Annotated in this window: 53 protein-coding genes (1 of these 53 running past the window's edge); 29 read left to right on the top strand and 24 right to left on the bottom strand. The window is 70.2% G+C overall.

The genetic code is table 11. The features are described from left to right. Nucleotides 1-143 precede the first annotated feature (143 nt). Nucleotides 144-1580: a DUF2079 domain-containing protein gene (locus IOE58_RS06415; RefSeq protein ID WP_348981895.1), complete on the bottom strand. Its 1437-nt coding sequence runs from the start codon at nucleotides 1578-1580 to the stop codon at nucleotides 144-146. 144 nt (nucleotides 1581-1724) lie between these two features. Here IOE58_RS06415 and IOE58_RS06410 point away from each other — a divergent pair, with 144 nt between their 5' ends. Further along, entirely contained in the window at nucleotides 1725-2609 is an 885-nt protein-coding gene (locus tag IOE58_RS06410; RefSeq protein ID WP_193865569.1) for a hypothetical protein, read from the top strand. 122 nt (nucleotides 2610-2731) lie between these two features. On the opposite strand, the gene msrA is transcribed toward IOE58_RS06410, so the two are convergent. Beyond that, entirely contained in the window at nucleotides 2732-3430 is a 699-nt protein-coding gene (gene msrA / locus IOE58_RS06405; RefSeq protein WP_193865568.1) for a peptide-methionine (S)-S-oxide reductase MsrA, read from the bottom strand. A gap of 90 nt (nucleotides 3431-3520) precedes the next feature. Between msrA and IOE58_RS06400 the strand changes: the two genes are divergently transcribed. Beyond that, the gene (locus IOE58_RS06400; protein WP_228019079.1) at nucleotides 3521-3769 is read left to right on the top strand and encodes a sulfatase-like hydrolase/transferase; all 249 of its coding nucleotides are present in this window, start codon (nucleotides 3521-3523) and stop codon (nucleotides 3767-3769) included. On the opposite strand, the gene IOE58_RS06395 is transcribed toward IOE58_RS06400, so the two are convergent. The 7 genes from IOE58_RS06395 to IOE58_RS06365 are packed head-to-tail and all read right to left on the bottom strand — an operon-like array spanning nucleotide 3752 to nucleotide 10397. After that, nucleotides 3752-4300 (bottom strand): hypothetical protein, encoded by a 549-nt coding sequence (locus tag IOE58_RS06395; RefSeq protein WP_193865567.1) that lies wholly within the window; start codon nucleotides 4298-4300, stop codon nucleotides 3752-3754. The genes IOE58_RS06400 and IOE58_RS06395 overlap by 18 nt on opposite strands. Continuing rightward, nucleotides 4300-5646, bottom strand: a complete 1347-nt coding sequence (locus tag IOE58_RS06390; RefSeq protein ID WP_193865566.1) for a DUF58 domain-containing protein — start codon at nucleotides 5644-5646, stop codon at nucleotides 4300-4302. The genes IOE58_RS06395 and IOE58_RS06390 overlap by 1 nt, the downstream gene beginning before the upstream one ends. Then, entirely contained in the window at nucleotides 5643-6653 is a 1011-nt protein-coding gene (locus IOE58_RS06385; protein WP_431831694.1) for an AAA family ATPase, read from the bottom strand. Before IOE58_RS06385 ends, IOE58_RS06390 begins: the two co-directional genes overlap by 4 nt. Further along, nucleotides 6650-7165 carry a hypothetical protein gene (locus IOE58_RS06380; protein ID WP_193865565.1) on the bottom strand — a complete coding sequence of 172 codons (516 nt, stop codon included), beginning with the start codon at nucleotides 7163-7165 and terminating at the stop codon, nucleotides 6650-6652. The genes IOE58_RS06385 and IOE58_RS06380 overlap by 4 nt, the downstream gene beginning before the upstream one ends. Nucleotides 7166-7221: 56 nt before the next feature. Further along, complete coding sequence (locus IOE58_RS06375) at nucleotides 7222-7929, bottom strand: DUF4129 domain-containing protein (protein ID WP_193865564.1); 708 nt, start codon at nucleotides 7927-7929, stop codon at nucleotides 7222-7224. Continuing rightward, entirely contained in the window at nucleotides 7926-9371 is a 1446-nt protein-coding gene (locus IOE58_RS06370; protein ID WP_193865563.1) for a class I SAM-dependent methyltransferase, read from the bottom strand. The genes IOE58_RS06375 and IOE58_RS06370 overlap by 4 nt, the downstream gene beginning before the upstream one ends. 39 nt (nucleotides 9372-9410) lie before the next feature. Continuing rightward, nucleotides 9411-10397 carry an NADP-dependent oxidoreductase gene (locus tag IOE58_RS06365; RefSeq protein WP_193865562.1) on the bottom strand — a complete coding sequence of 329 codons (987 nt, stop codon included), beginning with the start codon at nucleotides 10395-10397 and terminating at the stop codon, nucleotides 9411-9413. Nucleotides 10398-10439: 42 nt separating this feature from the next. Here IOE58_RS06365 and IOE58_RS14260 point away from each other — a divergent pair, with 42 nt between their 5' ends. Beyond that, nucleotides 10440-10940 (top strand): MoeA family protein, encoded by a 501-nt coding sequence (locus IOE58_RS14260; protein ID WP_228019077.1) that lies wholly within the window; start codon nucleotides 10440-10442, stop codon nucleotides 10938-10940. A 37-nt stretch (nucleotides 10941-10977) separates the two neighbouring features. Beyond that, nucleotides 10978-11715, top strand: coding sequence for a molybdopterin-binding protein (locus tag IOE58_RS14255; RefSeq protein ID WP_348981894.1), 738 nt, complete (start codon nucleotides 10978-10980; stop codon nucleotides 11713-11715). Nucleotides 11716-11718: 3 nt separating this feature from the next. Here the strand turns inward: IOE58_RS14255 and IOE58_RS06355 are convergent, their stop codons facing one another. Then, nucleotides 11719-13407 (bottom strand): ABC transporter family substrate-binding protein, encoded by a 1689-nt coding sequence (locus IOE58_RS06355; RefSeq protein ID WP_348981893.1) that lies wholly within the window; start codon nucleotides 13405-13407, stop codon nucleotides 11719-11721. Between the two features lie 23 nt (nucleotides 13408-13430). Then, entirely contained in the window at nucleotides 13431-13766 is a 336-nt protein-coding gene (locus IOE58_RS06350) for a hypothetical protein (RefSeq protein WP_193865561.1), read from the bottom strand. A 350-nt stretch (nucleotides 13767-14116) separates the two neighbouring features. Here IOE58_RS06350 and IOE58_RS06345 point away from each other — a divergent pair, with 350 nt between their 5' ends. The 5 genes from IOE58_RS06345 (at nucleotide 14117) to IOE58_RS06325 (ending at nucleotide 21429) form a co-directional block, all read left to right on the top strand. Then, the gene (locus IOE58_RS06345; RefSeq protein WP_348981892.1) at nucleotides 14117-15109 is read left to right on the top strand and encodes an ABC transporter permease; all 993 of its coding nucleotides are present in this window, start codon (nucleotides 14117-14119) and stop codon (nucleotides 15107-15109) included. Between the two features lie 4 nt (nucleotides 15110-15113). Continuing rightward, complete coding sequence (locus IOE58_RS06340; RefSeq protein ID WP_193865560.1) at nucleotides 15114-16130, top strand: ABC transporter permease; 1017 nt, start codon at nucleotides 15114-15116, stop codon at nucleotides 16128-16130. 11 nt (nucleotides 16131-16141) lie between these two features. Beyond that, complete coding sequence (locus IOE58_RS06335) at nucleotides 16142-17956, top strand: ABC transporter ATP-binding protein (protein ID WP_193865559.1); 1815 nt, start codon at nucleotides 16142-16144, stop codon at nucleotides 17954-17956. 264 nt (nucleotides 17957-18220) lie between these two features. After that, nucleotides 18221-19963: an ABC transporter family substrate-binding protein gene (locus IOE58_RS06330; protein ID WP_193865558.1), complete on the top strand. Its 1743-nt coding sequence runs from the start codon at nucleotides 18221-18223 to the stop codon at nucleotides 19961-19963. A 260-nt stretch (nucleotides 19964-20223) separates the two neighbouring features. Further along, a complete protein-coding gene (locus IOE58_RS06325) occupies nucleotides 20224-21429 on the top strand; it encodes a ThiF family adenylyltransferase (protein WP_193865557.1) in 1206 nt (401 codons plus the stop codon). A 285-nt stretch (nucleotides 21430-21714) separates the two neighbouring features. On the opposite strand, the gene IOE58_RS14775 is transcribed toward IOE58_RS06325, so the two are convergent. Together IOE58_RS14775 and moaA are read right to left on the bottom strand one after the other, a co-directional pair. Next, on the bottom strand, nucleotides 21715-22116 hold the full coding sequence (locus IOE58_RS14775) for a MoaD/ThiS family protein (protein ID WP_348981891.1): 402 nt from the start codon (nucleotides 22114-22116) through the stop codon (nucleotides 21715-21717). A gap of 27 nt (nucleotides 22117-22143) precedes the next feature. Further along, nucleotides 22144-23217: a GTP 3',8-cyclase MoaA gene (gene moaA, locus IOE58_RS06315; RefSeq protein ID WP_193865587.1), complete on the bottom strand. Its 1074-nt coding sequence runs from the start codon at nucleotides 23215-23217 to the stop codon at nucleotides 22144-22146. 214 nt (nucleotides 23218-23431) lie between these two features. Here moaA and IOE58_RS06310 point away from each other — a divergent pair, with 214 nt between their 5' ends. The 10 genes from IOE58_RS06310 (at nucleotide 23432) to IOE58_RS06265 (ending at nucleotide 32970) form a co-directional block, all read left to right on the top strand. Then, nucleotides 23432-24835 carry a molybdopterin molybdotransferase MoeA gene (locus tag IOE58_RS06310; RefSeq protein ID WP_193865556.1) on the top strand — a complete coding sequence of 468 codons (1404 nt, stop codon included), beginning with the start codon at nucleotides 23432-23434 and terminating at the stop codon, nucleotides 24833-24835. Then, nucleotides 24832-25425 carry a cyclic pyranopterin monophosphate synthase MoaC gene (gene moaC / locus IOE58_RS06305; protein ID WP_228019069.1) on the top strand — a complete coding sequence of 198 codons (594 nt, stop codon included), beginning with the start codon at nucleotides 24832-24834 and terminating at the stop codon, nucleotides 25423-25425. Before IOE58_RS06310 ends, moaC begins: the two co-directional genes overlap by 4 nt. 72 nt (nucleotides 25426-25497) lie before the next feature. Beyond that, complete coding sequence (locus tag IOE58_RS06300) at nucleotides 25498-26046, top strand: MogA/MoaB family molybdenum cofactor biosynthesis protein (RefSeq protein ID WP_193865555.1); 549 nt, start codon at nucleotides 25498-25500, stop codon at nucleotides 26044-26046. A 173-nt stretch (nucleotides 26047-26219) separates the two neighbouring features. Further along, a complete protein-coding gene (locus IOE58_RS06295; RefSeq protein WP_193865554.1) occupies nucleotides 26220-26657 on the top strand; it encodes a molybdenum cofactor biosynthesis protein MoaE in 438 nt (145 codons plus the stop codon). Between the two features lie 300 nt (nucleotides 26658-26957). Further along, a complete protein-coding gene (locus tag IOE58_RS06290; protein WP_193865553.1) occupies nucleotides 26958-27830 on the top strand; it encodes a metallophosphoesterase in 873 nt (290 codons plus the stop codon). A gap of 366 nt (nucleotides 27831-28196) precedes the next feature. Continuing rightward, entirely contained in the window at nucleotides 28197-28493 is a 297-nt protein-coding gene (gene groES, locus IOE58_RS06285) for a co-chaperone GroES (RefSeq protein WP_193865552.1), read from the top strand. Between the two features lie 22 nt (nucleotides 28494-28515). Then, a complete protein-coding gene (gene groL / locus IOE58_RS06280; RefSeq protein ID WP_193865551.1) occupies nucleotides 28516-30102 on the top strand; it encodes a chaperonin GroEL in 1587 nt (528 codons plus the stop codon). A gap of 267 nt (nucleotides 30103-30369) precedes the next feature. Beyond that, nucleotides 30370-31068 (top strand): hypothetical protein, encoded by a 699-nt coding sequence (locus IOE58_RS06275; protein WP_193865550.1) that lies wholly within the window; start codon nucleotides 30370-30372, stop codon nucleotides 31066-31068. 80 nt (nucleotides 31069-31148) lie between these two features. Next, a complete protein-coding gene (locus IOE58_RS06270; protein WP_193865549.1) occupies nucleotides 31149-32165 on the top strand; it encodes a pseudouridine synthase in 1017 nt (338 codons plus the stop codon). A 31-nt stretch (nucleotides 32166-32196) separates the two neighbouring features. After that, nucleotides 32197-32970, top strand: coding sequence for a hypothetical protein (locus tag IOE58_RS06265; RefSeq protein WP_259889356.1), 774 nt, complete (start codon nucleotides 32197-32199; stop codon nucleotides 32968-32970). 7 nt (nucleotides 32971-32977) lie between these two features. Here IOE58_RS06265 and IOE58_RS06260 read toward each other — a convergent pair whose 3' ends face one another. Together IOE58_RS06260 and IOE58_RS06255 are read right to left on the bottom strand one after the other, a co-directional pair. Beyond that, nucleotides 32978-33562, bottom strand: a complete 585-nt coding sequence (locus tag IOE58_RS06260; protein ID WP_193865547.1) for a hypothetical protein — start codon at nucleotides 33560-33562, stop codon at nucleotides 32978-32980. Further along, nucleotides 33562-34713 carry an AAA family ATPase gene (locus IOE58_RS06255; protein WP_193865546.1) on the bottom strand — a complete coding sequence of 384 codons (1152 nt, stop codon included), beginning with the start codon at nucleotides 34711-34713 and terminating at the stop codon, nucleotides 33562-33564. Before IOE58_RS06255 ends, IOE58_RS06260 begins: the two co-directional genes overlap by 1 nt. Nucleotides 34714-34856: 143 nt before the next feature. On the opposite strand from IOE58_RS06255, the gene IOE58_RS06250 reads away from it, so the two are divergent. Further along, nucleotides 34857-36134 carry a threonine/serine exporter family protein gene (locus IOE58_RS06250; protein WP_193865545.1) on the top strand — a complete coding sequence of 426 codons (1278 nt, stop codon included), beginning with the start codon at nucleotides 34857-34859 and terminating at the stop codon, nucleotides 36132-36134. 72 nt (nucleotides 36135-36206) lie between these two features. On the opposite strand, the gene IOE58_RS06245 is transcribed toward IOE58_RS06250, so the two are convergent. Both IOE58_RS06245 and IOE58_RS06240 read right to left on the bottom strand, forming a co-directional pair. Then, nucleotides 36207-37862 carry an inorganic phosphate transporter gene (locus tag IOE58_RS06245; protein ID WP_193865544.1) on the bottom strand — a complete coding sequence of 552 codons (1656 nt, stop codon included), beginning with the start codon at nucleotides 37860-37862 and terminating at the stop codon, nucleotides 36207-36209. Between the two features lie 190 nt (nucleotides 37863-38052). Continuing rightward, on the bottom strand, nucleotides 38053-38511 hold the full coding sequence (locus IOE58_RS06240) for a VOC family protein (RefSeq protein ID WP_193865543.1): 459 nt from the start codon (nucleotides 38509-38511) through the stop codon (nucleotides 38053-38055). 89 nt (nucleotides 38512-38600) lie between these two features. Here IOE58_RS06240 and guaB point away from each other — a divergent pair, with 89 nt between their 5' ends. The 3 genes from guaB to IOE58_RS06225 all read left to right on the top strand — a co-directional run bounded on the left by guaB (nucleotide 38601) and on the right by IOE58_RS06225 (nucleotide 41542). After that, complete coding sequence (gene guaB, locus IOE58_RS06235; RefSeq protein ID WP_193865542.1) at nucleotides 38601-40100, top strand: IMP dehydrogenase; 1500 nt, start codon at nucleotides 38601-38603, stop codon at nucleotides 40098-40100. Between the two features lie 85 nt (nucleotides 40101-40185). Further along, on the top strand, nucleotides 40186-40716 hold the full coding sequence (locus IOE58_RS06230) for a hypothetical protein (RefSeq protein WP_193865541.1): 531 nt from the start codon (nucleotides 40186-40188) through the stop codon (nucleotides 40714-40716). A gap of 103 nt (nucleotides 40717-40819) precedes the next feature. Further along, on the top strand, nucleotides 40820-41542 hold the full coding sequence (locus IOE58_RS06225) for an exonuclease domain-containing protein (protein WP_193865540.1): 723 nt from the start codon (nucleotides 40820-40822) through the stop codon (nucleotides 41540-41542). Nucleotides 41543-41587: 45 nt separating this feature from the next. On the opposite strand, the gene IOE58_RS06220 is transcribed toward IOE58_RS06225, so the two are convergent. Next, complete coding sequence (locus tag IOE58_RS06220; RefSeq protein ID WP_193865539.1) at nucleotides 41588-42334, bottom strand: hypothetical protein; 747 nt, start codon at nucleotides 42332-42334, stop codon at nucleotides 41588-41590. Between the two features lie 237 nt (nucleotides 42335-42571). Beyond that, complete coding sequence (locus tag IOE58_RS06215) at nucleotides 42572-43510, bottom strand: hypothetical protein (RefSeq protein ID WP_193865538.1); 939 nt, start codon at nucleotides 43508-43510, stop codon at nucleotides 42572-42574. Nucleotides 43511-43691: 181 nt separating this feature from the next. On the opposite strand from IOE58_RS06215, the gene IOE58_RS06210 reads away from it, so the two are divergent. Then, nucleotides 43692-44144 (top strand): PH domain-containing protein, encoded by a 453-nt coding sequence (locus tag IOE58_RS06210; RefSeq protein WP_193865537.1) that lies wholly within the window; start codon nucleotides 43692-43694, stop codon nucleotides 44142-44144. A gap of 29 nt (nucleotides 44145-44173) precedes the next feature. Here IOE58_RS06210 and IOE58_RS06205 read toward each other — a convergent pair whose 3' ends face one another. The 3 genes from IOE58_RS06205 to IOE58_RS06195 form a co-directional block, all read right to left on the bottom strand. Next, nucleotides 44174-44908: a hypothetical protein gene (locus IOE58_RS06205; protein ID WP_193865536.1), complete on the bottom strand. Its 735-nt coding sequence runs from the start codon at nucleotides 44906-44908 to the stop codon at nucleotides 44174-44176. Between the two features lie 329 nt (nucleotides 44909-45237). After that, entirely contained in the window at nucleotides 45238-45951 is a 714-nt protein-coding gene (locus IOE58_RS06200) for a TetR/AcrR family transcriptional regulator (RefSeq protein ID WP_193865535.1), read from the bottom strand. Continuing rightward, nucleotides 45948-46889, bottom strand: coding sequence for an alpha/beta fold hydrolase (locus IOE58_RS06195; RefSeq protein WP_348981890.1), 942 nt, complete (start codon nucleotides 46887-46889; stop codon nucleotides 45948-45950). Before IOE58_RS06195 ends, IOE58_RS06200 begins: the two co-directional genes overlap by 4 nt. A 116-nt stretch (nucleotides 46890-47005) precedes the next feature. Between IOE58_RS06195 and IOE58_RS06190 the strand changes: the two genes are divergently transcribed. The 3 genes from IOE58_RS06190 to IOE58_RS06180 are packed head-to-tail and all read left to right on the top strand — an operon-like array spanning nucleotide 47006 to nucleotide 48916. Beyond that, the gene (locus IOE58_RS06190) at nucleotides 47006-48115 is read left to right on the top strand and encodes a GuaB3 family IMP dehydrogenase-related protein (RefSeq protein WP_193865533.1); all 1110 of its coding nucleotides are present in this window, start codon (nucleotides 47006-47008) and stop codon (nucleotides 48113-48115) included. Nucleotides 48116-48135: 20 nt separating this feature from the next. Further along, entirely contained in the window at nucleotides 48136-48294 is a 159-nt protein-coding gene (locus IOE58_RS06185) for a hypothetical protein (RefSeq protein ID WP_193865532.1), read from the top strand. Nucleotides 48295-48352: 58 nt separating this feature from the next. Further along, nucleotides 48353-48916: a GNAT family N-acetyltransferase gene (locus IOE58_RS06180; protein WP_193865531.1), complete on the top strand. Its 564-nt coding sequence runs from the start codon at nucleotides 48353-48355 to the stop codon at nucleotides 48914-48916. 293 nt (nucleotides 48917-49209) lie between these two features. Here IOE58_RS06180 and IOE58_RS06175 read toward each other — a convergent pair whose 3' ends face one another. Both IOE58_RS06175 and pta read right to left on the bottom strand, forming a co-directional pair. Beyond that, nucleotides 49210-50430 (bottom strand): acetate kinase, encoded by a 1221-nt coding sequence (locus IOE58_RS06175; protein ID WP_193865530.1) that lies wholly within the window; start codon nucleotides 50428-50430, stop codon nucleotides 49210-49212. Between the two features lie 125 nt (nucleotides 50431-50555). Beyond that, on the bottom strand, nucleotides 50556-52637 hold the full coding sequence (gene pta, locus IOE58_RS06170) for a phosphate acetyltransferase (protein ID WP_193865529.1): 2082 nt from the start codon (nucleotides 52635-52637) through the stop codon (nucleotides 50556-50558). Between the two features lie 148 nt (nucleotides 52638-52785). Here pta and IOE58_RS06165 point away from each other — a divergent pair, with 148 nt between their 5' ends. Both IOE58_RS06165 and IOE58_RS06160 read left to right on the top strand, forming a co-directional pair. Continuing rightward, the gene (locus IOE58_RS06165; RefSeq protein WP_193865528.1) at nucleotides 52786-53634 is read left to right on the top strand and encodes an SURF1 family protein; all 849 of its coding nucleotides are present in this window, start codon (nucleotides 52786-52788) and stop codon (nucleotides 53632-53634) included. Then, nucleotides 53631-53706: the 5' end (the start) of a DUF3817 domain-containing protein gene (locus tag IOE58_RS06160; protein ID WP_193865527.1), read on the top strand. Its footprint extends 338 nt past the window's final position; the window shows 76 of its 414 coding nt (coding positions 1-76); it begins with the start codon at nucleotides 53631-53633; its stop codon lies off the right edge, out of view. The genes IOE58_RS06165 and IOE58_RS06160 overlap by 4 nt, the downstream gene beginning before the upstream one ends.

Raw genomic sequence — 53706 nt, 5'->3', positions numbered from 1 at the left:
GATCCCGCCTCCCCGTCGCAGCCGGAGCCCTCTCCGCAGGAACCGAGCCCCACGGATCCCGGGGGCAGCGACGACACGGGAGACTCCGGGGACGGTCAGGACCAGGAGTGATGTCCAGTGAGGCTGTGACCTGACGACGGTGCTCAGCCGCGACAGGCCACGACGAAACCGCCCTCGTCCAGGACGGTCGCGTACTCGGCGCCCCAGCGTTCCTGCGCCCAGTGTGCCGGGTCCGCCGGGACCGAGCCGCCCCAGGAGAACGCGTAGCGGTCCACCAGGACGCAGTCCGGCACCCGCTGGTTCGGGCCGTGCATCCACTGCACGTCATGGTCAGGGACGGCCTGCGCGAGCAGTGTGATGTCCACGGCCAGCACCGAGCCGTCCGGCACGGCATCGAGGGCGGCCTGGGCGGGGGCGGCCCGCCAGGTGAGCGCCCACTTCTCGGGCCGCACGAGGTTCATCACCGGCATCGAGGAGCCCAGCACCAGGGTCACCGCGGCCGTGGCGGCCACCGCCGTCACCCGCACAGTGCGGCCGGGACGCGGCGCATCCGTGCGCAGCCAGGCCGAGGCGCGACCACTGCGTCGATCCCCGAGCGCATCCAGCAGCGCGGCCATCGCGATCGGGATCAGCACCGCGTTGTAGTGCCAGTACCAGTCCCAGTAGAACTCCACGGTGCCGGTGAAGCGCCACGCCAGGGTGGGCACCATCATCCAGATCAGCGGGGACCGCGCCCCGATCACCCCGGCCGCCAGCAGGAGCATCCCCACCGTCACCCACTTCACCGGCGGCCAGAGCACCTCGAGCGGGGAGCCGAGATTGTCGGTGTAGTCGTACTGCCCGGCCGTGTTGAGCATCGGCAGGATCACGAAGGTGGACAGCACGAACCAGCCGATCCCCCAGCTGAAAAGCCCCAGGCCCTCACGGCGGTACGGGGCGTGACGCAGGGCGATGACCGCCCCCAGCACCGCGACCGTGAGCCCCAGGTCCTCCTTGACCATCACCAGCGGTGCAGCCCACAGTGCGCTGGCGGCGATCCTCCCCCGCAGCAGGGCGGTCAGGGAGAACGCCAGCAGGGGCACGGCGAAGGCGATCTCGTGGAACTGCACATCGGCTGCGGCCTGCAGCCCGAAGGAGAACGCGTAGGCAGCTCCCGCGAGGGACCCCAGCGCGGGGCCGAGGCGGTCGATCGCCACCCGGGTCAGGGGGATCGCCGATACTCCCAGCAGCAGGGCCTGGGTCCACAGCAGCGCCTCGCCGGAGGGCCATACCCACCACACCGGTGCCAGCGCCGCCAGGATCGGGTGGAAGTGGTCGCCCAGCAGGTTCACGTCATCGCCCTTGATCGGCACGATGGGCGCGCCCAGCTCGCCGTAGGCCCGGGCCAGCTGGGTGAAGATACCCAGGTCCCAGGAGAGGGACACCAGGTTGCGCCACTGCTGGGTGCCCAGCAGCCCGTAGGCGAGCGCGGCCAGCACCGCCAGCAGGGATGGCACCAATCGGCGTGCCCACCGGGTGGGGGCGTCGGCCTCGAGCCGGGCAGAGGAGGGCCCGGCGGGGCGCACGGTCGCTTCAGGCACGCAGTGAGGGTATACGGGTGCGCGGGGGTCGCCCAGTTCACGAGCGCGCGGGCAGGGCTGCGTCGACGACGGGTAGACCTTCGTCTGGGTGGATACGACCTGAGGTCGACGACCGGCACGGTCTGGCGCGTCTACGGTGCGTCCATGACGTCCTTCACGGTCCTCGGCCCCGGTCCCGATCTGCCTGGCCCGCTCCGCTCCCGCCGTACCCGCATACTGATCGCGGCCGGGGTCACCGGTGCGCTGACCCTGATCGAGCCACGGGAGCTGGGGCCGCGGCAACGAGCTGCGTACCGCCTCGTCGTCGCCGGCGGCTGCGGTGTGCTGATGGCTGATCTCGCGCATGAGGACGAGCCGATCATCGACCCCGCCCGGGACGGCCTGCTGGCCGGGGGGATGACTCTGGGCCTCATGGACCTGACCGAGCACGTGGACGGCCGGATCGTGGACGTGCTGCGCGGTCTCGGAGTGGAGCGGCCGCGGCCGCTGATGGCGGCGCTCAATGCGCTGTCCACCGCCGCCCTGTACGCACTGACGCCCAGCAGCGGTGGGTGGGTGGCCGCCGAGGACGTCTTCGGGGAGCCCGAGCCGCAGGAGCTGCCGGAGCCGGTGCGCGAGCTGGTGGCCCTGCTGCTGGAGGCCCCGGAGGCAGGGGAGGACCTGCCCGGGGCCGCCGCGCTGCGCGAGCAGCTCGCCGATGCACGCACCCAGGACCTCGGCTTCCCCAGCAGCGACGTGCAGCTGGTGGTGGAGGATCCCCGGCACCTGGCGGTGCCGCACCAGCAGACCTGGGCGGTCACCGGGGCCTTCGAGCGCGACGGCATAGCCCACCGGCTCGAGCTGCAGATCGGCGACGGCGTGCTTTCTATGCTCAGCGTGATGGTGGAGGACGAGCCCTTCACCGACGAGAACGGCGAGGCGGACGACGAGGCACTGGAGGCGGCGATCGACGCGCTGTCCTCACCGGGCTTCCGCTGGCCCCGAGCCGCGGAGGTCACCGTGCAGCGGGAATCGGAGCAGGCGGTCTGAGAACCGCGCGGTGCACCGGCCGGTGGTGTGCCGCATGAACGTCAGGGGTGCGGGCGAGAGCCTGCGAGCGGGAGGCCTCGGGCGGGGCGTGTCGGGGGACGCGCCCCGCCCGTTGTTCGCTCTCAGGCCCCGATGCTGCAGGCCACGCCGTTGAACCCGTGGTTGCAGTACCCGTAGGGGTTCTTCGCGAGGTACTGCTGGTGCTCGGGCTCGGCGGTGAAGTAGGCGCCGCAGCCCGCCTCCGACAGCGGGGACAGTTCCGTGGAGATCCGGCCGCGTCCCGCTTCGGTGAGCGCCTCCTGGTACTGCTCGGCGCTCGTGCGGACGATCTCGCCCTGGGCGGGGGTGGTCCAGTACACGGCGCTGCGGTACTCGGTGCCCACGTCGTTGCCCTGGCGGTTCGCGGTGGTGGGATCGTGCTGCTGCCAGAACTCGGTGAGCAGGGCCCGCAGGGTGTCGTCCCCACCGGTGTAGATCACCCGCACTGACTCGGCGTGCCCGGTGCGGGCCGAGAACACCTCCTCGTACGTGGGGTGCGGGGTGTACCCGCCCGCGTACCCTGCGGAGGTGGTGTGGACCCCGGGGATCTGCCAGGCGATCCGCTCGATGCCCCAGAAGCAGCCGCCGGCCAGGATGATCTCCTCGCTGCCGATGGGCCACGGCCGCGGATCGACGGGGGAGTCGGGCCCCAGCATGTCGGTGCCCAGCACCAGGTGCTCTCGCTCGAGCGCGTAGGGGTACCGGCCGCGGCCCGGGAGCGCGTCCTCGGGTGCGACCATCTGCTTCTTGTGCCCGTACAGCAGGTCCATCATCTGCCACATGCGACCCACCGTACGCCGCTGTGCAGGGACTGCGCCGTGGCCGGTGCCACGTCTACGCGGTCAGCCGAAAATTCGACATCGATCCCCGTGATGGACCGGTCCCGTGATCGAGCGATGGTCACCATGGCCTCCGATGCGTCCTCCCCCCGTCCGAACATCGTCTTCATCCTCACCGACGACCACGCCGCTCACGCGATCAGCGCCTACTCGGGCCGGATCAACTCCACCCCGCACCTGGACCGCATCGCGCAGGAGGGGGCGCGGCTGGACGCGCTGTACTGCACCAACTTGATCTGCACCCCCAGCCGCGCCAGCATCCTCTCAGTCGGCCCGGGGTAGCACCACGGCCAGCAGGGCGATCAGTGCGAGGACCCCCGGCACGACCATCCACGGCCCCAGGTCCACCCCCATCAGCGCCACCACGAGCAGCCCGGCCACGGCACTTCCGGCCAGGACCGTCAGCGCTCCCTTCCCCACCAGGGCCCAAGCGGCGGCGGAGTGCAGGCCGTGCGCGGGGGCCGTCGCTGCGATGGCGAACGCCATGTGGGCCAGCAGCAGTGCGAGCCCGATCCCTGCCGCGCGGAGCACTCCCGGATCGCTCTGGCCCACCAGCAGCAGCATGATGGCCAGGGGCGGCAGCACGCCGAGGTCGGAGTCGGGCAGCAGCACCTGGACCAGCAGGCCGCAGGCCACGGCCAGGGCCGCGATGATCGCGGCCAGGTTTGAACCGAGCGGCCCGGGGGCGGCCAGCAGCAGCGCTGCCACCGTGGTCACGACTCCCGCCGCGCGCAGCAGGAGCTGCGAGGGGCTCACGGTGCGCAGTTCCAGCAGCTGCCGGGCGATCGGATCCACCAGATGGCTCAGACGCATCAGGACCTCCTCATCCGCGGTGCGGATCGGGCCTGCGACAGTGACAGCAGCACCGGCGCGAGCGACGACGGCCCTTCCCAGGCGGTCACCGGCACCCCGGCCTCGCGCAGCTCCCGCACGGTGCGTTCGCGCAGCATGCGGCGCAGAGCCCATGCCTCGGGCCAGAACCGCTCGGAGGAGGCGTCGTTGACCCTGACGGGCCTTCCGCGCAGCACGGAGACGTCACCGATGCTCGGCGGCAGGGTGTCCACCACGATCACGTCCGCGCCCTGCGCCACCAGCTCGCCGATCTGGGTGATGGTGGTGGGGGCCAGAAGCGGTGAGCACACCACGGTGAGGGTTCCGGTGCGCACCGAGCGCAGTCGCCGCGAGGGCTTGGTCAGGCCGTCCTCCCGCGTGGCGCGGGACAGGGCGTCGGTGAGCACCCGCAGCTGGCGCGGCCCGGTGCCGGCGGGCACGGGGCCGATCAGATGGCCCAGGTCGAACAGGGCCACGCGGTCCCCGGCCGTCAGGTAGTGGCGGGCCACCGCCGAGGTCGCACGGATGGTCATGTCCAGACTGGTGGGGGCGTCGTCGCCGGCCCACGGCGCCGGCCGCACATCGGCCGTGGTGTCGGTGACCACCAGCACGTCGGTGTCCTGCTCGGTGAAGGTGGCGTTGGTGTGGAGCGTCCCGGTGCGGTTGGTGACCCGCCAGTTGATGCGGTGGAGCCTGTCGCCCGTGCGGAACTGCCGCACCTCCGACAGGGCCGTGCCGTCGCCGCGGCGGCGGGACAGGTGCACGCCGCTGACGCCGATCGGGGTGGGAACGCCGACGGGGGCATCCAGCACCGTGGAGCCCGGCACCACCTGCAGCGACTGCGAGGGCAGCGTCAGCTGGGCCCGGAACGCCCCCAGGGAGTCGGCCAGGAGCACGTGCGTCGGCCCCACGTCCACGCGGCCCCAGCGGTGAGCCGTCAGCCGCAGCCTGGTCTCGCCGTCACCCACCACCGAGCCGTACCGGGGATGCATGTCGGCGTGGGGGCGCAGGGGAACGGTCGTGGCGGTCAGGACACCCGGCGAAGCGCTCACCGTGGCCGCCGTGGTGGCGCCCTCCTCGATCACCGCCCGGCCCAGCCTGATCGTGGGGCGCTCGATGCCGAGTGCCTCATCGCGTGAGATGCGTCGGGCCGTGGCGATCAGGGCCCATACCAGCAGCGGCAGGCCCGCCAGCACCAGGTGCGGGCGTCCCAGGATCACGGCGAGGCCCAGGGCCCCGCATCCCACCACGGCAGCGCGGATGAGCGCCGCCGTGGGCCTGGTGCGGATCGGCCGCCCCGTGGGTGGGGCCGCGGGGGAGGCGCTCACGTGCGAACCTGGTCGTCCTCAGCGGCGGGCACGGCGACCGAGTGCAGGGCGGCCTCGACCACGCCGGCGCCGGTGGCGTTCTGCAGCCACAGCTCGGGCTTGACCGTGACCCGGTGGTCCAGTGCCGGATGTGCGAGGGCCTTGACGTCCTCGGGCACCACGTAGTCGCGGCCGCGGATCACCGCCAGTGCCCGGGCGCAGGTGATCAGCGCCAGGGTTCCTCGCGGGGATGCCCCCACCAGCGCGTGGGAGTGATCGCGGGTGGCGGTCACGAGTTCCACGGCGTAGTGGCCCACGGTGTCCTCCACGTGCACGGTCTCCACGGCCTGCTGCGCGCTGAGCAGGCCCTCGGCGTCGAGCACCTGCCGCACCGACTGCTCCTCCTGGCGGCGGTGGATGTGACGCGCGACCACGTCCCATTCCTGCTCCGGGCTCGGATAGCCGAAGGACAGGCGCAGCAGGAAGCGGTCCAGCTGGGCCTCCGGCAAGGGATAGGTGCCCTCGTGCTCGATGGGGTTGGCGGTGGCCAGCACGTGGAAGGGCTGCGGGAGTCTGCGCGTGGTGCCCTCGACGGAGACCTGCCGCTCCTGCATCGCCTCCAGCAGGGCCGACTGGGTCTTCGGAGGGGTGCGGTTGATCTCGTCGGCCAGCAGCAGACCGGTGAACACCGGCCCGGGCCGGAACACGAACTCGCCGGTGCGCTGGTCGAAGACCTCGGCACCGGTGAGGTCGGCCGGCAGCAGGTCAGGGGTGAACTGGGCGCGGGTGAAGGGCAGTCCCAGCGCCTGGGCGAAGGAGCGCGCGGCGAGGGTCTTGCCCAGTCCTGGGAGATCCTCGAGCAGCACGTGGCCGCCGGCGAGGATGCCTGCCAGCACCAGTTCCAGGGCGTCTCGCTTGCCGACCACGGCGGTCTCGACCGCATCGAGCACCTCGGTGGCGACACGTGAGGCCTCGGGGACGGACATGACGGTCCCGTGGGAGTCGGACGGGTTCTGGTGCTGGGTCATCGGTCCCTCTCCTCGCGCGCGGCGAGCTCACGGAGATAGCGGTGCAGGGTGCGGCGGTCGATGGGGCTGACGGCGGGCACGGAGCCCTCGGGGGCGGCAGGGGTACGGGAGCGTTCGATCAGCTGCGACAGGTTCGAGCTCAGAGCGGGGGCGTCGGGGTCGAGGGCGCGCTCGTCGGCGACCTCGCCGAGCACCTGGCCCAGGGTGCGGGCGGTCATGCGACGGCTGGGCTGTGCGCCGTAGATCGCGTCCTCCAGCCTGCGCACGCGCATGTCCTGGGCGTGGGGGAGGGCGTAGTCGGCATCCAGGTCCAGCTGCGGCGGGTGCAGCTGTTCGGCGCGGTCCGCTCCTCGGTCCACGATCCACAGCACCGTGCCCAGAGCCAGCCCCAGAGCCAGGGGGATGGGCCAGGAGACCCGCAGGCCGAAGGTGGCGCTGACGGCGATCACCGCGGCCGCGAGCAGCAGGCAGGCGGCCAGCCGCACCAGCAGTGGCAGCGCGTCCTTCAGCATCCGGCGTGGGGGAGGGGCGCACCTGCCCGGCTGCCCGGCGGCAGCGGTCCGCCTGCTCATCGTCGCCCCTGCCCCACGGCCCGGTCCAGATCCGCTCTCAGCGCGCGCAGCAGCTCGAGCGCCTGGTCACGGTCAGGCTCGGTGAGAGGGGAGGGGTCGAACAGGGCCCGGCGGTAGAGATGAGCGAAGGAGTCCAGCGAGGACCTGTCGAGCTCGAGTCCGCTGAGGACGTCGACCACGTACTCCCGGGTGGTCTGCGAGGGGTGCCGGCGGATTCCCACGGCGGCGATGGTCCGCTCCAGTGTCAGCCAGGCCGCGATCACCGCGCCCTGCGCATCCACCACGGTGGACAGGTGCTCCTGCGCCTCCTGGAGGGCGGCGCGGGCCTGGTCCACGGTGAGCTCCTCGGCGTCCTCCCCAGCCACCTCGAGCGGTGGCTGTGCGAGGGCCCGCATGCGCATGAGCACCCAGATCGCGAGCACCGAGAGCACCAGCACCACCGCGGCGACGCCGAGGATCAGGCCCAGGGGATTGTCGCGGTGCTGCTCGGGCGGGATGGGTGCTTCGTAGGTCTCCCAGTCGGCCTCCTCGTAGGGCTTGCGCGCGGCGGGGACGGTCTCGGGATCCCGCTCGCGCTCGCCCACGAAGACGCCGATCTGGCCCCTGTCGGCGGCGGCACCCAGGGAGATCAGGCAGATCCCGCCCAGGGACAGCAGGAGCAGCAGCAGGGCCAGCATGCGGTGCGGGGAGCTCTGGGCCGTCACTGTGCCCCTCCCGACGGCGGTCCCGTCCCGCCTGCCGGCGAATGCCCGTGCGGGGAGGTGACCACCACCATCTGCTCCCCGGCGATGCGGGTGAGGACCAGGGTCGCGGACTCCTCGCCGAAGCGGCGCGGCCTCAGCCTGCGCCGCAGCTCCTCGGGCTCCACGGCGGTGCCGCGCTTCTTGATCTCCAGCACCCCCAGGCGGTGCTCCTTGAGGTACGAGGTGAGGCGCTTGAGGCCGAACGGCATCACGTCCCGCACCGCGTACCCGCGCGCGAAGGGGGTGGTGGTGCGCACGTCGCCGGTCAGGTACGCGATCGTGGGATCCAGGGTGTGCGCATCGAGGTCTCGGGCCAGGCGGCCGATGAGGCCGGCCCGGATCACCGCTCCGTCGGGCTCGTAGAGGTGGTCGCCCAGCGGGCCGGGCTGCGGATCCCCGGGCACCTCGCCGCTGTCGGCGCGATCGCCCGCACCCGTGAACGCGGGCGGGCTGACGCTCTCGTCGCTGTCGCCGCTCGTTCCGGCGCCATGACTGCGCGCCGTGAGCAGGTGCGCACCGTCGCGGTCCACCACCAGAGCGCTGGTGGGGGTGCCGGGCGTGGCCAAGGGCCCGAACCAGCAGGTGGCCTCCAGCACCTGGCCGTGCCAGGACAGCCATTGGGTCTCGGTGCCGGCCGGCAGCAGCTCCCGGTCGATCGCGGGTCCGAGCTTCGCGCCCAGAGCGCCGAAGCGCACGCGCGACCCCCCGTCGCCGCTCGGTGCGCAGGGCCCCTCGAGCTCTGTGCCGCCGTGCAGGCTCCCCAGCCGGGCGGCCAGCTCGATCACGGCCGACAGCGGCGGCTCGTACTGCTCCGGGTCGTGCAGGCGCCGGGTGCCGCGACCGGAGACGGCTCGCCGAGCGGGATCCAGCCAGATGCCCTCGGTCTGCGCGGGGTCGTGGCCCTCGGCGCGGCCCAGCCGCACCCGTACGTTGGGGAAGGGGCGCAGGTTCACGGTGGCCACGGCCACCGTGGCCGGATCGCGGTCCACCGCCAGCACGTCCATGCCCAGGCCGGCCAGGGCCATCGAGTCCCCGCCGATCCCGCAGCCCAGATCGGCCACGGAGCCCACCCCGGCCTTCGCGAAGCGCTCGGCGTGCAGGGCTGCCACCGGCAGCCGGGTCGCCTGCTCCAGACCGTGCGGGGTGAAGAGCATCGAGGCGGCGAACTCCCCGAACTTCTCGGTGGCACGGGCGCGCAGCCGGGACTGGGTGAGCGCGGCGGAGACCAGGGCGGGGTCGTGCCCGGCCTCGCGCAGCGTGGCGCCCAGGCGCAGGGCGTCCTTCTCCCGGTACGGGGGCAGGGTGTTCAGCAGCGTCCACCCCTCGGGGCGCAGCAACGGCTCCAGTGCCCGCACGGCGTCATCGGCCTGCGCGTCGGCATCGTTCGCGGAGGGCGCAGGCATGAGAGCGACCCTACCGGCCCGCGGCCGGGCGAGGGGGCATCAGGCGTTCAGGTCCAGCACGATCTTGCCGCGGGTGTGGCCGTCCGCCAGCAGTTCGTGGGCGCGGGCGATCTGCTCCAGCGGAAGCACCTGGGACACCTCCAGTCGGTAGTGGCCCTCCCGCAGTCCGATGACCAGTCGGTCGAGGCGCTGCCGGGTCACCGTGATCTCGGGGATCACGGCGGTGATGCCCCGCTCCCGTGCCGGGGTGAGATCCGCGAGGGTGGGCAGCGGCACCACCCGGCCCCCGGGTGCCACGTGGTCCAGGCTGGGAAGGAAGGTGGAGTCGTAGTGGGTGTCCAGCACCACGTCCACCCCGCGGCCGCCGGTGGCGCGGTCGATCTCCTGCTGCCAGTCCGCCTCGTCGTACGCGATGGGCTCACCGCCCAGCTCCCGGATGCGCTCGGCGTTGGCCGCGCGGCCGGTGGCCCACACCGTGGCTGCGCCCGCCTCGAGCGCCATCGGGATCAGCATCTGGCCCACGCCGCCGGTGCCGCCGTGGATCAGCACCGTCTGCCCAGCGGACACCTCTGCTGCGTCGTCCACTGCGGCGATGGCGGTCAGCCCCACCAGCGCCAGACCCGCCCAGCGCGGCAGGTCCTCCGCCTCCACCTCGGTGGGGACGGGGGAGAGGGCATCCGCCGCGATCGCGATGATCTCGCAGGCCGTGCCTCTCAGGTCCCCGGGCGGGCGCATCCCGAAAACGCGGGTGCCGGGTGCGAGCCCGCGCGACCCCAGCTCGTAGTCGTCCAGATCCGGCCCGCCGCCGATCACGGTGCCGGCCATCTCGCGACCGGTGCCGGCCGGCAGCTCCACCAGGGAGGCGAGGCGCGAGGAGCCATCGCGGATCTTGTGGTCCAGGGGATTGAGGCCCACGTGGGTGACCTGCACGAGCACCTCGCCCTCGGCCGGCTCGGGCTGCGGGGCGTCGGTGACCAGGGTGAGGACGTCGGGGCTGCCGAACCGGTCGTAGGTGATCGCGCGCATACCACCATCATGCACCCACCCGCCCCGGTGCATGATGGAGCGATGAGCGGACACTCGATCGACGTCTGGACCTGGCGTGCCACGCTGCGCGCACAGGTCTTGCTGGCCCCCGGTGTCCAGGACGTGCCGCTCACCGAGGCGCGGGGCCGGGTGCTGGCCGGCCCGGTCACCAGCCCGGAGGACGTCCCGACGGTGCCGCTGTCGGCGATGGACGGCTTCGCGGTGCGCCGGGCGGATCTGGACGCGCCCGGCAGCACCCGTCTGCCGGTGGCCGCCGACCTGCCTGCCCGCCCGGGTGCCACCCCCGAGCTGCCGGCAGGCGTGGCCATGCGGATCATGACCGGAGCCCCCGTTCCCGCCGGAGCCGATGCCGTGGTGGAGGTCGAGGCCACGGACGCGGACCCCTTCGGGGCTGCGCCGGGCAGCGTCACCATCACCCTGGAGCAGCTGCCACCCCCGCAGCGGCACATCCGCGCCCGTGGCGAAGAGGCCGTGCGCGGGGATCTGCTGGCCGGAGCGGACGCCCGGTGGGGGCGGGGCTGATCGGGGTGGCGCGGTCCCTCGGCCTCGCGACCTCCCGGTGCTGGCGCCGGTGCGGGTGGGCGTCGTGGTCACCGGCGACGAGCTGGCCGCCACCGGCGGCCCCGCCCCGGGCATGGTGCGCGAGTCGAACGGCCTGATGCTCGTCAGCGCCCTGGAGGCCGACGGTGCCCGCGCCCGCGCCTGGCACACCGGGGACGACCCCGCATCCCTGAGGGAGCTGCTGCGCGAGATCGAGCCCGACTGCGATCTGGTGATCACCACCGGTGGGATCGGCCAGGGTGCCTTCGACGTGGTGCGCGCAGCACTGGGGCGGCAGGGAGCGGGGACCTCCGAGCTGGTGCACCTGGCGCTGCGCCCCGGTGGCCCCCAGGGCCGCGGTCGACTGCCCGGCGGCACGCCCGTGATCCATCTGCCCGGCACTCCCGTGGGGGCACTGGTGGGGTACCACTTGTTCGTGCGACAGCTGCTGCCCGGCGTGGATGCCGAGCCGATCCGCGTGGAGCTGGGTGAGGATCCCGGTGTGTTCCGGGGCCGACGGGGCCGCCGTGCGCTGCTGGTCCAGCCCGGCATCTGGCGGCTCGCCGAGGACGGACGGCTGCTCGTGGACGTGCTGCCCGGCAGACGGCTGACGCCCTATGCCCGGGCAGAGGCACTGGTGCTGCGCGAACCCGCGGGCGATGCCGATGGCGCCGCGGGCGATGCCGCTGGAGCCGCGAGCCGTGCGGGTGCCACCGCGGGGGATCTCGGCGCTGCCGTGCTCGCACTGCCCCTCTGAGCGTCAGCGGCGCAGACCCACCGCGGTCCAGTCCATGCGCTCCACGGTCGACGGCCCCAGGTTCAGCACGCCCTCGCGCACCGCCCACACCTCCGGCATCACGAACAGCGGGATCACCGTGAACGTCTCCGCCAGGATCGTGGAGAACTCGTTGGCCAGGCGCGTCCGCTCGGACAGCTCCTGGGCGGCCGCCGTCTCCTCCAGCACCGGTCCGATGCGCTCATCGGCCATCCCGGTGAAGTTCTGACCGGAATCCAGCGGATAGGCGATCGCGGCCGTCGACGTGCCCGGGAACCGGGTCGCGGCCCACGCGAACGTCGTCACGTCGAACGCCCCCTGGGCCAGATGCTCGGCGAAGAACGTCTCGGCGGGGACCTCGCGCACCTCGACCTCGAACCCCAGCCCGGACAGATCCGCCTGCACCAGGGAGGCCCGTTGTGCGAGCGACGGGGACTGCGCGGGCACCACCAGCACGATCGCCAGCGCCTCACCGTCCCGCACCCGGCGCTGCCCCTCCAATCGCCACCCGGCCTCCTCCAGCAGCGATGCAGCGGCCTCGGGATCGTGCGTGAGGGAGTCGAAGGAGTCCTCGTAGCCGTCATGCCCGGGCAGGTGCACCAGGTTGTCCATCAGCACCACAGGCGCGCCCAGCGGCTGCAGGGCGGCGCGAGCGATCGCCTCGCGGTCGATGCCGCGAGCAATGGCCTCCCGCACCACCGGATCGGCCAGTCGCGCCTCGGGCCCCTCCACGTTCATCGTCAGGTGCGTCCAGGACGTGCCGCCCGCGCGGCGGATCGTCGCGTCCCGGCGCCCACGCACCAGCTCGAGTTCCTGGGCTGTGGAGACCTCGAGGACGTCGAGATGCCCGGAGACGAAGGCCTGGGGCGCCTGGGAGGAGTCCAGTGCGGAGACGACGATCCGCTCGAGCCTCGGCGCCCTGCCCCACCAGTTCTCGTTGCGCACCATCGTCACCACACCGGAGGCCTCATCGATCGAGTCGACGCGGAACGGGCCCCGCGACGGCGTGGGCGTGGAGGCGTGGGCCCGGTTGAAGGTCTGCGGGGTCGAGGTCACCGAGGCGGGCACATCCGGGTGCAGCACGGTGACCCAGTCCGCGAAGGGCGAGGTGAACACGATCTGCCCGGTGAACTCGTCATCGGTCTGCTCGATGGAGTGGATCTGGTCCCAGCCCACGGTGCTGGCCACCTCGAACTGCGGATCGCTGCCGTTGTTCGCTCTCCAGCGGGAGATGAGATCGGCGACGGTGATGGGACTGCCGTCCTCCCAGATCGCCGCGGGGTTGTAGCGGAAGCTGACCGTCTGCGGCTGCTCCGCGGTGACCTGGGCGCTCTCGATGTAGTCAGGATGTGGGTCCGTGCCCTGCGCGGTGATCTCCGCCCCCAGCCCCAGGGGTGCGCGCAGCAGGTCCAGCTCGGAGACGGCGCCGGCCCGATGATGCGAGTTCCAGTTCTCCGGCAGTCGCGGCACCGCAAGGCGCAGTGTTCCCCCGTCGGGGACGTTCGCGTGATCGGCGCGGTCCCAGGCCACGTCCGGCAGGGGAGTCACCGTGGGACCCTGCACGGTGGGGGAGCCGGGGGAGGGGGAGTCGCCGGTGCATGCGGCCAGAGCAGTGGCCGCTCCCAGCATTCCCGCCCCGGCGAGGAAGGACCGGCGCGGCCGCAGCGCGCTCACGAGATTGCGTGGCCGCGGCGTGTTCACAGGATCGTCCGGTGGCTGTGCGTGCCCGGCTTCAGCTTCTCCAGCTGCCGTGCTCGCTCCTCCTGGCGCGTGCGCCGGGACTCGGACCGCTCGCGTCTGCCCCGCGCCACCGACCGCACCAGGTCCAGTCCGGCGATCGCCGCGAAGCCTGTGGCCAGGCCCAGGGTGAGGGCGGCGAGCCAGGCACTGTAGGTCCAGCCCGTCACCAGGATCAGCACCAGGATCACGACACCGATCGGCCATGTGCCGACGTTCGCGTGGCGCAGCAGATCGGCGGCCACCACCGTCGCCACGATGCCGACCAGGACCACGAGCAGATGCAGAAAGGTCACGATCCGAGCATAACTTCGCGCATGGACGGGCCCGACAGGCACGGGAGTGCCCTGTCGTCCAGTTCCTAAGTGATCGCGGCCTCTGTCAAGGCATTATCGTGTCAGGGGCTATCGTTGCCGGATGCGTCAGTCCGGCACGCCGGAGCGCACCGCGAGTACGCAGTCGACGGAAACAGCTGTGGGATCGTGGCAAACGTCCTCCAGGGCGCGCCCGCCACGGGGAAATGGTCGGCGTCCGTCGGGGGTTCCAGCGCGTCATACCCACGGGGCCGATGCGGGGATCCGCATCGCCGCGTCGACAGCATGGAGAGGAACGAAACGGATGGTGGACAGCATGGTGAGGAGACGACGTGGCTAGATTCGTCGCGATCCGAGTGCTCACGTACGTGATCCTGGCGTTCCTGGCGACGAGCTTCGCCTACCTGCTGGCGGCCGCCCTGATGAACCCGCAGGAAGTGCTGTACCCGCCGATCGCCACCGAGCCCGTGCCGTATGAGACGGCGCAGCACTACCTCAACGTCCGCAACGTCAACCCGGACACCCCTCTGATGGAGCGGTACGCCCGTTGGCTCGGCGGCCTGGTGCGAGGTGACCTCGGTGTCACCACCGGCACCAACAAGTCGATGGTCCCGGTGGTGGACGAACTGGCGAACCGCATCCCGATCAGCCTGCGCCTGGTGATCCTGGGCACCATCATCGGCACCGTCGCCGGTGTGCTGCTGGGCATGGTCGCCGCCGTGGCCCGTGACTCCATCGGCGACCGCCTCACCACCCTGCTGGCCTTCTTCATCCTGTCCCTGCCCACCCCGGTCATCATCCTGATCGTGCAGCAGACCAACCAGGGCATCATGGACGCCACCGGCTGGGGCCTGCCGGCCATCAACCCCGTCAACCCCCTGCTCCCTGAGGGTTCCTGGGCTTCCTGGAAGTACCAGATCGAAGCCCTGGTGATGCCCACCATCGTGCTGTCCCTGACCGCTGCGGCCTCCTACTCCCGCTACATGAAGGTGACCACGCTGGACGTGCTCGGCAGTGACTACCTGCGCACCGCCCGCGCCAAGGGGCTCACCCGCGGCCAGGCGATGAACCGCCACGGCCTGCGCATGGCGCTGATCCCGATGGGCCAGTACTTCGCCTTCGCGGTGGGTGCAGCCTTCACCGGCTCGCTGTTCGTGGAACTGATGTTCAACTGGCAGGGCGTGGGGCGCTTCGCCGTGTCCTCCATCGGCATGGCCGATGTCAACGGCACAGCGGGCGTGGTGCTGTACACCGCGATCCTGACCCTGCTCTCCGCCACGCTCGCAGACATCCTGCAGGGTGCGCTCGACCCGAGGATCCGGTGAGACGATGACGAACCCCGGCGACATCCGCTCGACCGCCGACGCCTCCGAGCTGCGCAGGCGCTCCGATCCCGATGCGAACCCCGTGCTCGGATCGGCGCTCGATGATCCGAACCTCCAGGAGGACGCGGTACCGGCCCAGGACGGTCCAGCGATCGAGTCCATGAGCCGCGGGGAGCTGCTGCGCAGGCGCTTCCTGCGCAACCGCAGCGCATGGATCGGCATGATCATCTTCGCGGTGCTCGTCCTGATGGCGATCTTCGCCCCGATGTTCTACCAATACGGCCCCTTCGAAAGGGACCTGCGCAACTCGCTCACCGGCCCCACCCAGTACCACTGGTTCGGGGTCAACGAGAACGGGCTGGACATCTTCGCCCGCACCATGCAGGGCCTGCGGATCTCCTTGGTGATCGGCCTGGGAACCGCCGTGCTCACCACCTTCCTCGCCCTGATCGTGGGCATCACCGCCGGTTACATCGGCGGCAAGGGGAAGTGGGGCGCCATCGGCGACGGGGCCCTGGTGAACCTGATCAACCTGTTCCTGGTGATCCCCTCGCTGCTGCTGCTGATGCTGTTCAGTCCGGTGCTGCAGCGTGCCTCGTGGCTGTGGATGATCCCGCTGCTGGCCCTGTTCGCGTGGATGCTCACCGCCCGTGTGCTGCGCGCGATGACCCAGCAGCTGGTGCGCACCGAGTACGTGGAAGCTGCGAAGTTCATGGGGGTGAACCCCATCGTCACGATGGTGCGGCACATCATTCCCAACATCGCCAGCTGGATCATCATCGACACCACGCTGGGCGTGAGTGCCGCGATCCTCGGTGAGACGGGCCTGTCGTTCATCGGCTTCGGCATCCAGTACCCGCAGGTGTCCCTGGGCACGGTGCTCCAGGACTACAACATCTCGGCCCCGTACACCTGGATCCCGCCTGCGGCCGTGCTCGCCGCCCTGGTGATCTCCATCAACCTCATGGGTGAAGCGCTGCGCGACGCCCTCGACCCGACCAGCGGCTCGAGCCGTCTCTGAGGGGGAGCCGAATGTCTGATCCGATCCTGTCCGTGAGGGACCTCAGCGTCACCTTCCCCTCCGAGTACGGCACCGTGCAGGCGGTGCAGGACCTCAGCTACGAGGTGCATCAGGGCGAGGCGCTCGCGATCGTCGGTGAGTCCGGCTCCGGTAAGTCGGTCAGCTCCCTGGCCGTGATGGGGCTGCTCCCCAAGAGCGCCTCCATCAGCGGTGAGATCGATCTGATGGGCAAGAAGCTGTTCACGATGGACGACAAGCAGCTGTCCACGCTGCGCGGCAACACCATCTCGATGATCTTCCAGGACCCGCTGTCGGCCCTGACCCCCGTGTACCAGATCGGACGGCAAATCGCGGAGGTGGTGCGCATCCACCACCCGAGCGTGAGCGCCGACAAGGCCCATCGCCGGGCCGTCGAACTGCTGGATGCCGTGGGTATCCCCGAGCCGCAGCGCCGCGCGAAGCAGTACCCTCACGAGTTCTCCGGCGGCATGCGCCAGCGCGCCATGATCGCCATGGCCATCGCCAACGAGCCCGAGCTGATCATCGCCGACGAGCCCACGACCGCTCTGGACGTCACCATCCAGGCGCAGGTGATGGAGCTGCTCAAGAGCGCCCAGGAGATGCTGGGTGCCGCCACCGTGCTGATCACCCACGACATGGGCGTGGTGGCCGGCTTCGCCGACCGCGTGCTGGTGATGAAGGAAGCGCGGATGGTGGAGACCGGCGGGGTCGACGAGATCTTCTACCGCCCCCGCGCGGAGTACACCCGCAGCCTGCTCTCTGCGGTGCCGCGCGTGGACCTGTCCGGTGCGGACGAGACCGACGCCGTGGCCGGCTCGGCGATGCTGGACCTGGCCAAGATCGTGGAGAGCGCCGGGCCGAAGGCTCCGCGCGAGAAGCGCCCGAAGGTCCTCGAGGTCACCGACCTGCACCGCATCTACCCCATCACCAAGGGCGCACTGGTGCGCCGGAAGGTGGGGGAGCAGCGTGCGGTGGACGGCATCTCCTTCGACATCCGCGAGGGCGAGTGCCTTGCCCTGGTGGGTGAATCAGGCTGCGGCAAGACCACCACCCTGATGGAGATCATGCAGCTGCGCGCACCGCAGCAGGGATCGATCAAGATCGCCGGCAAGGAGACCGGGAACCTCTCCCGTCAGGAGAGGGCCGCCATGCGGGCGGATGTCTCGATCGTGTTCCAGGACCCGATGGCCTCCCTGGACCCCCGCATGCCGATCGCGGACATCATCAAAGAGCCCATGCGGGTTCAGCGCTACAGCGAGAAGCGCATGAACGAGCGCGTGGACTGGCTGCTCAGCATGGTGGGCCTGCTGCCCGAGCACGCGGCCCGGTTCCCCACCGAGTTCTCCGGTGGCCAGCGCCAGCGCGTGGGCGTGGCCCGTGCCCTGGCCTGCGACCCGAAGCTGATCGTGCTGGACGAGCCCACCTCCGCGCTGGACGTGACGGTGCAGGCCGGAGTGCTGGCCATGCTGGCCGACCTCAAGGCCCGCCTGGGCGTGAGCTTCCTGTTCGTCTCCCACGACCTGTCGGTGGTGCGCCACATCTCCGATCGCATCGCCGTGATGCGCCGGGGGAAGATCGTGGAGCTGGGGGACACCGACGAGGTGTTCGCCCATCCGCAGCACGAGTACAGCAGGGAGCTGCTGGCCGCGGTGCCGATCCCGGACCCCGAGAAGGCCCGACAGCGCCGTCGCCAGGTGATCGACCGCCAGGCGTTCGAGGGTGCGGAGGATCTCGACGCGGACGACGACGCGGCTGCCGCGGATCCCCCGAACAGGGACACCGACGGTTCGCACGCGACGAACTGACAGCATCGACGCAGGGGCGGCGCACGAGAGGGCCGCCCCTTCGTCATCCCCGGCGGGGGTCGGAAGCCGAAAGCACCGAGACCTGCAGTGTTGCAAAGCGGTAACAGGGGGAGCCCGAAGGTGTGTCGAGCGTCACCACGTCCTTAGACTGACTCCACCGCGCGCGAGGGCGTGGCCATGGTGGTCACGGCCGGTCCCCGCGGCACGGCTCGATACATCGAGCGGGCCCGAAGATCTCGGTACCCGTGAGCGAAGGAGATCCACATGCGATTGACGCGACGTTCCATGCTGGGGGCGACCGCCCTGTCGGCAGTGACCGTGACGGCGCTGGCGGCCTGCAGCCAGGACACCGGCGAGGGCGGCGGTTCCGGCGGCAATGGCGGCTCTGACGGCGGCGGTGGTGGCGGCGACCAGATCGCGTCGGATCAGAACGACATCAACGCCAAGGAGCGCGACGAGCTGGGCGAGGGCGGCGTGCTGCGCCTGGCCAACAATGCGTTCCCCGCGAACTGGAACACGTTCCACTCCGATGGCAACGTGCGCAACACCACCGACATGATGGACACGATGTACCCGGTCCTGTACCAGTACAGCGCCGCGGGCGAGGTGACGCCCAATCCGCACTACGCCAAGCGCATCGAGCTCACCTCCGAGGACCCTCAGGTCATGGAGATCGAGCTCAAGGAGGGCATGCAGTGGTCTGACGGCACCCCGATCAACTACAAGTCGATCGAGAACGTCTTCAACATCATGAACGGCTCCCAGGAGGAGTACGCCATCGCGTCGTCCTCGGGCTACGACAAGGTCGAGAAGATCGAGCAGGGCGACAATGACCTCACCGCCGTGATCACCTTCAAGGAGAAGTACGCGGACTGGATCGGACTCGCCGCCGTCATGCCGGACTCGCTCGCCGAGTCCGCCGAGGCGTTCAACGCCGGCTGGCAGGCCGAGCCCCTCGTCACCGCCGGCCCCTACAAGATCGGCAAGATCGACGCCGCCAACAAGACCGTGCTGCTCGAGCAGGACGAGAACTGGTGGGGCGACAAGGGCCTGCTGTCCCAGGTGCTGTTCACCACCATCGAGGACCCGGCGGCCACCGCCACCAGCTTCCAGAACGGCCAGCTGGACGTCATCCAGACCACCGTCCCCGCCACCTATTCCGTGGTGGAGCCGCTGATCGACAACGGTGCCGTGCTGCGCAGGGCCGCCGGCCCGAACTGGACCCACATCACGCTGAACGCCACCGAGGGCCGCCCGCTGGCGGACCAGGCCGTGCGCCAGGCCATCTTCCGGGCCATCGATCGCGAGGAGGTGCTCCTCTCGGTCAACTCCACCATGCCGTACCCGGAGAACACCGAGCCGCTGAACAACCACCTGCTGATGACCAACCAGGAGGGCTACCAGGACAACGCCGGCGATCTGGGCAAGCACGATCCCGAGGCCGCCAAGAAGCTCCTGGAGGACGCCGGCTACACGATGGAGGGCGACGTCTACTCCAAGGACGGCAAGCCGATCGAGATCACCTACGTGTACAACGACGGCTCCAAGACCAACGAGGCCGTGGTGCCCGTGGTCCAGGAGGCCCTCGCAGCCGTGGGCATCACCATGAAGGTCCAGAAGGTTCCGCCGACGGATCTGTTCTCCAAGTACGTCATCCCCGGCGAGTTCGACCTGACCCTGTTCGGCTGGGTCGGCAACCCGTTCCTGTCCTCCGGTGACTCCATCTGGAAGACCGACGGCGAGCAGAACTTCGGCAAGGTCCCCGCCCCCGAGGCCGATCCCCTGCTGGACCAGGCCGCGGTGGAGACCGATCCCGCCAAGCGCCTGGAGCTGATGAACGAGGCCGACGCTCACCTGTGGGAGGCCGCCGGTGTGATCCCGCTGTGGCAGTCCTACGACTTCTACGTCCAGCACCCGGATCTCGCCAACTACGGCGCCTGGGGCTTCGAGAGCCCGGACTGGACCAAGATCGGCTACGTCGCCGGCTCGGACAAGCTCAACGGCTGATCCGACCTGCACCCGAGGGGCCCCGAGCGAATGCGCTCGGGGCCCCTGCCCGTCCGCCACCACTGTCGGAGCGGTTTCCCTCTCACCGTTTGCCGTGGCTGCCGTAGCGCGGACCCCGTTTCGCCGTCGGCCATGGCTGCCGCAGCGCGGACCCCGTCTCGCTGTCGGCCATGGCTGCCGCAGCGCGGACCCCGTCTCGCTGCCGGCCATGGCTGCCGCAGCGCGCGTTGCTCTCACCTCGGTGGTGGGAGACTGGGAGCATGAACGCCGATGCCCGCTACCTCCGTCAGATTCGCCTGCCCCAGGTGGGCACCGCCGGCCAGGAGAAGCTCGGCTCCGCGCGGGTCGCGGTGATCGGTGCGGGAGGCCTGGGAGCTCCCGTCCTCTCCTACCTCGCGGCGGCCGGGATCGGCTCGATCACGGTGATCGACGCGGACATCGTCGACGTCTCCAACCTGCATCGACAGGTCATCCACCGCACCGACGCGGTGGGACAGCCCAAGGCCGTCAGCGCCGTGCAGCACCTGCAGGCGCTGAACCCCGAGGTGGAGCTGCGGGCCGTGGTGGACACCCTCACCCCTGCCAACGCCCTGGAGATCCTGGGAGGGCATGACCTGGTGCTGGATGGCACCGACAACTTCCCCACCCGGTATCTCGCCTCCGATGCCTGCGAAATCCTGGACCTGCCCCTGGTGTGGGGCTCGATCCTGGGCTTCACCGGGCAGGTGAGCCTGTTCCACGGCGCCGGGGGCACGGGGGTCACCTACCGGGACGTGCATCCGGTACCGCCGCGCCCCGGTGAGGTGCCCAGCTGCTCCGAGGCCGGGGTGCTGGGGATGCTGTGCGGCGTCATCGGATCCACCATGGCGATGGAGGCGGCCAAGCACATCCTGGGGGTGGGGGAGACCCTGCACGGCCGCATCGCCCTGTACGACGCACTGGCCGCTCGCTGGACCGAGGTCCCCGTGGCCCGTGACCCTGGCCGGGCGCCGGTCACCGAGCTGGAGGACCTCACGCTCACGTGCGGGCTGCCTGGACCCACGGGTCCCGCCACCGACGAGGTCACGGCCGAGGAGCTGGCCGGCCTGCTCGCCTCCGGGGTGCGGGTGATCGACATCCGCGAGGACGACGAGGTGGCCCGCGGGATGCTCGCGGAAGCTGAGCACATGCCCATGGGCGTTCTGTTGAGGGGCGATGCCACCGGCGACGACCCTGACGCGGGCGACGGGACAGACAACGACGGTGCTGCGGGCGATGCTGCTGTCGGCGATGCTGCTGTCGGCGGTGCTGCAGGGGGTGCCCATCCGCTCCAGGGCGCCGTCCTCTACTGTGCGGCCGGCACCCGCTCCGCGAGCACCCAGCGCACCCTCGCTGGGCGCGGCATCACGGTGCGCTCCCTGGCAGGGGGCTTCGAGGGGCTGCGCGATCGCGCCGACGTCCTCGGACTGCAGATCACCACGCCCTGAGCACCGGTTACGGGCGAGTACGTTCCCGTTTCTGGAAGCTGGCCGCCCGGTATTGCTCGCCGTGCACCGGTTACGGGCGAGTACGTTCCCGTTTCTGGAAGCTGGCCGCCCGGTATTGCTCACCGTGCACCGGTTACGGGCGAGTACGTTCCGGATTCTGGAAGCTGGCCGCCCGGTATTGCTTGCCGAGCCGGAAGGGCGCCGGGATCAGCCCCCGACGACCGGCGCCGGGATCAGCCGCCGGCGACCGGCGCAGGGATCAGCCGCCGGCGACCGGCGCAGGGATCAGCCGCCGGCGAAGGGCGGCAGCACGTCGATGCGATCGCCGTCCTTGAGGGAACGGGAGTGATCGGTACAGGAAACGGCATTCACCAGCAGGCTGGAGCGCTCGATCGCGGTCGCGGCCTGCGGGGATGCTCCTGAGGTGAGGTCGGCGATGGCCTCGGCCACCGTGCTGCCGCGCACCAGGGCGGTGTCGGAGCCGTACTCGGCTGCCGCCCCGGCGAACAGGCGCACTGTGATGGTCGCGGTCCTGTCCTCGGCAGCGGATCCGCTGCCGGTCACAGAGGCTTCGGCGGGGGTCGTGGCTTGTGCGGCCTGGGTGTCCTGCGCTGCCTGGGTGTCCTGTGCTATCCGGGTGTCCTGCGCTGCGTGGGTGGCCTGCGAGGGGGTGGGGGGGGTGGTCACGGTCTCCTCCTGGTCGTCGCGGCGGGCTCAGCCGCCGATGGCGCTCATCGGGCGGTCGGGCTGTACGAAGTCTGTGGAGTTCATGCCGTGGCCGGCCTTCTTGCCCCACTGGGCGGCCCGCCAGATCCTGGCGATCTCCTCGTCGCTGCCTCCGCCGCGCAGGGCACCGCGCAGGTCGGTCTCCTCCCGGGAGAACAGGCAGGTGCGCACGCGGCCCTCGGCGGTGAGGCGGGTGCGGCGGCAGTCGGCGCAGAACGGACGGGTCACCGAGGCGATGATGCCCACCTGGCCCCGATGCGCGCCGCTGGAACGGTCGGTGACCTCGTACAGCTCGGCGGGGGCACCGTTGCGGGGCTCCTCGGCGGCGGTGAGCTCGAAGCGGTCGGCCAGGATGCCGTGCACGTCGGCCGCGGTGATCATGGAGGTGCGGTCCCAGATCCGGTCCGCATCCAGCGGCATCTGCTCGATCACCCGCAGCTGCAGGCCGCGGTCCAGGCACCAGTCCAGCAGGTCCGGCAGCTCATGGTCGTTCACCCCGGGCAGCAGCACGGCGTTGACCTTGATCGGGTCCAGGCCCGCTCGGCGCGCACCGTCGATGCCCTCCAGCACCCGGTGCAGCAGGGGGCGGCGGCTCATCCGCTCGAAGGTCTCGGAGACCACGGTGTCCAGGGACACGTTGATCCGGTCCAGACCCGCCGCCTTGAGCTTCGCGGCTCGCACGTCCAGGCCGATCGCATTGGTGGTCAGAGAGATGTTCGGGCGGGGGCGCAGGGCAGCCACCCCGGCGATGATCTCGTCGAGGTCCGGGCGGGTGAGGGGCTCGCCCCCGGTGAAGCGCACCTGGTCGATGCCCAGGTGCTCCACGCCGATGCGCACCAGGCGCACCACCTCATCGACCGAGAGCATCTGGTCCTTGGCCAGGAAGGTGAGCCCCGAGGCGGGCATGCAGTACGTGCAGCGCAGGTTGCAGAAGTCGGTGAGGGACAGGCGCAGGTCCGTGGCCTCGCGACCGAAGCGGTCCACCAGGGCATCGGTGGCCGGGCGGTCGGAGACATCCGGCAGCGACGGCGCGGTCGCGTCGGTGCTGCGCGGCTTGGGCATCCCCAGTCCCACTCGGCGAGGGCTCACGCTGCATCACTCCCATCGGCCCGGCGGGTGATGCCGGGCGTCCGACCAGCATAGGAGGTATCCGGCGCAGGCACACGGATCGGTGCCGTGTGCCATATCAAGCCTCCGCTCCCCGCGCCCGAGCCCCGCGCCGGAGGGCCACCGCGCCATACTGGACTGGAGACCCAGTCACACCGGAGAGGCGGCCATGTCAGCAGGCACACCAGGCTCCCCCGCGGGCACCGCGGGTCGGCAGCGCACCCCTCTGGCCGACCACGTGGCTGATGCCGTCGCCCTGCTGGCCGCCGTGCGCCGCACTGAGCGGATCGCCGTGGGGGCAGGAGCCGTCGGCAGGGTCGCCGCAGCGGACCGCCGGGCGGCGGTCGACGTGCCGGGCCACGACAACTCCCAGATGGACGGATACGCCGTGGCGCTCGCCGACCTGTATGGCCCGACAGGCACCCCCCGTGCGCCGGGGACTCCCGTCGCCCTGACTCTGGCGGCCACCATCGCTGCCGGCGATCCGCCTGTGGACCATCGGCCGGGCACGGCGGCCCCCATCATGACCGGCGCGCCCATCCCGCGCGGCGCCGACGCCGTGATCCCGGTGGAGGAGAGCGAGCGCGGCAGGTTCGACCCCGCCGGCGCCACCGGCACCCTCGGCACCCCCGACACTGCCACCGGCACCCCCGACACCGTCACCGGCGCCCCAGCCCGGAGCCCCGCTACCGTCACCCTGCGCCCCGCCGCAACCGAGGCGGGCCGCTACGTGCGTCGCCGCGGCTCGGACACCCACCACGGGGACGTGATCCTGCGCGAGGGGCAGGTGCTCACCCCGGCGCGCCTCGCCCACCTGTCCACCTGCGGCGTGGGCGAGGTGGAGGTGATCGCCCCGGTGCGCACGATCGTCCTGTCCACCGGCAGCGAGGTCGCCGCCCCGTCGGCCGGCGCCGTGCTCGCCGAGGGCGCTACCTTCGACGCCAACGGACCGGGACTGGCCGCCGCCCTCACCGCCGCCGGTGCCGACGTGGTGCATGTCGGCACCGTGCCCGACGACGCACAGGAGCTCCTGGAGGCACTGCGCCGGCTGGTCACCGAGAACGAGGCCGAGCTGATCGTCACCAGCGGCGGGGTGAGCATGGGGGCCTTCGAGGTGGTGCGCCACGCCGCCCAGCACGAGGGCGTCACGCTCACCTTCACCTCCGTGGCGATGCAGCCCGGCGGCCCCCAGGGGATCGGCACCCTGGACCGGGCAGGCTCCGACGGCCTGCCCGCCGCGCGCATCCCGTGGCTGGCCTTCCCCGGCAACCCTGTCTCCGCCCTGCTCAGCTGCGAGCTGATAGCGCGCCCCGCCCTGGGGGCGCCCGCCCGCACCACGCTGCGCCTGCCCGTGCAGCTCGAGAGCGAAGAGACGTCCCCCAAGGCGCTGGCACAGTACCGCCGCGCCCGGGTGATGCCCTCGGGCCACGTGCGACTGGTAGGGGGAGCCTCCTCCCACCTGATCGGAGGCTTCGCCCAGGCTGATGCCCTGGTGCTGGTGCCCGTGGGCACCGGCCATCTGCGCGACGGTGACGTGGTGGAGACCATCCTGCTTCCCGGAGGAGAACGATGACCCAGGATCCCGCGAGCCCGCCCCAGGACCTCTCGCACGTGCGAGCCGACGGCTCCGCCCACATGGTCGACGTGACCGAGAAGGCCACCACGTCCCGTCGGGCCACCGCCCGTGCGATCCTGCGCACCCGCCCCGACGTGGTGGCCCGCATCGCCGACGGCGACCTGCCCAAGGGTGAGGCCCTGCCGGTGGCCCGCATCGCCGGGATCATGGGCGCCAAGCGCACCAGCGACCTGATCCCGCTGTGCCATCCGCTGCCGCTGTCCGGCATCGAGATCGACCTGGAGCCGCGCGAGGACCGGGTGGAGATCACCGCCACCGTGCGTACCAAGGGCGTGACGGGCGTGGAAATGGAGGCCCTGACCGCGGCGTCGATCGCCGCACTGACCGTGTACGACATGATCAAGGCCGTGGACCACCTGGCCGTGATCGAGGAGGTCTTGGTGCTGGCCAAGTCCGGCGGAAAGAGCGGCGACTGGCGCCGGGAGGACCGGTCGGCCCAGCCCGCCGAGCCCCCGGAATCCGCCCAGTCCGCCGGGCTCCGGAATCCGCCCAGCCCGCCGAGCCCCGGAATCCGTCCAGTCCGCTGAGCACACCCGGCCCGTTGAGCCCGTGGTGCCCGCCGAACCCGCGGAGCCCGCGACCGACGAGGAGAAGACCCGATGAAGCAGATGCCCGCTCGGCGCACCGACGCCGACTGCACAGCCCGCGACGAGGATGCCCCCGCCCCCGCCCTCACCGGCACCGCCCGTGTGGTGATCGCCTCCACCCGAGCCTCCGACGGCACCTACGAGGACCGCACCGGCCCGCTGCTGGTGCAGTGGCTGCAGGGGCGCGGCCTGGACGAGGTCACCAAGGTGCTGGTACCGGATGGCCCCGAGGTGGGAGAAGCGCTCGCCGCAGCCGTCGCCGACGGCGTGGACGTGATCATCAGCTCCGGCGGCACCGGGATCAGCCCCACCGACGTCACCCCCGAGCAGACCGCCCCGCTGATCGAGAGGGAGATGCCCGGTGTGCTCGAGGCGGTGCGCCGCATCGGCTCGCAGAAGTCCCCGGCCGCCGTGCTCAGTCGAGGCCTGGCCGGCATGGCCGGCCGCAGCTTCGTGGTGAACCTGCCCGGCTCCCGTGGCGGGGTCAAGGACGGCATCGCCGTGCTGGACCCGATCCTCGACCACCTGCTGGAGCAGCGCGATGGCGGAGGCCACGAATGATGGCATCGGACCCGGCTGCACCGTCGGATCCGGACCCGGCTGCACCGTCGGATCCGGACCCGGCTGCACCGTCGGATCCGGACCCGGCCGCGCCGTCGGCAGCGGATCCCGGGCCTGGGCCCACGCCCTTCGGAGCCGACCCCGGTCAGCTGCGCGTGCCGGAGGACCCTCCCATGGGCCCCGCCCCTGATCGGGTGCGCCACGCACAGGTCACCGAGCAGCCCGTGTCCGTCACCGCGCTCGCCCGCGCGGTGGCCGATCCGCGCTGCGGCGCCGTGGTCACCTTCGACGGCGTGGTCCGCGACCACGACGGCGGCAAGGGCGTGGATCGCCTGGAGTACTCCGGGCACCCCGGCGCGGGCGAGGTGATCGTCGAGGTGGCACGTGAGATCGCCGAGCGCTACCCCGACACGGTGATCGCCCTCGCCCACCGCGTGGGGCCGCTCGCGATCGGTGAGACCGCACTGGGCTGCGCGGTCGCGGCCCCGCACCGCAAGCAGGCCTTCGCCGCCTGCGACGACCTGGTGGACACGGTCAAGCAGCGCTTGCCGATCTGGAAGCACCAGCACTTCGCTGACGGCACCGATGAATGGGTGGGCGCCCTGGGATGACGGGGGGATCAGAGATCAGGTCGACGCCACCGGGCTTCGCATGGACCCAGGACCACGACTACCTGTGGGGTCGCGGCCGGGCAGTTCCTGCTCGCCCTCGGCGTGCGGGAGGAGGCCGTCCGTCCCCCCGGTCGGCTGCGACCGATCTACGTGCGCTGGAAGGCGCTGGAGGAGGCGCTCCAGCGACTGGACCGTGAGGGCATTCCCACCGAGATCCTCGGCGCGAACAGGCACCGCGCACGACCCACCGACTGTGCCGATGTCACCTGCTGGCAACCTGCGGTCGCTACTCTCGACGCCATGCGCATCCTGCACCTGAGCGACACCCACCTGTACGGCGATCCCACCGCTCGTCACTACGGGCGGATCGACACCGCGGCCGCCCTGCGCGGCGTGCTGAACCGCCTGGCGGGCCTTGAGGGCGTGGACCTGGTGGTGCACAGCGGGGACGCCTCCGAGGATGGCACGGTGGAGAGCTACCGCAGGCTGCACGCCCTGCTGGACCCCTTCGCCGCAACTCTCGGTGCGCCCCTGGTGGTCGCGATGGGCAACCACGACGTTCCCGCCGCCTACGCCCAGGTGGCAGGCCCCGGGGACCACGACCCCCGCTACCAGGACCGCGTGATCACCACGGTCGGCGGAGCCCGGGCGGTGGTGCTGGACTCGAGTGTCCCCGGTGCCGGCTACGGCCACCTGGATCCAGCCCAGCTCGAGTGGCTGCGCAGCGTTCTGGCTGAGCCCTCCGTGGGTGGAACGGTGCTGGTGGTGCACCATCCCCCGCTGACGGCCGCCACCCGGATGCTGCGCGCCCTCGACCTCGACGGGGTGGACGAGCTGGCCGAGGTGCTCGTCGGCACCGATGTGCGGGCGATCCTCTCGGGGCATTACCACCACGAGATGACCGGGCAGCTCGCCGGGATCCCCGTGCACGTGACCCCGGGCATCACCAACGTGGTGGATCCGGTGGCGGCGGGGGATCACGAGAGGTCCCTGGCCCTGTCCGGTGCGAGCATCCTCCAGATCGACGCGAACGGGACGGCCCCGGGGATCATCACCTCCCTGTGGCCCAACGCCGGGGACACCGGAGGGGACACCGCCGGCGACGTGCGGGTGCCGGTCTATGACTTCGGACCCGAGAACGTGCAGGCGATCATCGACGCCGCCGGGCGCTGAGAGCCGTCGACCACGTCGCCGCCCGCAGCCGGAGCGGCGACCGCACTGCCGGCCACACGCCCGGCGCCGCCGAGCTCCATCACCCGGTGCATGCCCGCGCGGGTGAAGGGGAGGATCTCGGTTCGTTGTCGCTGCCTTCACAAAAAGGGGGTGACCTGGTGCGCAGGAGGGAGTCGGGGGAGTCGTTAGCACTCATCTTGCATGAGTGCCAGCGTAGTTCTAGAGTTGCCCTCGTTGGCAGTCGACGGCACAGAGTGCCAGAAGCTGCCAGAGGGATCCTTCCCGGTCGGCACCGCGACGACGATCAGGATCGGGATCCCGCACCCCGAACTCACAGAGTCATCTCTTCATGAAGGAGTGAGCCGCATGTCGGTCTCCATCAAGCCCCTCGAGGACCGTGTCGTCATCAAGCCGCTCGAGGCGGAGCAGACCACCGCTTCCGGCCTGGTCATCCCGGACACCGCGAAGGAGAAGCCCCAGGAGGGCGAGGTCGTCGCCGTCGGCGAGGGCCGCTTCGACGAGCAGGGCAAGCGCATCCCGGTCGACGTCAAGGTGGGCGACAAGGTCGTCTTCTCCAAGTACGGCGGCACCGAGCTGAAGTACGGCGACCAGGAGTACCTGGTGCTGGGCTCGCGCGACATCCTCGCGATCATCGAGAACTGAACGGACTGAGGTCTAGATCCACATGGCGAAAGAGATCATCTACGACGAGCAGGCTCGTCGCGCCCTGGAGCGCGGAGTCGACAAGCTCGCCAACACCGTCCGCGTGACGCTGGGGCCCAAGGGCCGCAACGTCGTGCTGGACAAGAAGTGGGGCGCCCCCACGATCACCAACGACGGCGTGACCATCGCCCGTGAGATCGAGCTCGAGGATCCCTACGAGAACCTCGGTGCCCAGCTCACCAAGGAGGTCGCCACCAAGACCAACGACGTGGCGGGCGACGGCACCACCACCGCCACCGTGCTGGCCCAGGCGCTGGTCCACGAGGGCCTGCGCAACGTGGCCTCGGGTGCGGCTCCGGCCTCGCTCAAGCGCGGCATGGAGAAGGCCGTGGAGGCCATCTCCTCCAAGCTCGGCGAGATCGCCATCGAGGTCGACGGCAAGGAGCAGATCGCGAACGTTGCGGCCGTCTCCAGCCAGGACCGCGAGATCGGTGAGCTGCTGGCCGAGGCCTTCGACAAGGTCGGCAAGGACGGCGTCATCACGGTGGAGGAGTCCTCCACCACCGCGATGGAGCTCGAGTTCACCGAGGGCATGCAGTTCGACAAGGGCTTCATCTCCCCGCACTTCGTCACCGACGCCGACCGTCAGGAGGTCGTGCTCGAGGACGCCCAGGTGCTGCTGCACCAGGGCAAGATCTCGGCCGTGGCCGACATCCTGCCGCTGCTGGAGAAGGTCGTCGAGGGCGGCAAGCCGCTGTTCGTGATCGCTGAGGACGTCGACGGCGAAGCCCTGTCCACGCTGGTCGTCAACAAGATCCGCGGCACCTTCAAGGGCGCCGCCGTGAAGGCCCCCGCCTTCGGCGACCGCCGCAAGGCGATGCTGCAGGACATCGCGGTGCTCACCGGTGCCCAGGTCGTCACCTCCGATCTGGGGCTGGACCTGAAGACCGTCGGCACCGAGGTGCTCGGCCACGCCGGCCGCGTGGTGGTCACCAAGGACACCACCACCATCGTGGGCGGTGCCGGTGACGAGCAGGCCGTGGCCGATCGCGTCGCGCAGATCCGCGCCGAGATCGCGAACACCGACTCCGACTGGGACCGCGAGAAGCTCCAGGAGCGCCTCGCCAAGCTCGCCGGCGGCGTGTCCGTCATCAAGGTGGGCGCCCACACCGAGGTCGAGCTCAAGGAGAAGAAGATGCGCATCGAGGACGCGGTCTCCGCGACTCGTGCGGCCATCGAGGAGGGCATCGTGGCCGGTGGCGGCAGCGCCATCGTCCAGGCGGCCTCCGCTCTCGAGGGCGACCTGGGGCTGTCGGACGATGAGGCCGTCGGCGTGCGTGCGGTGGCCAAGGCCGTCGCCGAGCCGCTGCGCTGGATCGCCGAGAACGCGGGCCACGAGGGCTACGTCGTGGTGGAGAAGGTCAAGGCCGAGAAGGTCGGCCACGGCCTGAACGCCGCCACCGGCGAGTACGTCGACCTGGCCGAGGCCGGCATCATCGACCCGGTCAAGGTCACCCGCTCGGCGCTGCGCAACGCGGCCTCGATCGCGGGCCTGGTCCTGACCACCGAGACCCTCGTGGTCGACAAGAAGGATGATGAGGACGAGTGATCGTCTGATCGTCCGGCCGGTCGGTCGACCGGCGGGTCCCCCCCGCTGTCGGCCCAGACCTGTGACAGGCAGCGGGCCGCACCGACCCCCGGTGCGGCCCGCTCCGTCATTCCCGCTGTGGAGGCGCCACGCCCCCTCCACGTGGTCGCGGCAGGGCACGAGCGCCGCGACAGCCTAGAATCAGGGTGCATCGACCCGCTGGCGGCTCGATGACGAGCTGGGACGGAACCGGTGCGACCCGCGTCGTGCCGCTGGACAGGAGGACCTGTGGTCGGAAGTCGCGAGGTGCAGCCACCGGCTGACGCGAACGCACCCACCCGGACCTTCAGCCCACCCGGCCGCGTCATCCTGGGCACCCTGCTGATCGCGCTGGTGTTCGTGGTGGTGCTTGAGTTCCTGGTGATCATCAGCTTCGTGGGGCAGAAGCTGTGGCGGGACCCCGAACTCGCCCGCGACCCGCTGTTCACCCTGCCCCTGCTGCTGTGGGTGGCCGTGGCCGTGATCGCCGCGGTGACCGTGCTGAGAGTGCTCACCGCCTGGTTGCAGGTCAACGAGAAGGGCTTCCGGCTGCAGGGGCTCTGCCGCACCACCATCGAGGCCCAGTGGAGGGACGTGGGGCGTGTGATCGCGGTACGGGACATCGACCGGGGAGCCACCCCGGCCGAGATGCTCGACACCGCGGATACCAGCTACGACGGTGTGTACCTGCTGGACAAGCGGGACCAGCGGATGCTGGCCGTCTCCAGCCGACTGTTCGGCCCGCGCGCCCAGGAGGCCGTGCTGCGCTGTGCCGGTAAGGCGGGAACCCCCGTGGACCACTACGACGCCCTCACGCCGCGGGAGCTGCGCGATCAGGTCCCGCAGGCCCTCACCTTCATCGATAGGCACCCGAACCTGCTGCTGCTGGGGCTGATCGCGTTCTACGTGTTCCACAACGTGTTCACCTTCGTCGTGTGGGGGCTGTGAGCCCGTCCCCCGAACCCGGCCGCGATCCCGGCCCCGAGCTCGGTCGGCCCGGCCGAGCCGCCCGGAGGCGCTCCCGTCGCATGCCGCCCCCGCTGCCGCAGCGAGAGGGACTGGACCCGGTCCGCTACCGGATCCCGAACCCCGCAGCGACCCCTCCCGGCCGGGGTGCGCACGGCCCCGAGCCCACCCCCGCTCCTCGGGGAAGCCACGTTCCGGGGACCACGGCCCTGGCCGGTCTGCGCCAGAGATACCCCGCCCTGGCCGATCCAGCCGCGACTCCGCTCGAGCAGCGCTTCGCCCGCGGTGACATCGTGCGTGCCGACGGCACCGCGTGGGCGGCCGAGGACGTCCTGCAGCCCGGGGACGAGCTGTGGTTCCACCGCGAACTCCGCCAGGAGCACGTCCCTGATGTCGACCTGGTGATCCTGCATCAGGACGAGCACCTGCTGGTGGCGGACAAGCCGCACGACATGGCCACCATGCCGCGCGGCTCCCACGTGCTCTCCAGCGCCCTGGTGCGGCTGCGCCGGAGCACCGGCATCACTACGCTCAGCCCCCTGCATCGCCTGGACCGTCGTACCGCCGGCGTGCTCGCCTTCGGCGTGGATCCTGCCGAGCGTAGTGCCTACCAGGAGCTGTTCGCCCGCCGGGAAGTGCGCAAGGAGTACCTGGCGTGGGTAGCGCCGTACCGGGAAGGTGCCGCCGTGCCGGCTGATCTGCCCACGATGGTCGGTGCGCGCACGGTGGTGCGCGATCGCCTGGTCAAGGAACACGGCGATCTGCTCGCCCGCATGGTGGCAGGGGAGCCCAACGCGATCACCGAGGTCGAGGTGGCCGCCGTCGAGCTGGACGGCACCCTCACCCTGCGGTTGCGCCCGCTCACCGGCCGCACCCACCAGCTGCGCGCCCAGCTCGCCTCCCGAGGCATGCCCATCGTGGGGGAGGACCTCTACCCCACGCCTCGCGATCCGGTCGGGCCGCTGCACCTGCTGGCCCGCTCCCTCGCCTTCACCGACCCCGTCACCGGGCAGGAGCGACGGTTCACCTCCGCACTCGACCTGCCGGGGCCCCCTCATGAACGGCGACATCGACGGTGAGAGCCCGCGGTCGGCCCCGTACCCTGGGAGGGTGACGACCGGTGAGACGCTCAGCGACGCCGCGACCGCGCCGGCCCCCCGCCGCACCCGGTCCGGCGCGGTGCTCGTCGGCCCCAGCATCAGGGCCCGCTACCTGCCCGGGGTTCTGATCGGGCTGCCCCTTATCTCCTTGCTGCTGTCTCCCTTCGCGGGGGCGGGCCTGCAGCAGTGGCGGCGAGCCCGCATCCTGGACGGGCACCGCGGACCGCTGGAGCAGATGCTCGAACCGGCGTGGGCGCAGCTGCTTGTCGGTGCGCTGCTGCTGTGGGGCCTGTTCGCACTGTGGGCATTCGTGCCGCTGGTGTTCACCCGCAGGGTCGCCCTGCTCGATGAGCAGCACGGTGCCCTGACCCTGCGCAAGGGTATGCGCACCACGGACCGAGCCCGCACGGACCAGGTGGTCTACGCCGTGGGCGAGGCCGAGCGCGGGTCCCTGGCGCTGATCGGGATCCGCGACGATGCGGCGCAGGAGCGCCAGTGGCTGATCCCGGAGATCGGCTGGGACCAGGCCTCCTTCGACGGTCTGCGCGTGCTGCAGACTGCCGCCGGTCTGCGAGCGGCGCCACCACGCCGCGTCCTGGTGGACGAGGCGCGCCGGGCCCGACGCGAGCAGAACAACCGGGAGCTCGCCGCGCGCCTGGGCATGGCCTGGCAGGACCACTATGCTCACGACGAGGACGCCTTCCAGGCCGAATTCGACCGCGTCCGACGGGTGGTGGGAGGCAAGGAGCCCCCGCGCGAGGGTGATCCGAGCGCACAGCCGTGAGCGTCGCTCACAGGGGCATCTGACGGATCCGTTCGAGGGCGCGCTGCAGACTCGGTGACCTTGATGCAGCTCGCTTCGCGTCCCAGCGTGACTCAGCGAACTGCTGGAGCGTAGTGACATACCCGGTTCCGATTCGTCCGTTGCTGCGCACCATTGCCGCACGTATCGTTCGCGATCGTGACCGAGCGCATATCTGTAGCAAACGCTGTTTGGGGTCTCTGATCATCTCCGGGGCAGCAGGCAGATCAGCGGTGCGCACGGAGAAGTACTGCGCGAAGCCCTCGTGGTCGGCCATGAGCCAGGCCTCCGTCATCGCATGCGCGATACGGAGTTGGAAGCTCGGGGGCAGGGGCGAGACTGTTCCGACAAGTTCCTCGCGGAGCTCGACGGGGCAGACACCGTCTGAATCGCGAATGATGACGTAGGAACCGTGGGCACTCGCCGAGATGTATTTGTCCAGATCTCTATCCATCGCCCCCGTGCCGCGCTTGACGAAGACGCGACCAGGGGATCTGCCCGCAGCCTCGATGACAGCCCGAGCGGCCGCGACGTCGGAATCTCCCTCCACAACGACGGTGATGCCCGCAGTCATCATAGCCGCAGAGCCAATTGACGCGCCGCGACAGGTTCGATCAGAGATTGGACGATCTCCGACAAGGGGAGACCTGAGTCCACCTCGGCCCGGACCTCTGCGATGTCGGAGAGCAACGAGGCGGTGCTGCCGTCTTCTGTGACCCGCATGACCAGAACTTCCTCCGGTAAAACTGTCTCCTCGTCCAAGAGCTCTGGCGCGTGCGTGGAAAGGAGCACTTGCAGATCGCGGTCGCGCTGCACACGTGCGAGAAGAGCGGGGACGGTGCGAACGATTCCCGCGTTCAAGGACAGCTCTGGTTCCTCGAACAGGAGCACTCCACCAGAGGAGGGGGCGCTGACGAGCGTCCACAGCAGGCCGATCAAGCGCAGCGTCCCATCGGACAGCTCCGACTCGGTCTGCCGGGTGGGGGCGGGGCGCCAATTGCGGTAGGTGGCGTGCAGGTGGGGGACCCCGGACGCATCAGGCTCAACGCTCAGGGACTCGAACTGGGGTACAGCAGCCTGTAGCGCGTTCTCTATCTTCTGCAGCCACGCTGATCGGGTCCGCGACGCCGTTTCGTTCATCTGCTTAATGACGTCGCTGCCGAAAGGGTCGCGTGGCCCGGATGCGTGGAAGAAACCGGGGTTGCGGATGATCTGTGGAACCGGATGGAAGTACCGCGTCTTCTGGAGGTGCTCGGCAAGTGCGCGGAACGATTTGTTGGCCGTGATCTGTTCCAGGTGGGTCTGGGTCAGCAGTTCCGGATCGGCTTCGTCGGAGGCATCGGGGCGTCGCAACAACTCTTCGCCGTTGCGCGTGACCACTTCTTCTGCGACGAGAGCGCGATGGTGGCCGCGCTGCTCGCCCTTGACGGCGAGGTGGTACGTCCACTCATCTGCATCGTCGCTAAAATGCGCGGTTACCGATACCTGTCCGTGACGGTGGTTGCGTGCGAAGAGGGACCGCACCGCACTGAAGCCGCCCCGATCAGCGAAGGCGGCCGCGAGACCTCCGCCGGGCCGGGCTATGTCCGTAAGGAACCGGAACACATCTAGCAGATTTGATTTCCCCGCGGCGTTGGGTCCCACGATGAACAGTCTGTCCTCGATCGGAAACTGGACGTCCTTGAAGTTCCGCCAGTTCTGGACGTTCATGTGTGTGAATCGCATGGGCCCTCCTTCCGTCATGATGGCGGGAGTCTACCGGTGAGTTGTGGCGTGGGAACCGCCGGTAGGCTCGCTGTATGACCAGCAACGCCGCGTCGCCGGCACCGGAGCGGGAACCGGGGGACCATCGGCCTGGGGATCGGCCGGTGCCCACCTCGACCAGCCCCCTCGGGGTGGCCGACTCCCTGACGATCCGCTCCGAGGCCGCGGCGGCCGTGGGCAGCGAGCTGCTGGCCGGCGGGATGGCCTCGTACCGGGTGAAGGTGGCCATGAGCCGCACCGCCCGCGCGCTGGGGCTGGACTCGTTCACCTCGATCGTCACCTACACCGACATCACGGCCACTGCCACGCTGAACGGTCGCTACCGCACCCGGATCACGCAGCCCGGGCACGTGGGCGTGGACGTGGACCACCTGTACCGCACCCAGCGCATGGTCGAGACGCTCCCGGAGCGCGGCACCTCCGCGGCCGATGTGTTCGAGGCACTGGCCAGGATCAAGGCACGGCGCCCCCTGTACTCGCGCCCGGTCAACGCGCTGGCGGCCGGCATCGCCTGTGCAGCCTTCGCCTTCCTGAACCAGGCCGGCCCTACCGAGATCCTCGCCGTGCGGATCGCAGCCACCCTGGGGCAGGCCGTGCGCCGGGTGTTCCAGCTGCGGCAGTGGACCCACCTGCTGATCCCCGTGATCGCGGCCGTGGTCACCGCCTGCCTGTACCTGACGATGGTCGGGGTCCCGGTGGGCCTGGGCTGGATCCCCCCGGGCAACCTCGGCGGGTACATGGCCGCCGTGCTGTTCCTGGTTCCGGGTTTCCCCATGATCACCGGGGTGCTGGACCTGGTGCGCTCCGACTTCTCGGCCGGCATGGCTCGATTGACCTACTCGGGGATGATCATCCTGGGGGCGGCCGCAGCGATCTGGACGGTGAGCATCGCCGCCGGCGTCGACGCCCAGCCAGCGACGCCCCTGGGCCTGCCGTTCGCACTGGAGCTTCCGCTGCGGGCCCTGGCCACGTTCCTGGGCGTGCTCGGCTTCGCGATCATCTTCAACTCCCCCTGGAAGATCGCGGTGGCTGCGGCTGCGGTGTCCACCGTGGCCAACTCGCTGCGCTTCCTGATGACCGAGGGCGGGGTCCCGGTGCAGCTGGCCACTCTCGCAGCGACCGTGCTGGTGGGCGTGACCGCCTACGTGATCGCGCGGATCAAGCACGTGCCGCGGATCTCGATCTCGGTGCCGGCCGTGGTGATCATGATCCCCGGCTATGCGATGTACACCGGGTTCACGATGCTGAACGCCGGGGAGCTGGCCGAGAGCGTGCTGCTGCTGCAGGAAGCGGTGCAGACGGTGCTGGCGGCGGCCTTCGGTCTGGCCCTGGCGCACCTGGCCACCTCACCCGCCTGGCGTCGCGTGCACCAGCCCACCTGAGGGCTGCCGGAGCCGTGCCAGTCCCGCAGGAGCGGGTGAGCGCGGCGCTGCGCGGCGTCGGTGAGCGGTGGGTCAGAAGATCGCCCGCATCACCAGCACCGCCACGGCGCCGATGCCTGCAGCGGCGGGCAGGGTGATGATCCAGGCCAGGAAGATGGGTCGCATCAGCTTCCAGTTCGCCGCCCGGTTCACGATACCCACGCCCAGCACGGCACCGATCAGGATGTGGGTCGAGGAGACCGGCAGTCCCAGCACCGAGGCCAGCAGCACGGTGGCGGCCGCGGCCAGCTCGGCGGCGAACCCCGAGGAGGGGTGCATCGTGGTGAGCCCGGATCCGACGGTCTGGATCACCTTGCGGCCCACGAACCACAGGCCGGAGACCAGCGCGATCCCGAAGGCGACGAGCACTGCCATGGGCACCGCCGCCTCCTGGGACACGGTTCCGGTGCGCAGCACGTCGAGCACCGCGGCGAACGGACCCACGGCGTTGGCGATGTCGTTCGCACCGTGGCTGAAGGCGAAGGCGCAGGCGGTGAAGACCTGCAGCCAGCTGAACATGATGAAGGTGGCCTGCGAGATGGTCTGCGTGCGCAGGGCGCGCGCGAAGACGCGGGTGCCGATCCATACGGCGACCGCCAGCATGGTCAGCAGGACCGCGCCGCCCCAGGGAGTGATGTCCAGGCCCACGTTCTTCAGCCCCTTGAACATCAGCATGGAGGCGATCACCACCGCGGCTCCCGCGGCCAGCGGCGGGACCCTCTTCTCCAGTGCGTGGTAGGCCGCCTTGCGCTCCACGTTGCGGGCGGCCTTGCGCTGCTTCTTGGTCAGCTGCTCGGCCCGCTCCACCAGTTCCGCCCCGGGGCTGCCCGGGCTCCGGTCCAGCTCCGCGGACTCGGCGAACGCCGTCTGCTGCAGCTCGGTGAGGCGCTCGTAGCCGGGCACGTGGCGGGCCTGCTCCGGATCGTCCGCATCGTCCTCGTCGTCGCCGTCGTCGAACCCCCGTGAGCCGAGCGCGATCGCACGCGCGGCCGGCGCGAGGATGCGCCGCTTGATGGCGCCGAACAGCAGGAACGCGGCGACCCCACCGAGCACGGGGGAGAGCACCCAGGAGATGGCGATCTGCCCGATCTCACCCCACTGCACCATCGCCAGCCCGCCGGTCCCGGTCACCAGACCGGTGGTCACCGCGGCACCGACGATGCCGCCGATGATCGCGTGGGTGGTCGAGACCGGCCAGCCCATCCGGGTGGCCAGCAGCAGCCATACCGCTGCACCCAGCAGTGCGGACATCATGATGTAGGTGAAGGCGGGCGCGTCGACCTGCATCTGGTCCAGATCGACGATGCCGCTGCGCACGGTCTCGGTGACAGACCCACCGGCGAGCACCGCACCGGAGACCTCGAACACGGCCGCCACCACCAGGGCCTGTTTCATGGTCAGGGTGCCGGCACCCACGCTGGTGCCGAAGGAGTTGGCCACATCGTTGCCGCCGATGTTGAAGGCCATGAACAGGCCGAAGGCGAGTGCCAGGACCAGGAGGAGGGCGTTGACATGGGTGCCCGCGTAGGCGAACGCCCAGATCGTGAAGGCCCCGGCCGTCGCGAGGGTCATCAGCCCGGCACCCAGGTGCCAGTTCCGGTCCGGACCGAGCATGCCGACCGGCGCCGGGGTGTGCCTGGCGGAACCGACCGGGTCATCGGTGGAGGTCGGCTCGTGGATGCGTCGCATCGTCGTGGTTCCCGAGTGTGGAGGGGGCAGGATCCGGGAGCGATTCGAGCATCCGACTTCCCGGCAAGGACCCGCTCACTCTAGGACGTCAACCGGTGCTTGGTGAACTTCGGGTGAATTCCGAGGGTGACGTCAGGTCAGCCTGCCGGTGACCCGCGCAACCGGGCCGACGGGAGACCTCGGCAGGGGATCACCGCTCGTTGGAGGAGGGCTCCTGCGGGGACGTCGTGGCGGGGGCCAGCTCTGCCGCCTGCTCGTGCTCGAAGCCGATCAGCCACAGCAGGCCGAAGCGGTCCCTGACCTGCCCGTCGGAGGCGCCCCAGGGTCGACGCTGGAGCTGCTCGACCACCGTTCCCTCCGACGCCAGACGCGCGAACCAGCGTCGCAGCACCGAGGGGTCGGCAGTGTCCAGCAGGGAGAACATCAGCCCGTCGGTGCGCAGCTCGTGGCGCTTCTCGGTGGCATCGGCGGCGTAGAGCGAGACCGGGCCGGTGAGGATCCCGTGGGCGATCGCCGAACCGGGGCCGTCCTCCCGCTGGAAGTCCGCGAAGGTGTGCAGTTCGAGCTCCCCGCCGAACACCTCGGCGTAGAACTCCAGCGCCTGGCGCGCGGTGCCGGGGAAGTGGAGGTACGGGGTGGGAGAGGTCATGGGCCGACTGTAGACCGGCGCTTGGGCACGTGTCCGGAACCACGCCCCGTGGGGCCCTGCCATCGCGGGGGCGTGGGTAGCATCGATCCATGACGAGCGCGGACCCCTTCGGTTTCATCGGCCTGACCTACGACGACGTGCTGCTGCTGCCCGGCGAGACGGACGTGATCCCCTCCGAGGTGAACACCACCTCCCGCCTGACCAGGGAGATCTCCCTGCGGGTGCCGCTGGCGAGCGCCGCCATGGACACCGTGACCGAGTCGCGGATGGCGATCGCCATGGCCCGCCACGGCGGCATCGGCATCCTGCACCGCAACCTCTCCATCGAGGACCAGGCCCACCAGGTGGACCTGGTCAAGCGCACCCAGACCGGCCGCATCTCCAACCCGATCACCATCGGCCCCGACGCCACCCTCGAGGACTTCGACTCCCTGTGCGGCCAGTTCCGGGTCTCCGGCCTGCCGGTGGTGGACGAGAAGAACCAGCTGCTGGGCATCTGCACCAACCGCGACCTGCGATTCATCCCCGTGGCCGAATGGCCTACCACCCAGGTGCGGGAGGTGATGACCACCGAGCTGTTCACCGCCCCGGAGGACGTCACCCCCGAGCAGGCCACCGCCCTGCTGCGCAAGAACAAGCGTGAGCGCCTGCCGCTGGTCGCCGCCGATGGCACCCTGCGCGGCCTGATCACGGTGAAGGACTTCGTGAAGTCCGAGCAGTTCCCCGATGCCTCCAAGGACGGGCAGGGGCGCCTGCTGGTCGGCGCCGGCGTGGGCTTCTTCGGCGACTCCATCGACCGTGCGGGTGCGCTGCGCGACGCCGGCGTGGACGTGCTGGTGGTGGACACCGCCAACGGTCACGCACGCCTGGCGCGCGAGATGATCCAGCGCATCAAGTCCGACTCCTACTTCGACGGCGTCCAGGTGATCGGCGGCAACGTCGCCACCCAGGCCGGGGCCCAGGCCCTGGTGGACGCCGGTGTGGATGCGGTGAAGGTGGGCGTGGGACCGGGCTCCATCTGCACCACCCGCGTGGTGGCCGGTGTGGGCGTCCCCCAGATTACCGCCATCCACGAGGCCTCCAAGGCCACCAAGCCCGCCGGTGTACCCCTGATAGGCGACGGTGGCCTGCAGTACTCCGGTGACATCGCCAAGGCCCTGGTGGCCGGAGCGGACTCCGTGATGGTCGGCTCGCTGCTGGCCGGCACCGAGGAATCCCCGGGCGAGGTGGTGCTGGTCAACGGCAAGCAGTACAAGTCCTACCGGGGCATGGGCTCCCTGGGCGCGATGGCCTCGCGCGGCAAGAAGTCCTTCTCCAAGGACCGCTACTTCCAGGCCGACGTCTCCGGCGACGACAAGATCGTGCCCGAGGGCATCGAGGGCCGGGTCGCCTACCGCGGCCCGCTGGGAAGCGTGCTCCACCAGCTGGTGGGCGGCCTGCACCAGTCCATGTTCTACGTGGGCGCGCACACCGTCGCTGAGCTGAAGGACAAGGGGCAGTTCGTGCGGATCACCCCGGCCGGGCTCAAGGAGTCCCACCCTCATGACCTGGCCGCGATCATGGAGGCGCCCAACTACTCCTCCCGCTGAGACCGCAGGGGCGGGGCGCGCCCGCACTGATCCGTGGGGATAACCCCCAGGACTGTGACGCGCGCATTCGTTAACGTCGAGGACCATGAGCACGACGAACACCCCGATGCCCCAGTCCGATCCGCGCCCCGCAGGCGATCCGACTCCGAGCCAGGCCCCCGATCCTGCGCTGAATGCAGCCGGTCCCGCGCCTGGGCAGGGCACGGCCGGTCCCGCGCCCGCACCCGCGCCGAGCACCGACCGACGCACGGTCGCCCCGCGCAACGGCACCCGCTGGGGTCGGATCTCGCTGATCCTCGGCCTGCTCGCCCTGATCGGGGGTATGGGCGTCGCGGCTCTGGTGGGCTTCACCATCGCCCCGCAGGAGGCCGAGGCCGGCCGCTACCTCGGAGACACCCCCGAGGGCTATCAGACCCTGGTGACCGCGGCCTTCGCCTCCTTCATCCTGTGGGGGCTGACGGCGCTCGCGGCCATGGTGACCGGCGTGGTGGCGCTGGTGCGGCGGGAGCGGCCCGGCCGCGCCATCGCCGGCCTGCTGATCGCCTTTGTCGCACCTGCGCTCTGGTTCGGGGCGTTCGCGATCCCGGCCCTGATCATCGCCTCGACGATCAGCTGACCGGTCCGCGCCGGGTCCCGGTGCCCGGCGAGCCAGGTTCCTCCCCGCCGCTCTGCCGTCCACAGCGGACCGGGATGTCGGCCCTGGCGCCTACCCTGGATCCATGACCGCACTCGCCCCTGCCGCCTCTTGGACCCAGCGCCCGCTGCTCGGCTTCGACACCGAGACCACCGGCACCGACGTCGGCCGGGATCGCATCGTCACCGTGGCCCTGGTGCACTCGGTGGCTCCCGGCAGGCTGGGGGAGACGGTCGCGACCTGGCTCATCGATCCGGAGATGGAGATCCCCGAGGGGGCGCAGAAGGTGCACGGCATCAGCACCGAGCACGCCCGCATGCACGGAATGAAGTCCGCCGAGGCCCTCGACGAGGTCGCCACGATGCTGGCCGACGCCCTCGCCCTGGACGTCCCCATCGTGGCCTTCAACGGCAGCTTCGACCTGGCGATCCTGGAGAACGAGCTGCGCCGCCTGGGGTTGCCCACCCTCACCGATCGCGTGGGCCATGTGATCGCCCCGGTGATCGATCCTCTGGTGGTGGATCGTGGTGTGGACCGCTACCGCAAGGGAAAGCGAACCCTCACGGATCTGCTGGCGCACTACGGGATCCAGCAGGACGGCAGGCTCCACACCGCGGATGTGGACGTCTCCGCCACCTTGGACGTGCTGCGGGCCATCGTCGCCGCGCACCCTCAGGTGGGGGTCTCCAGCCTGGAAGATCTGCATCAGCAGCAGATCAGCTGGCACCGCTCCTGGGCGGAGAACTTCAACGAGTTCCTCAGGAAGAAGGGTCGGGCCCCGGACGTGAACCTCGACTGGCCTCTCTGACGGACTGCTTCCCGTCCAGGGCGGACCGCACGCCGGGTCCAGCCCTCAGGGCTGAGGCTGACCGGGTGGTGTCACCTCGTCGAGGATTGCGGAGAGCATCTCCCTCAGGGTCGACGCCGAGACCGCAGCCATTGGCAGAGTCTGGGAATCCTCCGGGCCGTCCTCATCGAAGGCGCCTGCATCGATGAGGTGCACAGCGTCACCGGTGGCGTACACGTAGGCTGCGTAGCCGCCGCCAGGGTGCATCGCAGTGAACGTGGTGGCCACGCGGGTATCGGGAAGCACGAACCCCGGTGTCAGCTCGGAGCGGTTCATCATCTGCTCTTCGCCGTCCTCCGAAGCGGCGTTGAACGGGTCAGCATAGGTGGCCAGCCGGTCAGCGATCGCATCGCGTCGCAGCAGGCTGAACAGATGCAGGCCGTCGGTCGTGACGAACTCTTCCAGCGCCGTGCCGTCGGGCGTGAAATACAGAGAGTTCGTCGTGGTTCCGTCCTCAAGCACCCGCGTCGCAGTGAGGAAACCGGCGGCCGACCGGCGCAGCAGGAACACGCCGGCCAGAACAGGGCTGAGCTGCATGGTGCGCTTCGAGGGGTCGCCGTCCCCTTCGAGCACGGCACCCTCGTCGTCCCGTGCTTCAGGGTCCAGGGTGACCATGCCGCGGGCAGCCAAGGAGCGAGTCGCGGAGGCCACGGCCGAGCGCTGGTCGATGCCCTCGTTCGAGAGGTAGGGGCTCCCCACCAGTTCGAGGGACTGCGTGCCATCGACCCCCGCGATCTCTTCATCGGTGAGCATGATGAAAGTCGTCTGCTCTTCACTCTCCGGCATCTGCTGAAGCAGAAACCGGACAGAGCTGACATCGCGCTCCGTGATCAGCGAGGTGGGGCCGAGCGTAGAGGGGGGCATCAAGAACTCCTCGGGGCTGACGGGTGAGACGGAGACAGCGCCACTTTAACCGGCAGGGGCGGGGTCATCCGGTTCGCTGAGGCGGTGGGGGAGGACCGGTGGGCCGGTATCGATGTCGCGAGGGTCTCAGAATCCGCTCCAGCCGAAATAGTCCTTCGCAATGTCCAATCCGGCAGCGCCGAGGCTGAGTGCAGTCCCCCCGACCATCAACGGCACGCCGGCAACTGCTCCAACACCGGTTGCGGAGGCCGCTGCACCAGCCAGGACCATACCGCCGCCTACGGCTGTCATGCCGCCGGTGACCTGCTTCTGCCGATCCCCATCGCGGAAGCCCTCGTACGCCTCGAAGCCGCCGAGCCCCACGTCCAACCACGGTGCCGCCTTGCCGGCGAGGCGGAATGCGGGATTGCTCAGGAAGTGGGAGGCCTTGCCTGCGAAGCCCTGGGCGAAATCATCGATGAACCCGAACGCTTGCCGGTTGAAGAACCCGGTAGGGATGTTGAAGTTGCCTAGGACCTTCTCCGTCAGCTTGCTGAACTCCTTGCCCCAGTTGAACACTTTCGACTGGGCGAGCAGGTTCGCATCCAGGAGATGGCCGATCTGCTTCATTGCATCCGGGTCCGTCAGCGCGCGCATCCAGGACGGAACAGCCCGGGAGACGTCGAAGAGCTTCTTGCCCTTGTTCCACAGCTTCTGGAAGTCGGACCAGGTCTTGGTCGGGTTGGTCAACCACTCGGGGAGTCCACCCCCACCGCTGCCGTTTCCGGTACTGCCGTTGTCGGTACCTGTGCCGGAGTCCGCGCCGGAAGCGGCGTCCTGCTCCTCGGCGTGATCGGTCACGGTGATGCCGCAGCCCTGCACATCGGCGCTGACCTGGTCCAGCCGGGGCCGGATGTCAGTCTGGTACCTGGTGCGGAATTCATCGGCATCGTGGCCGACCCACATCTGCTCATTGAGCACAACTGCGTCGAGGTGGGAGCCCATCTCCGCGAGCAGTGTGCTCTTTCGTGTGGCCAATTCGCTGTATTGGCGCATCTGTTCTGTATCGCCACCGATGAAGGGCATGGCCGTTTCCTTGGGATGAGGGAGGCGCACGCCTGGCTCGGAGGCCGGGGCGCAGCCTGACGTTGCTGGATTCAGGTGCGACAGTACGGTGAGAGGGCTGATCGGGGCCATGGGGAGAAGTCCCCATGGGCATCGATCGAGAGCCGGGCTCCGCACATCGGATCATGTCTATGCTGGCGATATGGACAGTCGCTTTCGCGAGTACCAGGACGCGATCTCCAGCACGGCGAGCAGTCCTGCTGAGCAGAGCCTCGCACAGCTGATGAGGGAGGACGGCATCGCCGACTTCGAGGTCTGGACTTCGCGTGCGGTCCTTGAGGAGGACGAGCGGGTGGTGGCCGCTGCTGTTGGACAGGTCGCGACGGAGGATCCCCCGGTGCTGCTGGTCACTGATCGCCGCGTGCTCTGGACGGCGCAGGGGCTGATCCGCTGGAAGGTCAGACGTGAGATCTCTCGGTCGCAGATCCGGGCGGTGGAGATCACTGCCGGAGGGCTGATGGCTCCGCCACGGGTCCGGTTTGCGCCGGTGAGGGAGAAGGACCTCGTGTTCAAGCTTCGCGCTGGCGCTGATGAGGTGGCGAGGCTGCGCGAGCGGATGCGCCGCAGCTTCGGGCCCGTGTACCGCGAGAGCTGATGGCAGATCGGAGGGCCGCTCGTCCCCAGTCATGGTCGAGGTGTGGTGCCTGGCAGATCAGCCGGCGTCACTCCTGGGCGGAGAACGTCGACGAGTTCCTCAGGAAGAAGGTCGGACCCCGGATGTGAATCTCGACTGGCCTCTCTGATGCGGACCAGGGGGTCTGCGAGCCGGCGCTCCCGCTCCTCCTTCTGAACCCGCTCGTGGCGCTGGGTGTGTCCCTCCCACGCGCGCCCGATCCAGTTCGCCAGGGCCAGTGCCGCGATGCTGCCGGCCGCCCCCACAGCCACCAGCGTCGTGCCCGGCTCGAGGCCGGACAGCTTCCCGTCCAGATCGGACCACACGCCCAGCGCGCCCATCAGCAGCAGTGAGCCACCGACGCCCGTCACCCACGTGCCGTGCATCGAATGCTCACTCATCACGCGCCTCGACGGGATGCCACCCTGCCGGCTCACGTCCCATCGGGACGCCATGACGGCCAGCTGCATCAGGCGCAGCAGCGAGTACCCACCGGCCAGCAGCGCCAGGGCGAGCAGCAGCGGCCCCAGGTCCCCGGGGGTGCGAGCCTCCGGGGCCGTGCCGAAGGCCTCCGCCGCAGCGGGAACGGCCAGCACCAGCCCCGCCAGCGACGGCACCGCCGCCCACACGGGGGAGAACGGGCCCAGTAGTGCGTGCCCGGGGCCCGTCGCCTCCCAGCCTGCGAGGTCCCTCCGGTTGAGTGCCGGACGTCGGTCGTCCGCCTTGGCTCGGTCGCTACGGTCCATGGAGCAACGGTAGTGGTTCACGAGCCGATCACTCGTTCTGGCGGGCCTGCCTGTTGTCCACTTCGTCCAGCGCCTCGGGCAGGATCATGGTGAAGTCGCGGGGCTGGCACAGCGGTCGGCGATCTGGTCCCGCACACGATCGGTGCCGGTCAGGTCACCCGAGTCCCCGACGCCGCGGGCATCGAACGTGATCACCCTGGAGCGTGCGCGAAGCTGCGCGACGTGGCGGTCCCACATACGTCGACCCGTGCTGATGGCATGGATCAGGACGACCGCTGGGCCGTCACCGCTCACCTCGTAGCAGACCGACGTGCCCGGGCGCTGCAGGATCATCGGTGTCCTCCGCCTGTGAGCTCGCCCGGCGCAGGGCGAGGTGCGACCACCGACGGCAGATCTTCTCCCATGGCTTCCGTCATCGCCTCGATCAGCGCAGCGAAGGCCCTCTTCCCGGCCTCGACGTCGCCGGACGCGCACTCGTACGAATCAGTGATCATCGAGCTGATCGCCTGCAGGGTGTCCGCCAGCGGAGGCGAGCCCTCGCTTCGCAAGAGAGGCTCGGACAGCAGCGGGCCGACCATCAGTGTGCTGAGGGTGTGGCTGATCGCGGCGGGCCGTCGATCCGCCCGGATGAGCCCGGCGGCCTGCATCTGCTCGATGAACTCGGCGCCCAGCAGCACGCGGGGCCGGTAGTGACCCGGACCGCGACCGTGGAGCAGTCCCGTCAGTGCCCCGCTGGTGTCCGTGTAGAGCGAGCGCAGGAACGCGCGGTGCAGCAGCGCATGCACGCTGTGGTGGTAGATGCGGGAGAGCCGTCCTCCCGCTGGGTCCTGCGCCACACGCGCCGCGGCGTCGGCGAGGTAGGCGCTGAACTCGTGGCGCACCACCTCGTCGAACAGGGCGTCCTTGGACGAGAACTCCAGATAGAAGGACCCCTTGGAGACACCCGCGGCGCGGGTCACGTCCGCGACGCTCGTCTTGCGGACGCCGTGCTGGACGAAGAGTTGTGCAGCGGCCTCCAGCAGCTGTTCGCGTCGGTCCTTCATGCCGTGCTTCCTGCGGGATAGTGCTCGGTCAAAAACTCCAGCAGCACCTGGTTGAAGCGCGCTGGGTTGTCCTGGTTCGCGTTGTGCGAGGCATCGGGGATCACCTCGTAACGCGAATGCGGGTCACGTGCGGCCCATGCCGGCATCGTGCGAGCGACGTTGCCCGTCCTGTCGTGTTCGCCGTGGGTGAACAGCAGCGGCACCTCGATCAGGTAGTTGGGACGGGGCCGGATCGCGCGTGTCACAGCCCCCCACACATGCAGGAACTCGCGTTTGGACAACTGGCCGATGGCATCGACCGCATACTCCTGGACGTTTCGCGTGCGTGCAGTGGAGCGAGCGAAGGTTCGTTGGAGGAACCCCCACGGCCATGGGACGAACCACAACGTCGACGTGTGCAGAGCCCACTGCTCCCAGCGGGGTATCGGCATCGTCGTGCAGGTGGATCCGATGATGACCACGGCACTGAAGACGCCCGGCCGGCGCAGCACCATCTCCTGTGCCACAATCCCGCCCAGTGACTGGCCGCCCACGCAGATCGGTTCGTCGACTCCTATGTGCTCCAGCAATGCGAACAGGTCCTCGGCCATGTCGCCGATCGTGATCGGGGTGCGGCCCAACGGCTTCGATATGCCGTGTCCTCGCACGTCCCAGGTCAGCACTCGGTACCCGGCGTCCGTGAGCGCGGGGATCTGCGGATCGAACATGCGGTGATCCATGGTGGCCCCATGCGTGAGGGCGATCAGGGGTGCGCCGTCGGGCCCGTGGACCCAGGCGTGCAGGCGAGACCCTGCGCGCTCCACGGTCACCGAGTGTGCTCGGCTGCGATCGTCGTCATTCACGGGCCCGGCTCCTTGTCCGTCGAGGCCTTCCAGCACCACCAGTTTGACCGGAATGACGATTCTGGTCAAACAGTCAGAACTCGTGGTCGTCACCACGCGTGCCGTGTCGCGTTCCTCGCGCGCCGACCTGCACCAGCAGCACATCGCCCGGCGGCGCGAGCAGGGGGCGGTTCGGCTGTGAGATTTCGAAGCGTCGATAGACTGGCATGGTGATGAGCGAGATCGAGATCGGCCGCAACAAGCGGGGACGACGCAGCTACAGCCTCGACGACGTGGCGGTGGTGCCCTCCCGCCGCACCCGTGACCCCGAGGACGTCTCCACGGCGTGGCAGATGGACGCCTACCACTTCGACATCCCCATCTTCGGTGCCCCCATGGACTCCGCCATGTCCCCGGCCACCGCGATCGCCCTGGGCAAGCTCGGCGGCCTGGGCGTGCTGGACCTCGAGGGCCTGTGGACCCGCTACGAGGACCCCACCCGCTACTACGACCGCATCGCCGCCGCCTCGGACGACGACGTGGTGGCCCTGATGCGCGAGATCTACGCCGAACCGGTCAAGGCGGAGCTGATCCGCGACCGGATCCGCGAACTGCGAGACGCGGGCGTGACCGCCGCCGGCTCCCTGTCGCCCCAGCGCACCCAGGAGCACTGGAGGACGGTCGTCGACGCCGGTGTGGACCTGTTCTTCATCCGCGGCACCACGGTCTCGGCCGAGCACGTCTCCTCCGGGCGCGAACCGCTGAACCTCAAGAGGTTCATCTACGAGCTGGACGTCCCCGTGATCGTGGGCGGCTGCGCCACCTACACCGCGGCCCTGCACCTGATGCGCACGGGCGCTGCCGGTGTGCTGGTCGGCTTCGGCGGTGGGGCCTCCCACACCACTCGCGAGACCCTCGGCATCTCGGTGCCGCTGGCCAGCGCCGTGGCCGACGTGGCCGGTGCTCGCCGCGACTACCTGGACGAGTCCGGTGGCCGCTACGTGCATGTCATCGCCGACGGCGGCCTGGGCCGCTCCGGGGACCTGGTCAAGGCCATCGCCTGCGGGGCCGACGGCCTGATGGTCGGTGCGGCCCTGGCTCGCGCCGAGGAGGCTCCTGGGCGCGGCTACCACTGGGGAAGCGAGGCCCACCATCCCACGCTCACGCGCGGCCACCGCGTGGCCGTGGGCACGGCCGGCCCGCTCGAGCAGATCCTGTTCGGCCCGTCGGTCGCCGCCGACGGCACCACCAACATGGTGGGAGCTCTGCGGCACGCCATGGCCACCACCGGCTACCTCGATCTCAAGGAGTTCCAGCGGGTCGAGGTCGTCACCACCGTCTGAGCTCGAAACGAGGCAGAGCAATGGAGGGGTTCCAGATCCTTTCGGTGCGGCTCGGCCTGGTCTGGGCGGTGGCGGCCGGCGTGCACAAGAAGATCCAGGCGGAGCAGGAGGCCACCCGTCGCCGCCGCATGCTGGGCAGGACCCGGCCGGATGGCGGACAGATGCTCGGCGAGCACTGAACCGCGACCACCAGATCATCGGCCCTCCCTTCCCGGCCACGAACCACCAGGAGCACCCGTGCAGCACGACATCACCCTCGCCCATGGCTCGGTGCGCCTGCGCCCGCTGCAGCCGGACGACGCTCCCGCGCTCCGCGCCATCGTCGACCAGGAGATCTGGTCGGGGATGAGCGTGCCGCTACCACGCACGGATCAGGAGATGGCCCAGCACCTTCTCGAGCTGGTCTCCCGCCCGGCGCTGTACGGCTTCGCCGTGGAGCACGAGGGCACCGTCGTCGGCCGGACCACGCTGTACGACCTGGTGCCGCGCCTGCGGGTCGAGATCGGCAACACACACTACGCGCGGGAGCTGTGGGGCGGCGCGCTGAATCCCACGGTGAAGCTGCTGTTGCTGGACCATGCCTTCGACACCCTTGACGTCGGCCGCGTGGCTCTGCGCTGCGACAGCCGCAACGAGCGCTCGCGCCGGGCGATCCTACGACTGGGAGCGACCTACGAGGGCACGCTGCGCAGGTTCCGCACTGCCGCCGACGGCACCATCGCCGACGCGGCGTACTTCAGCATCCTGCGGGAGGAGTACCCGGGGATCCGCACCGGGCTGCTGTCGCGCATCGAACGCTGATCGCCCGGCTGCCGTCGCCCACCGGCGCGCACCGCCCGCTCAACGCTGGCTGGTGGAGCGCACCAGGGCGATGATGCCCCAGATCAAGAGAACCAGCGCCGCTGTCCCTCTCGACCTCGATGTCGGCGCCCTCCACCTCACAGGTGACGGTGCTGACAGAATCTGCGGGGACACCGAGATAGTTGACGCCCATGCCGTCGGTATGCTGGCGCAGCGAGGTCGCCGAGGACCAGCTGTGGGAGTCCGCGTAGCGGTGGGCCGTGGCAGATCGCGCAGCAGCCGTCTCGTAGTGATCAGAGAGCGGCGGCGACCTCCGCAGCCTGCTGGGCGATCGCCAGCTCCTCATCCGTGGGGACCACCAGCACCGTCACGGCGCTCTCGGGGGTCGAGATCACGCGCAGCTGCTTGGAGCGCTCGCGGTTCTTCTCCAGGTCCAGTTCGATGCCGAAGCCCTCGAGGTCGGCCAGGGCCTGCTCGCGCACTTGCCACACGTTCTCGCCGATGCCGGCGGTGAAGGCGATGGTGTCCACGCCGCCCAGCACGAAGGCGTAGGAGCCGATGTACTTGCGCAGGCGGTGCACGTACACGTCCAGTGCCAGCCTCGCGGTCTCGTCACCCGCGTCGACCGCCGCGGTGATGTCGCGGAAGTCGCTCATGCCGCACAGCCCCAGCATGCCGGAGCGCTTGTTGAGGATGGTGTCGATCTCGTCGGCGCTCAGGCCCGCCTGGCGGTGCAGGTGGATGTACACGGAGGGGTCGATGTCACCGGTGCGGGTGCCCATCACCAGTCCCTCCAGCGGGGTCAGGCCCATCGAGGTGTCCTGCGGGACACCACCGCGGATGGCGGAGGCGGAGGCCCCGTTGCCCAGGTGCAGCACGATCTGCCGCAGGTCGGAGACGTCCTTGCCCTGCTCGGCCAGGTACGCGGAGACCGTCTCGGAGACGTACCGGTGGCTGGTGCCGTGGGCGCCGTAGCGGCGCACCCTGTACTGCTGGGCGAAGTCCTTGGCCAGCGCGTAGGTGGCCGCGGAATCGGGCAGTGCGGTGAAGAACGAGGTGTCGAACACGACCACGTGGGGGACCTCGGGCAGCAGCTTGCGCGCACCGTCGATGCCGTCCACCGCCGCGTAGTTGTGCAGCGGGGCCAGGCGGCCCAGCTCGTACACGTCCTGGCGGACGTCGTCATCGACCAGGGTGGGGCCGTCGAAGCGCGCACCGCCCTGCACCACGCGGTGACCCACGGCCATGATGCGATCGTCCGTGAGGGACAGTCCCACCTCGCCGAACAGCTGCTCCACGATCCTCATCGCCTCCACGTGGTCCGGGACCGGACCGGCGAAGGTGGACTCCTGCTCCCCGGCGGTGATGCGCGCAGCGCCCATGTCCAGGCCGATCCGCTCCACGATCCCGGTGGCGTCCACGGTGCCATCGGCAGGGGAGAGCAGCTGGAACTTCAGGGACGAGGAGCCGGAGTTGATCACGAGGACGCGGGGATCGGCGGGCGTGGCGTTCATGGGGTGGTGTCTCCTGGTCTGTGGGAGGTCGGTGTCGGTCGGGGCGCGGCCGGGGGCACCGACGATGGTGTCGGCACACCTGCGCGGGGCCCGAGGGCGACAGTGGATGGCCGCCCGGTGGCGGGTCAGTGTGCAGCGGTGGACTCGGCCTGCGCCTGGATGGCGGTGATGACCACGGTGTTGATGATGTCGTCCACCAGCGCGCCGCGGGAGAGGTCGTTGACCGGCTTGTTCAGGCCCTGCAGCACCGGGCCGATGGCGATCGCCCCGGCGGAGCGCTGCACGGCCTTGTAGGTGTTGTTGCCGGTGTTGAGGTCCGGGAAGACGAACACGGTGGCACGGCCGGCCACGGAGGACTCGGGCAGCTTGGTCTTGGCGACCGAGACGTCCACCGCGGCGTCGTACTGGATGGGGCCCTCGACGTCGAGCTCGGGGTTCTCCCCGCGCACGATCTCGGTGGCCTCGCGCACCTTGTCCACGTCGGCGCCGGTCCCGGAGGTGCCGGTGGAGTAGGAGAGCATCGCGACCCTCGGGTCGATGCCGAACTGCTCCGCGGTGGCGGCGGACTGGACCGCGATGTCGGCCAGCTGCTCGGCGGTGGGGTCAGGGTTCACCGCGCAGTCGCCGTACACCAGCACCCGGTCGTGCAGGGCCATCAGGAACACGGAGGAGACGATCTTCGCGCCCGGCTTGGTCTTGATGATCTCGAAGGAGGGGCGGATCGTGTGGGCGGTGGAATGGACCGCCCCGGAGACCATGCCGTCGGCCTCGCCCATCTGCACCATCATGGTGCCGAAGTAGGAGACGTCCTGCACCTTCTCGCGGGCCTGCTCGATGGTCACGCCCTTCTTGGCGCGCAGGCGTGCGTACTCCGCGGAGTACTTCTCCAGCAGCTCCGGATCCTGGGGGGAGACCACGCGGGCTTCGGAGATGTCGTGGCCCAGCTGGGAGGCCTTGGCCCGGATCGCGTTCTCGTCGCCCAGCAGGATCAGATCCGCCACGCCGCGGGCCAGGATCGCCTCGGCGGCGGCGAGGATGCGGGGCTCATCGCCCTCGGGCAGCACGATCCGCTTCTTCTCGCCGCGGGCACGGGCCAGCAGCTCGAACTCGAACATCATCGGGGTGACCACTTCGCTGCGGTTGACCTCGAGGGCCTTCAGCAGGGTGGGCGTGGGCAGGTGCTCGGCCACGGCACGGCGGGCGGCGTCCAGCTTCTGCGGGCTGCTGGCCTGGAGGCGGCCACGGGTCTTGGCCACCTGCACGGCGGTCTCGAAGGTGGACAGGTCGGTGGCGATCACCGGGAGGTCCTGCTGGACGCCGCTGAGCAGCCGCGTGACCTCCTCCGGGATCTCGTAGCCCCCGGTCAGCACGATCGAGGACAGCGAGGGGAACGTGCCCGACTGCTGAGCCATCAGTAGCCCGGGCAGCAGGTCGAACCGGTCGCCGGGGGCGACGACGGTGCAGTTCTCCGTGAGGCGGTTCAGCACGTTGGGCAGGCTCATCGCGGCCACCACGGTGCCGATGGCCACGCGCCCCAACCACTCGGGGTTGCCCTGCAGCAGGCTGCCGCCGACGGCCTCCTTGAGCTCCCCCACGGTGGGGGCCATGATGACCGGGCTCTCCGGGATCACCGCGACGATGCCGCCCTGGGCCTTCGCGGCCACGGTCTCGTGGATCTGCGTGAGCGAGTCGGGATCCGCACGGTTGACCACCACGGCGATCGGCGGGGCGTGGTGCCCGGCGAACTCGCCCAGGGACACCGAGGCGAGCGCCCCGATCTGCTCGGGGCTGCGGTCCAGCCCGGACAGCACCAGCACCACGGAGGCACCCAGGTTCGCCGCGACCTCCGCGTTGAAGGAGAGCTCGGCAGGGTTGGCCAGGTCGTCGTAGTCCGAGCCCAGCACGACGAGCATCGAGTAGCGCTCGGCGAGCTCGCGGTAGTGGCGCAGGATCTGCTCGTGCGCCTTGTCCGGGTCCGAGAGCATCAGCTGGTAGTCCACGCCGATGGCGTCCTCGTACGACTGGTCCACGGCGGGATGCCGGGTCAGCAGGTCGACCGCGTAGTCACGCGCCCGATCGGCCTTGACGACCGGTCGGAACACCCCGACGCGGTCGGACTGGGATGCGAGGGCTTCGAGAAGACCGAAAGCCACCATCGACTTCCCTGTCATTCCCTCCGGGCTGGCGACATAGACACTCTGCGACACGCTCCCCACAATACGGTGGGGGAGCCCACGACGGCAGGCCCGAAGTCCTGCTGCCCACAGCGGTGACGGCTCTCATGCTGCCCCCCGCACCTGGGCAGATGCCATCCGTGCACGCCTAATCCCCAGCTGACGCTCCTACCATGGGGTCATGCTGCGCACCGCTCTTCGCCCCCGCCTGCTGGGCCTGCTCGCCCTCATGGTGGCGGCGACGGTGGGGTGCGGACTGCTGGCCTCCTGGCAGTGGGACCGTGCCCACCGTGCCCTGACCAGCCGCGATGATGCCCCCGCTGAGCTGGGGGACGTGCGCGACGTGCTCGAGGTCGGGGGAGCCGTGACCAACGACATCGTGGGCGAGCTGGTCACCGCACAGGGGCGGTTCGATCCCGCCGAGCAGGTGCTGGTGGCTGGGCGGCGCATCGACGGGACCGAGGCCACCGTGGTGGTCACGGCCCTGCACGTCGACCTCGACGACGGCACCACAGCCCGCCTCCCGGTTGCGCGCGGCTGGCTGCCCACCGCAGAGGTCACCGGCGCCGACGGCCACCTCGACCCCTCCCTGGCACCGCCGCCCCCGTCGGGCGAGGTCGCTGTGGCCGGTCGGATCGAGGCCAGCGAGGCCGCCTCCGACGGCATCGAGGGGGGTGTGGCCACGGAGATCGCCACCCCGCAGCTGGTCAACGAATGGGGCGCGCCCATGTACGCCGGGTACGTGGCGCAGACCTCCGAGTCCGCGGGCCTGTCACCGATGCCGGCCGCGCAGTCGGCGTTCTCGCGCGGGCTGGACTGGCAGAACATCGGCTACGCCGCGCAGTGGATCCTGTTCGGGGCCTTCTTCCTGTACCTGTGGGGGCGCTCTGTGCGCACCGCCTACCTGGACGAGCTGGCCGACCAGCGCGAGGCACTCGAACGAGAGCTGGATGGCGGTAGCGTGGGCGGGTCCGATACCGCCCCGGCGACCTCTTCCGCCGCCACCCCGACTGCTGACAAGGACCGATGATCGTGGCCTCCTCCACCCGCCCCCTCGACGAAATGGCCGTGCGGACCTCCTTCGCCCGCTTCCGCATCGCCT

This window comes from Brachybacterium epidermidis (genome assembly GCF_015209585.1).
GTDB classification, from domain to species: Bacteria; Actinomycetota; Actinomycetes; order Actinomycetales; family Dermabacteraceae; genus Brachybacterium; species Brachybacterium epidermidis.
This window is presented reverse-complemented; position numbering and strand designations above follow the sequence as displayed.

Bases quoted from the DNA above. Each gene is read 5' to 3' on its own strand.
- IOE58_RS06410 (WP_193865569.1), top strand. From the start codon at position 1,725: ATGACGTCCTTCACGGTCCTCGGCCCCGGTCCCGATCTGCCTGGCCCG.
- msrA (WP_193865568.1), bottom strand. From the start codon at position 3,430: ATGTGGCAGATGATGGACCTGCTGTACGGGCACAAGAAGCAGATGGTC.
- IOE58_RS06400 (WP_228019079.1), top strand. From the start codon at position 3,521: ATGGACCGGTCCCGTGATCGAGCGATGGTCACCATGGCCTCCGATGCG.
- IOE58_RS06395 (WP_193865567.1), bottom strand. From the start codon at position 4,300: ATGCGTCTGAGCCATCTGGTGGATCCGATCGCCCGGCAGCTGCTGGAA.
- IOE58_RS06385 (WP_431831694.1), bottom strand. From the start codon at position 6,653: ATGACCCAGCACCAGAACCCGTCCGACTCCCACGGGACCGTCATGTCC.
- IOE58_RS06380 (WP_193865565.1), bottom strand. From the start codon at position 7,165: ATGCTGAAGGACGCGCTGCCACTGCTGGTGCGGCTGGCCGCCTGCCTG.
- IOE58_RS06370 (WP_193865563.1), bottom strand. From the start codon at position 9,371: ATGCCTGCGCCCTCCGCGAACGATGCCGACGCGCAGGCCGATGACGCC.
- IOE58_RS06365 (WP_193865562.1), bottom strand. From the start codon at position 10,397: ATGCGCGCGATCACCTACGACCGGTTCGGCAGCCCCGACGTCCTCACC.
- IOE58_RS14260 (WP_228019077.1), top strand. From the start codon at position 10,440: ATGAGCGGACACTCGATCGACGTCTGGACCTGGCGTGCCACGCTGCGC.
- IOE58_RS06340 (WP_193865560.1), top strand. From the start codon at position 15,114: ATGACGAACCCCGGCGACATCCGCTCGACCGCCGACGCCTCCGAGCTG.
- IOE58_RS06335 (WP_193865559.1), top strand. From the start codon at position 16,142: ATGTCTGATCCGATCCTGTCCGTGAGGGACCTCAGCGTCACCTTCCCC.
- IOE58_RS06330 (WP_193865558.1), top strand. From the start codon at position 18,221: ATGCGATTGACGCGACGTTCCATGCTGGGGGCGACCGCCCTGTCGGCA.
- IOE58_RS06325 (WP_193865557.1), top strand. From the start codon at position 20,224: ATGAACGCCGATGCCCGCTACCTCCGTCAGATTCGCCTGCCCCAGGTG.
- moaA (WP_193865587.1), bottom strand. From the start codon at position 23,217: ATGCCCAAGCCGCGCAGCACCGACGCGACCGCGCCGTCGCTGCCGGAT.
- IOE58_RS06310 (WP_193865556.1), top strand. From the start codon at position 23,432: ATGTCAGCAGGCACACCAGGCTCCCCCGCGGGCACCGCGGGTCGGCAG.
- moaC (WP_228019069.1), top strand. From the start codon at position 24,832: ATGACCCAGGATCCCGCGAGCCCGCCCCAGGACCTCTCGCACGTGCGA.
- IOE58_RS06300 (WP_193865555.1), top strand. From the start codon at position 25,498: ATGAAGCAGATGCCCGCTCGGCGCACCGACGCCGACTGCACAGCCCGC.
- IOE58_RS06295 (WP_193865554.1), top strand. From the start codon at position 26,220: ATGGGCCCCGCCCCTGATCGGGTGCGCCACGCACAGGTCACCGAGCAG.
- IOE58_RS06290 (WP_193865553.1), top strand. From the start codon at position 26,958: ATGCGCATCCTGCACCTGAGCGACACCCACCTGTACGGCGATCCCACC.
- groES (WP_193865552.1), top strand. From the start codon at position 28,197: ATGTCGGTCTCCATCAAGCCCCTCGAGGACCGTGTCGTCATCAAGCCG.
- groL (WP_193865551.1), top strand. From the start codon at position 28,516: ATGGCGAAAGAGATCATCTACGACGAGCAGGCTCGTCGCGCCCTGGAG.
- IOE58_RS06270 (WP_193865549.1), top strand. From the start codon at position 31,149: ATGCCGCCCCCGCTGCCGCAGCGAGAGGGACTGGACCCGGTCCGCTAC.
- IOE58_RS06260 (WP_193865547.1), bottom strand. From the start codon at position 33,562: ATGACTGCGGGCATCACCGTCGTTGTGGAGGGAGATTCCGACGTCGCG.
- IOE58_RS06255 (WP_193865546.1), bottom strand. From the start codon at position 34,713: ATGCGATTCACACACATGAACGTCCAGAACTGGCGGAACTTCAAGGAC.
- IOE58_RS06245 (WP_193865544.1), bottom strand. From the start codon at position 37,862: ATGCGACGCATCCACGAGCCGACCTCCACCGATGACCCGGTCGGTTCC.
- IOE58_RS06240 (WP_193865543.1), bottom strand. From the start codon at position 38,511: ATGACCTCTCCCACCCCGTACCTCCACTTCCCCGGCACCGCGCGCCAG.
- guaB (WP_193865542.1), top strand. From the start codon at position 38,601: ATGACGAGCGCGGACCCCTTCGGTTTCATCGGCCTGACCTACGACGAC.
- IOE58_RS06230 (WP_193865541.1), top strand. From the start codon at position 40,186: ATGAGCACGACGAACACCCCGATGCCCCAGTCCGATCCGCGCCCCGCA.
- IOE58_RS06225 (WP_193865540.1), top strand. From the start codon at position 40,820: ATGACCGCACTCGCCCCTGCCGCCTCTTGGACCCAGCGCCCGCTGCTC.
- IOE58_RS06220 (WP_193865539.1), bottom strand. From the start codon at position 42,334: ATGCTCACCGATGAAGAGATCGCGGGGGTCGATGGCACGCAGTCCCTC.
- IOE58_RS06215 (WP_193865538.1), bottom strand. From the start codon at position 43,510: ATGCCCTTCATCGGTGGCGATACAGAACAGATGCGCCAATACAGCGAA.
- IOE58_RS06210 (WP_193865537.1), top strand. From the start codon at position 43,692: ATGGACAGTCGCTTTCGCGAGTACCAGGACGCGATCTCCAGCACGGCG.
- IOE58_RS06205 (WP_193865536.1), bottom strand. From the start codon at position 44,908: ATGGACCGTAGCGACCGAGCCAAGGCGGACGACCGACGTCCGGCACTC.
- IOE58_RS06200 (WP_193865535.1), bottom strand. From the start codon at position 45,951: ATGAAGGACCGACGCGAACAGCTGCTGGAGGCCGCTGCACAACTCTTC.
- IOE58_RS06190 (WP_193865533.1), top strand. From the start codon at position 47,006: ATGAGCGAGATCGAGATCGGCCGCAACAAGCGGGGACGACGCAGCTAC.
- IOE58_RS06185 (WP_193865532.1), top strand. From the start codon at position 48,136: ATGGAGGGGTTCCAGATCCTTTCGGTGCGGCTCGGCCTGGTCTGGGCG.
- IOE58_RS06175 (WP_193865530.1), bottom strand. From the start codon at position 50,430: ATGAACGCCACGCCCGCCGATCCCCGCGTCCTCGTGATCAACTCCGGC.
- IOE58_RS06165 (WP_193865528.1), top strand. From the start codon at position 52,786: ATGCTGCGCACCGCTCTTCGCCCCCGCCTGCTGGGCCTGCTCGCCCTC.